Source organism: Mycolicibacterium stellerae (genome assembly GCF_003719305.1).
Taxonomy (GTDB): Bacteria; Actinomycetota; Actinomycetes; order Mycobacteriales; family Mycobacteriaceae; genus Mycobacterium; species Mycobacterium stellerae.
The window spans coordinates 1-55,691 of record NZ_RARC01000037.1 but is presented as its reverse complement, the minus strand read 5'-3'; the positions used below and the strand labels follow the sequence as shown (position 1 = coordinate 55,691).

The 55,691-nt window shown below is 66.1% G+C and carries 62 protein-coding genes and 2 riboswitches (1 of these 64 running past the window's edge); of the genes, 17 read left to right on the top strand and 45 right to left on the bottom strand.

From position 1 onward, the window contains the following. The 5 genes in view from hemB to D6M19_RS29855 are tightly spaced (at most 57 nt apart) and all read right to left on the bottom strand, a layout consistent with a single transcriptional unit that may run on beyond the window. On the bottom strand, nucleotides 1-761 hold the 5' portion of the coding sequence (gene hemB / locus D6M19_RS29875) for a porphobilinogen synthase (protein WP_123028905.1). Its footprint begins 220 nt before the window's first position; 761 of the gene's 981 nt are visible here — the first part of the coding sequence; its start codon is at nucleotides 759-761; the stop codon falls past the left edge of the window. 33 nt (nucleotides 762-794) lie between these two features. Further along, complete coding sequence (locus D6M19_RS29870) at nucleotides 795-2,438, bottom strand: bifunctional uroporphyrinogen-III C-methyltransferase/uroporphyrinogen-III synthase (RefSeq protein ID WP_123028904.1); 1,644 nt, start codon at nucleotides 2,436-2,438, stop codon at nucleotides 795-797. After that, nucleotides 2,419-3,384, bottom strand: a complete 966-nt coding sequence (hemC, locus tag D6M19_RS29865; protein WP_123028903.1) for a hydroxymethylbilane synthase — start codon at nucleotides 3,382-3,384, stop codon at nucleotides 2,419-2,421. The genes D6M19_RS29870 and hemC overlap by 20 nt, the downstream gene beginning before the upstream one ends. A 3-nt stretch (nucleotides 3,385-3,387) precedes the next feature. Continuing rightward, nucleotides 3,388-4,731 (bottom strand): glutamyl-tRNA reductase, encoded by a 1,344-nt coding sequence (locus D6M19_RS29860; protein WP_123028902.1) that lies wholly within the window; start codon nucleotides 4,729-4,731, stop codon nucleotides 3,388-3,390. Nucleotides 4,732-4,788: 57 nt separating this feature from the next. After that, nucleotides 4,789-5,049, bottom strand: a complete 261-nt coding sequence (locus D6M19_RS29855; protein ID WP_407665420.1) for a glutaredoxin family protein — start codon at nucleotides 5,047-5,049, stop codon at nucleotides 4,789-4,791. A 42-nt stretch (nucleotides 5,050-5,091) separates the two neighbouring features. On the opposite strand from D6M19_RS29855, the gene D6M19_RS29850 reads away from it, so the two are divergent. Continuing rightward, nucleotides 5,092-5,979, top strand: a complete 888-nt coding sequence (locus tag D6M19_RS29850) for an HAD family hydrolase (protein ID WP_123028901.1) — start codon at nucleotides 5,092-5,094, stop codon at nucleotides 5,977-5,979. A gap of 33 nt (nucleotides 5,980-6,012) precedes the next feature. Then, nucleotides 6,013-6,549 (top strand): FAS1-like dehydratase domain-containing protein, encoded by a 537-nt coding sequence (locus D6M19_RS29845; protein WP_123028900.1) that lies wholly within the window; start codon nucleotides 6,013-6,015, stop codon nucleotides 6,547-6,549. Between the two features lie 31 nt (nucleotides 6,550-6,580). Here the strand turns inward: D6M19_RS29845 and D6M19_RS29840 are convergent, their stop codons facing one another. The 12 genes from D6M19_RS29840 to D6M19_RS29785 form a co-directional block, all read right to left on the bottom strand. Further along, nucleotides 6,581-7,648: a lysophospholipid acyltransferase family protein gene (locus tag D6M19_RS29840; RefSeq protein WP_123028899.1), complete on the bottom strand. Its 1,068-nt coding sequence runs from the start codon at nucleotides 7,646-7,648 to the stop codon at nucleotides 6,581-6,583. A 37-nt stretch (nucleotides 7,649-7,685) separates the two neighbouring features. Further along, nucleotides 7,686-8,783 carry an SDR family oxidoreductase gene (locus tag D6M19_RS29835; RefSeq protein ID WP_123028898.1) on the bottom strand — a complete coding sequence of 366 codons (1,098 nt, stop codon included), beginning with the start codon at nucleotides 8,781-8,783 and terminating at the stop codon, nucleotides 7,686-7,688. A gap of 30 nt (nucleotides 8,784-8,813) precedes the next feature. Next, nucleotides 8,814-8,915: a 30S ribosomal protein bS22 gene (locus tag D6M19_RS29830; RefSeq protein ID WP_003402602.1), complete on the bottom strand. Its 102-nt coding sequence runs from the start codon at nucleotides 8,913-8,915 to the stop codon at nucleotides 8,814-8,816. A gap of 203 nt (nucleotides 8,916-9,118) precedes the next feature. Next, nucleotides 9,119-9,379, bottom strand: a complete 261-nt coding sequence (locus D6M19_RS29825; protein WP_123028897.1) for a helix-turn-helix domain-containing protein — start codon at nucleotides 9,377-9,379, stop codon at nucleotides 9,119-9,121. 139 nt (nucleotides 9,380-9,518) lie between these two features. Continuing rightward, on the bottom strand, nucleotides 9,519-10,391 hold the full coding sequence (gene proC / locus D6M19_RS29820; RefSeq protein WP_123028896.1) for a pyrroline-5-carboxylate reductase: 873 nt from the start codon (nucleotides 10,389-10,391) through the stop codon (nucleotides 9,519-9,521). 29 nt (nucleotides 10,392-10,420) lie between these two features. Further along, the gene (locus D6M19_RS29815) at nucleotides 10,421-11,284 is read right to left on the bottom strand and encodes a thioesterase family protein (protein ID WP_123028895.1); all 864 of its coding nucleotides are present in this window, start codon (nucleotides 11,282-11,284) and stop codon (nucleotides 10,421-10,423) included. Between the two features lie 46 nt (nucleotides 11,285-11,330). After that, nucleotides 11,331-12,188: a sugar phosphate isomerase/epimerase family protein gene (locus D6M19_RS29810; RefSeq protein WP_123028894.1), complete on the bottom strand. Its 858-nt coding sequence runs from the start codon at nucleotides 12,186-12,188 to the stop codon at nucleotides 11,331-11,333. Nucleotides 12,189-12,204: 16 nt separating this feature from the next. Continuing rightward, nucleotides 12,205-13,266, bottom strand: a complete 1,062-nt coding sequence (locus tag D6M19_RS29805; RefSeq protein ID WP_123028893.1) for an Rv0497 family membrane protein — start codon at nucleotides 13,264-13,266, stop codon at nucleotides 12,205-12,207. Next, entirely contained in the window at nucleotides 13,263-14,264 is a 1,002-nt protein-coding gene (locus tag D6M19_RS29800) for a Ppx/GppA family phosphatase (protein WP_164478762.1), read from the bottom strand. Before D6M19_RS29800 ends, D6M19_RS29805 begins: the two co-directional genes overlap by 4 nt. A 67-nt stretch (nucleotides 14,265-14,331) precedes the next feature. Next, nucleotides 14,332-15,231, bottom strand: a complete 900-nt coding sequence (gene prpB / locus D6M19_RS29795) for a methylisocitrate lyase (protein ID WP_123028892.1) — start codon at nucleotides 15,229-15,231, stop codon at nucleotides 14,332-14,334. Between the two features lie 11 nt (nucleotides 15,232-15,242). Beyond that, on the bottom strand, nucleotides 15,243-16,760 hold the full coding sequence (locus D6M19_RS29790; protein WP_123028891.1) for an MmgE/PrpD family protein: 1,518 nt from the start codon (nucleotides 16,758-16,760) through the stop codon (nucleotides 15,243-15,245). An 18-nt stretch (nucleotides 16,761-16,778) separates the two neighbouring features. Then, the gene (locus D6M19_RS29785) at nucleotides 16,779-17,453 is read right to left on the bottom strand and encodes a GntR family transcriptional regulator (RefSeq protein ID WP_206428674.1); all 675 of its coding nucleotides are present in this window, start codon (nucleotides 17,451-17,453) and stop codon (nucleotides 16,779-16,781) included. Nucleotides 17,454-17,585: 132 nt separating this feature from the next. On the opposite strand from D6M19_RS29785, the gene D6M19_RS29780 reads away from it, so the two are divergent. The 4 genes from D6M19_RS29780 to D6M19_RS29765 are packed head-to-tail and all read left to right on the top strand — an operon-like array spanning nucleotide 17,586 to nucleotide 21,478. After that, nucleotides 17,586-18,605, top strand: coding sequence for a Bug family tripartite tricarboxylate transporter substrate binding protein (locus D6M19_RS29780; RefSeq protein WP_123028889.1), 1,020 nt, complete (start codon nucleotides 17,586-17,588; stop codon nucleotides 18,603-18,605). Beyond that, nucleotides 18,605-19,117, top strand: a complete 513-nt coding sequence (locus tag D6M19_RS29775) for a tripartite tricarboxylate transporter TctB family protein (RefSeq protein WP_123028888.1) — start codon at nucleotides 18,605-18,607, stop codon at nucleotides 19,115-19,117. Before D6M19_RS29780 ends, D6M19_RS29775 begins: the two co-directional genes overlap by 1 nt. Continuing rightward, nucleotides 19,117-20,664 carry a tripartite tricarboxylate transporter permease gene (locus D6M19_RS29770; protein WP_123028887.1) on the top strand — a complete coding sequence of 516 codons (1,548 nt, stop codon included), beginning with the start codon at nucleotides 19,117-19,119 and terminating at the stop codon, nucleotides 20,662-20,664. Before D6M19_RS29775 ends, D6M19_RS29770 begins: the two co-directional genes overlap by 1 nt. 37 nt (nucleotides 20,665-20,701) lie before the next feature. Next, a complete protein-coding gene (locus D6M19_RS29765; protein ID WP_123028886.1) occupies nucleotides 20,702-21,478 on the top strand; it encodes a DUF3109 family protein in 777 nt (258 codons plus the stop codon). Between the two features lie 17 nt (nucleotides 21,479-21,495). Here D6M19_RS29765 and regX read toward each other — a convergent pair whose 3' ends face one another. From regX to D6M19_RS29730, 7 genes are all read right to left on the bottom strand, one after another. Beyond that, a complete protein-coding gene (gene regX, locus D6M19_RS29760) occupies nucleotides 21,496-22,182 on the bottom strand; it encodes a two-component sensory transduction protein RegX (protein WP_123028885.1) in 687 nt (228 codons plus the stop codon). Nucleotides 22,183-22,199: 17 nt separating this feature from the next. After that, on the bottom strand, nucleotides 22,200-23,381 hold the full coding sequence (locus tag D6M19_RS29755; protein WP_123028884.1) for a sensor histidine kinase: 1,182 nt from the start codon (nucleotides 23,379-23,381) through the stop codon (nucleotides 22,200-22,202). 130 nt (nucleotides 23,382-23,511) lie between these two features. Further along, nucleotides 23,512-24,261 (bottom strand): phosphoglyceromutase, encoded by a 750-nt coding sequence (locus D6M19_RS29750; protein ID WP_123028883.1) that lies wholly within the window; start codon nucleotides 24,259-24,261, stop codon nucleotides 23,512-23,514. Between the two features lie 25 nt (nucleotides 24,262-24,286). Further along, the gene (locus D6M19_RS29745; RefSeq protein ID WP_123028882.1) at nucleotides 24,287-24,793 is read right to left on the bottom strand and encodes a type III secretion system chaperone family protein; all 507 of its coding nucleotides are present in this window, start codon (nucleotides 24,791-24,793) and stop codon (nucleotides 24,287-24,289) included. Continuing rightward, a complete protein-coding gene (gene mshA, locus D6M19_RS29740) occupies nucleotides 24,790-26,136 on the bottom strand; it encodes a D-inositol-3-phosphate glycosyltransferase (protein ID WP_123028881.1) in 1,347 nt (448 codons plus the stop codon). Before mshA ends, D6M19_RS29745 begins: the two co-directional genes overlap by 4 nt. Before the next feature lie 10 nt (nucleotides 26,137-26,146). Further along, nucleotides 26,147-26,521, bottom strand: a complete 375-nt coding sequence (locus tag D6M19_RS29735) for a hypothetical protein (RefSeq protein ID WP_123028880.1) — start codon at nucleotides 26,519-26,521, stop codon at nucleotides 26,147-26,149. Between the two features lie 245 nt (nucleotides 26,522-26,766). Further along, nucleotides 26,767-28,053 carry an ROK family protein gene (locus D6M19_RS29730; RefSeq protein ID WP_123028879.1) on the bottom strand — a complete coding sequence of 429 codons (1,287 nt, stop codon included), beginning with the start codon at nucleotides 28,051-28,053 and terminating at the stop codon, nucleotides 26,767-26,769. A gap of 280 nt (nucleotides 28,054-28,333) precedes the next feature. Here D6M19_RS29730 and D6M19_RS29725 point away from each other — a divergent pair, with 280 nt between their 5' ends. Then, the gene (locus tag D6M19_RS29725; RefSeq protein ID WP_123028878.1) at nucleotides 28,334-29,080 is read left to right on the top strand and encodes an SDR family oxidoreductase; all 747 of its coding nucleotides are present in this window, start codon (nucleotides 28,334-28,336) and stop codon (nucleotides 29,078-29,080) included. Nucleotides 29,081-29,143: 63 nt separating this feature from the next. Further along, the gene (locus tag D6M19_RS29720) at nucleotides 29,144-30,265 is read left to right on the top strand and encodes a PE-PPE domain-containing protein (RefSeq protein WP_123028877.1); all 1,122 of its coding nucleotides are present in this window, start codon (nucleotides 29,144-29,146) and stop codon (nucleotides 30,263-30,265) included. A 4-nt stretch (nucleotides 30,266-30,269) separates the two neighbouring features. Here the strand turns inward: D6M19_RS29720 and D6M19_RS29715 are convergent, their stop codons facing one another. Both D6M19_RS29715 and D6M19_RS29710 read right to left on the bottom strand, forming a co-directional pair. Next, on the bottom strand, nucleotides 30,270-31,559 hold the full coding sequence (locus D6M19_RS29715) for a L,D-transpeptidase (RefSeq protein ID WP_123028876.1): 1,290 nt from the start codon (nucleotides 31,557-31,559) through the stop codon (nucleotides 30,270-30,272). A 15-nt stretch (nucleotides 31,560-31,574) separates the two neighbouring features. Further along, nucleotides 31,575-32,636 carry a UDP-N-acetylmuramate dehydrogenase gene (locus tag D6M19_RS29710; protein ID WP_123028875.1) on the bottom strand — a complete coding sequence of 354 codons (1,062 nt, stop codon included), beginning with the start codon at nucleotides 32,634-32,636 and terminating at the stop codon, nucleotides 31,575-31,577. A 26-nt stretch (nucleotides 32,637-32,662) separates the two neighbouring features. On the opposite strand from D6M19_RS29710, the gene D6M19_RS29705 reads away from it, so the two are divergent. The 3 genes from D6M19_RS29705 to D6M19_RS29695 all read left to right on the top strand — a co-directional run bounded on the left by D6M19_RS29705 (nucleotide 32,663) and on the right by D6M19_RS29695 (nucleotide 34,602). Continuing rightward, nucleotides 32,663-33,172 carry a DUF2505 domain-containing protein gene (locus D6M19_RS29705; RefSeq protein ID WP_123028874.1) on the top strand — a complete coding sequence of 170 codons (510 nt, stop codon included), beginning with the start codon at nucleotides 32,663-32,665 and terminating at the stop codon, nucleotides 33,170-33,172. Nucleotides 33,173-33,192: 20 nt separating this feature from the next. Beyond that, a complete protein-coding gene (locus tag D6M19_RS29700) occupies nucleotides 33,193-33,708 on the top strand; it encodes a DUF2505 domain-containing protein (protein ID WP_164478761.1) in 516 nt (171 codons plus the stop codon). A 102-nt stretch (nucleotides 33,709-33,810) separates the two neighbouring features. Then, nucleotides 33,811-34,602 carry a class I SAM-dependent methyltransferase gene (locus D6M19_RS29695; RefSeq protein WP_123028873.1) on the top strand — a complete coding sequence of 264 codons (792 nt, stop codon included), beginning with the start codon at nucleotides 33,811-33,813 and terminating at the stop codon, nucleotides 34,600-34,602. Here D6M19_RS29695 and D6M19_RS29690 read toward each other — a convergent pair. Beyond that, on the bottom strand, nucleotides 34,577-36,112 hold the full coding sequence (locus D6M19_RS29690) for a high affinity choline transporter 1 (RefSeq protein WP_123028934.1): 1,536 nt from the start codon (nucleotides 36,110-36,112) through the stop codon (nucleotides 34,577-34,579). The two genes, D6M19_RS29695 and D6M19_RS29690, sit on opposite strands and share 26 nt — an antisense overlap. A gap of 25 nt (nucleotides 36,113-36,137) precedes the next feature. Continuing rightward, nucleotides 36,138-36,246: riboswitch (guanidine-I (ykkC/yxkD leader) on the bottom strand. A gap of 118 nt (nucleotides 36,247-36,364) precedes the next feature. Then, nucleotides 36,365-36,431, top strand: a riboswitch (guanidine-III (ykkC-III) riboswitch). A 9-nt stretch (nucleotides 36,432-36,440) separates the two neighbouring features. On the opposite strand from D6M19_RS29690, the gene D6M19_RS29685 reads away from it, so the two are divergent. Next, the gene (locus tag D6M19_RS29685; protein ID WP_123028872.1) at nucleotides 36,441-37,583 is read left to right on the top strand and encodes an agmatinase family protein; all 1,143 of its coding nucleotides are present in this window, start codon (nucleotides 36,441-36,443) and stop codon (nucleotides 37,581-37,583) included. Between the two features lie 15 nt (nucleotides 37,584-37,598). Here the strand turns inward: D6M19_RS29685 and D6M19_RS34435 are convergent, their stop codons facing one another. Further along, on the bottom strand, nucleotides 37,599-37,736 hold the full coding sequence (locus D6M19_RS34435; RefSeq protein WP_164478760.1) for a hypothetical protein: 138 nt from the start codon (nucleotides 37,734-37,736) through the stop codon (nucleotides 37,599-37,601). A 99-nt stretch (nucleotides 37,737-37,835) separates the two neighbouring features. On the opposite strand from D6M19_RS34435, the gene D6M19_RS29675 reads away from it, so the two are divergent. Then, the gene (locus D6M19_RS29675) at nucleotides 37,836-38,738 is read left to right on the top strand and encodes an LmeA family phospholipid-binding protein (RefSeq protein ID WP_123028870.1); all 903 of its coding nucleotides are present in this window, start codon (nucleotides 37,836-37,838) and stop codon (nucleotides 38,736-38,738) included. A gap of 6 nt (nucleotides 38,739-38,744) precedes the next feature. Here the strand turns inward: D6M19_RS29675 and deoC are convergent, their stop codons facing one another. The 6 genes from deoC to D6M19_RS29645 form a co-directional block, all read right to left on the bottom strand. Continuing rightward, the gene (gene deoC, locus D6M19_RS29670) at nucleotides 38,745-39,455 is read right to left on the bottom strand and encodes a deoxyribose-phosphate aldolase (protein WP_123028869.1); all 711 of its coding nucleotides are present in this window, start codon (nucleotides 39,453-39,455) and stop codon (nucleotides 38,745-38,747) included. Further along, a complete protein-coding gene (locus tag D6M19_RS29665; protein ID WP_123028933.1) occupies nucleotides 39,455-39,829 on the bottom strand; it encodes a DUF2599 domain-containing protein in 375 nt (124 codons plus the stop codon). The genes deoC and D6M19_RS29665 overlap by 1 nt, the downstream gene beginning before the upstream one ends. 38 nt (nucleotides 39,830-39,867) lie before the next feature. Further along, on the bottom strand, nucleotides 39,868-40,152 hold the full coding sequence (locus tag D6M19_RS29660) for a DUF2516 family protein (protein WP_123028868.1): 285 nt from the start codon (nucleotides 40,150-40,152) through the stop codon (nucleotides 39,868-39,870). Nucleotides 40,153-40,190: 38 nt separating this feature from the next. After that, entirely contained in the window at nucleotides 40,191-40,799 is a 609-nt protein-coding gene (locus D6M19_RS29655) for a heparin-binding hemagglutinin (protein WP_123028867.1), read from the bottom strand. Nucleotides 40,800-40,858: 59 nt separating this feature from the next. Next, complete coding sequence (locus D6M19_RS29650; protein ID WP_123028866.1) at nucleotides 40,859-41,275, bottom strand: helix-turn-helix domain-containing protein; 417 nt, start codon at nucleotides 41,273-41,275, stop codon at nucleotides 40,859-40,861. A gap of 89 nt (nucleotides 41,276-41,364) precedes the next feature. Beyond that, a complete protein-coding gene (locus D6M19_RS29645) occupies nucleotides 41,365-42,699 on the bottom strand; it encodes a DUF445 domain-containing protein (protein ID WP_206428673.1) in 1,335 nt (444 codons plus the stop codon). Between the two features lie 106 nt (nucleotides 42,700-42,805). Between D6M19_RS29645 and D6M19_RS29640 the strand changes: the two genes are divergently transcribed. Together D6M19_RS29640 and D6M19_RS29635 are read left to right on the top strand one after the other, a co-directional pair. After that, entirely contained in the window at nucleotides 42,806-43,513 is a 708-nt protein-coding gene (locus tag D6M19_RS29640) for a TetR/AcrR family transcriptional regulator (RefSeq protein WP_123028865.1), read from the top strand. Continuing rightward, nucleotides 43,510-44,376, top strand: a complete 867-nt coding sequence (locus tag D6M19_RS29635) for a polyphosphate kinase 2 family protein (protein ID WP_123028864.1) — start codon at nucleotides 43,510-43,512, stop codon at nucleotides 44,374-44,376. The genes D6M19_RS29640 and D6M19_RS29635 overlap by 4 nt, the downstream gene beginning before the upstream one ends. A 565-nt stretch (nucleotides 44,377-44,941) precedes the next feature. Here the strand turns inward: D6M19_RS29635 and D6M19_RS29630 are convergent. From D6M19_RS29630 to D6M19_RS29615, 4 genes are all read right to left on the bottom strand, one after another. Next, nucleotides 44,942-45,814 carry a cyclopropane mycolic acid synthase family methyltransferase gene (locus tag D6M19_RS29630; protein ID WP_123028863.1) on the bottom strand — a complete coding sequence of 291 codons (873 nt, stop codon included), beginning with the start codon at nucleotides 45,812-45,814 and terminating at the stop codon, nucleotides 44,942-44,944. A 152-nt stretch (nucleotides 45,815-45,966) separates the two neighbouring features. Further along, the gene (locus tag D6M19_RS29625; RefSeq protein WP_123028862.1) at nucleotides 45,967-46,821 is read right to left on the bottom strand and encodes a 3-hydroxybutyryl-CoA dehydrogenase; all 855 of its coding nucleotides are present in this window, start codon (nucleotides 46,819-46,821) and stop codon (nucleotides 45,967-45,969) included. A 99-nt stretch (nucleotides 46,822-46,920) separates the two neighbouring features. After that, nucleotides 46,921-48,207 carry an isocitrate lyase gene (aceA, locus tag D6M19_RS29620; RefSeq protein WP_123028861.1) on the bottom strand — a complete coding sequence of 429 codons (1,287 nt, stop codon included), beginning with the start codon at nucleotides 48,205-48,207 and terminating at the stop codon, nucleotides 46,921-46,923. Between the two features lie 272 nt (nucleotides 48,208-48,479). Further along, nucleotides 48,480-49,298, bottom strand: a complete 819-nt coding sequence (locus D6M19_RS29615) for an acyl-[acyl-carrier-protein] thioesterase (protein ID WP_123028860.1) — start codon at nucleotides 49,296-49,298, stop codon at nucleotides 48,480-48,482. Nucleotides 49,299-49,376: 78 nt separating this feature from the next. On the opposite strand from D6M19_RS29615, the gene ramB reads away from it, so the two are divergent. Both ramB and D6M19_RS29605 read left to right on the top strand, forming a co-directional pair. Beyond that, entirely contained in the window at nucleotides 49,377-50,792 is a 1,416-nt protein-coding gene (gene ramB / locus D6M19_RS29610) for an acetate metabolism transcriptional regulator RamB (protein ID WP_123028931.1), read from the top strand. After that, on the top strand, nucleotides 50,789-51,334 hold the full coding sequence (locus tag D6M19_RS29605; RefSeq protein ID WP_123028859.1) for a carboxymuconolactone decarboxylase family protein: 546 nt from the start codon (nucleotides 50,789-50,791) through the stop codon (nucleotides 51,332-51,334). Before ramB ends, D6M19_RS29605 begins: the two co-directional genes overlap by 4 nt. Before the next feature lie 352 nt (nucleotides 51,335-51,686). Here D6M19_RS29605 and D6M19_RS29600 read toward each other — a convergent pair whose 3' ends face one another. From D6M19_RS29600 to D6M19_RS29565, 7 genes are all read right to left on the bottom strand, one after another. Continuing rightward, nucleotides 51,687-52,010: a hypothetical protein gene (locus tag D6M19_RS29600; RefSeq protein ID WP_123028858.1), complete on the bottom strand. Its 324-nt coding sequence runs from the start codon at nucleotides 52,008-52,010 to the stop codon at nucleotides 51,687-51,689. 411 nt (nucleotides 52,011-52,421) lie between these two features. Beyond that, nucleotides 52,422-52,691, bottom strand: coding sequence for a hypothetical protein (locus D6M19_RS29590; protein ID WP_123028857.1), 270 nt, complete (start codon nucleotides 52,689-52,691; stop codon nucleotides 52,422-52,424). After that, entirely contained in the window at nucleotides 52,688-54,082 is a 1,395-nt protein-coding gene (lpdA, locus tag D6M19_RS29585; protein ID WP_123028856.1) for a dihydrolipoyl dehydrogenase, read from the bottom strand. The genes D6M19_RS29590 and lpdA overlap by 4 nt, the downstream gene beginning before the upstream one ends. A 10-nt stretch (nucleotides 54,083-54,092) precedes the next feature. Continuing rightward, nucleotides 54,093-54,644: a hypothetical protein gene (locus D6M19_RS29580; RefSeq protein ID WP_234835113.1), complete on the bottom strand. Its 552-nt coding sequence runs from the start codon at nucleotides 54,642-54,644 to the stop codon at nucleotides 54,093-54,095. Further along, a complete protein-coding gene (locus D6M19_RS29575) occupies nucleotides 54,637-54,915 on the bottom strand; it encodes a putative holin (RefSeq protein ID WP_123028855.1) in 279 nt (92 codons plus the stop codon). The genes D6M19_RS29580 and D6M19_RS29575 overlap by 8 nt, the downstream gene beginning before the upstream one ends. Nucleotides 54,916-54,952: 37 nt before the next feature. Beyond that, complete coding sequence (locus D6M19_RS29570; protein ID WP_206428672.1) at nucleotides 54,953-55,438, bottom strand: DUF779 domain-containing protein; 486 nt, start codon at nucleotides 55,436-55,438, stop codon at nucleotides 54,953-54,955. Further along, nucleotides 55,438-55,691 (bottom strand): aldehyde dehydrogenase family protein (locus D6M19_RS29565; protein ID WP_123028404.1); only part of this gene is annotated, 254 nt, incomplete at its 5' end. The genes D6M19_RS29565 and D6M19_RS29570, both read right to left, overlap by 1 nt.

Here is a 55,691-nt window from a genome sequence, read left to right as displayed (position 1 = left end):
ATCGCGGGCTTGACCATCACGATGTCGGCGCCCTCCGCGATGTCCAGTTCGATCTCGTGCACGGCCTCGCGGGCGTTGGCCGGATCCTGTTGATACGTGCGGCGGTCCCCGCTCAGGCTGGAGGACACCGCCTCACGGAACGGCCCGTAGAACGCCGACGCGAATTTGGCGGCGTACGCCAGGATCACCACATCGGTGTGCCCCGCCGCATCAAGTCCTTCGCGAATCGCGGCGACCTGCCCGTCCATCATTCCGCTGGGGCCGACGACGTGTGCGCCAGAATCCGCCTGCGCCACAGCCAGTTCCACGTAACGGGCATTCGTCGCGTCGTTGTCTACACGACCCGACGCGTCAAGCACCCCGCAGTGGCCGTGGTCGGTGAACTCGTCGAGGCAGGTGTCGGCCATCAGCACCGTCTCATCGCCGAGATCCTTGGCGAGGTCGCGCAGCGCGACGTTGAGGATGCCGTCCTCGGCCACTCCGGCAGACCCGCTGGCGTCCTTGTCCTCGGCACGGGGCACTCCGAACAGCATCAGCCCGCCGACGCCCGCATTGACCGCGGCTGCCGCCGCCTTGCGCAGCGAGTCCCTGCTGTGCTGCACCACGCCCGGCATGGACTCGATCGGCTTCGGCTCGTCGATGCCGTCGGCGACGAACATCGGCAGCACCAAATGCCTTGGCTCCAAAGAGGTCTGCGCAACCAACCGACGAAGCGCCGGTGTCGACCGGAGTCGACGCGGACGGTGACTCGGATAGGGCATGTAAAGCCGTCCCTCCGTGACTGGCGCGCAGCTTTAGCGGCGGCGACTCTTCTTGCGCGGCGGCGGTAGCGCACCCTCGGCCCGCAGCCGGGCGGCGTGCTCGGCCAGCGCCTCCACCAACGGACCAACCGCCGCGACCTCCGGCTGCACATCGACGCGAAGACCGAATTCCGCTGCCGTTTCGGCAGTCTTGGGACCGATGCACGCGACGATCGTGCGCGCGTGCGGCTTGCCCGCGATGCCGACGAGATTGCGCACCGTCGAACTCGACGTGAAGCACACGGCGTCGAAGCCGCCCGTCTTGATCATCTCGCGGGTGTGCGCAGGCGGCGGTGCGGCACGCACCGTGCGGTAGGCCGTGACGTCCTCGATCTCCCAGCCGCGGTCGCGCAGACCCTCGGCCAGCGTCTCGGTGGCGATGTCGGCACGCGGCAGCAGCACGCGGTTCACCGGGTCGAAAATCTCGTCGTAGGGCGGGAATTCGTCGAGCAGCCCGAGCGAGGACTGCTCACCCGATGGCACCAGCTCCGGCTCGATACCGAATGCCCGCACCCGGTCGGCGGTGGACTGGCCAACGCAGGCGATCTTCACACCGGAGAACGCGCGGGCGTCGAGGCCGAACTCGTTGAACTTCTCCCACACCGCCCGCACCGCGTTGGTCGAGGTGAACACGACCCACTGGTAGCGGCCGTCGACCAAACCCTTGACGGCGCGCTCCATCTGCGCCGGGCTGCGCGGCGGCTCGACGGCGATGGTCGGCACCTCGATCGGCGATGCGCCGTGCGAAACCAGCTTTTCGCTCATCTCGCCTGCCTGGTCCTTGGTCCGCGGCACCAGCACGGTCCAGCCGTAAAGTGCGCGGCTCTCCCACCAGTTCAGCTTCGCGCGGTTGGCCACCGTCTTGCCGATCGTCACGATCAGCGGGCCGGTCAGCGGACCCCCGGGCTCGTTGGCGCCGATCGCCGCCTTGTCGTTGAGACCGCCGAGCGTGCTCTCCACCGAGCGCTGCTGGCACGTGGTGCCCTGCGCGGTGACTACACACGGCGTGGTGTCGGCCAATCCGTACTCGATCAGGGTGCTCGCCGCGTCGGCCAGATGCGACGCGGTGGCCTGCAGGATCAGCGGTCCCGGCGCCGCGGCCAACGCCGCCCAGTCCACGTCGCCGCGGACGTCAGCCTCGGTGTGCGACGACCCAAGCGGAAGACCCGCATAGGTCGGCACGGCCGTCGTGGCGGGCAGCCCCGGCACGATCTCGAACTGCAGGTGCGAGCGCGTCAGCGTGTTCACCTCGGTGATCACCGAGTCCACCGAAAGGGGGTCGCCCGCAACGAGCCGAACCACGTCGACTCCGGTGCGTGACTCCGCGGCAAGGGTCTTGGCCACCTCATCCGGGTCGCCGAGCGCGGGCCGGATATCGGGGCCCCCGGGGATCGACGTGGTGGTCGTGGTCTCGCCGTCGCCGTCGGTGTCGGCCGCGACCGGCTCTGGCCCCGACGGCGGCGGCAGCTCGGACCCACACAGGGCCAGCACCGCTTCGGGCACGTCGGGGTCGGTGAAGATCAGCGCAGCGTTGGCGAGCACCGTGCGCGCCCGCATGGTCAGCAGGCCCGGATCGCCGGGCCCGGAGCCGACGAACGTGATGCGGCCGGGCCTCTGCTTACGCCCTCGGGTCGTCATCTGTCTCTCTCCCAGCGTCTGCCAACAGATCGCGTGCTCCCAGTTCGAACAACTCCGCGGCCACCGAGAGGCCAAGCTCTCGTGCCCGCTCGGGAGTCCCGATGCCGGACGCACGGATCACATCGGATCCGTCCAGCGCCGCCACGCAGCCGCGCAGCGACACCTCTTCGAAGACGCGACCGTCCTCATCGATGGACTCGACCACTTCCGCGATCGCACCCACCGGTGCGGAGCAACCCGCCTCCAGTTCGGCGAGCAGGACCCGTTCAGCGGTGACTGCGACACGCGTGTCGGCGTCATCCAACTCCGCCAGCAGCGCGACGAGCCCGGTGTCACCTGCGCGGCACTCGACCGCAAGCGCACCTTGAGCCGGCGCTGGCAACATCTGCACCGGCTCGAGAGTCTCGGTGACATCGTCCAAACGCCCGATGCGGGCCAGTCCCGCTCGGGCGACGACGACGCCGTCGAGATCACCGTTGCTTACCCTGTTCAACCTGGTGTCAAGGTTGCCTCGTAGGGGGCGGATTTCCAAACCGAGACCCAATGCTCTAAGCTGCGCGGTCCGTCGCGGGCTCGAGGTGCCGATCACCGAACCCGACGGCAATTCCCCGAGAACGAGTCCGTCGCGGGCCACGAGCGCGTCCCTGGCGTCCTCGCGCGGCGGTATCGCGGCGATCGTGAACCGGGCATCCTCGGCGGTCGGCAAATCCTTGTAGGAGTGCACGGCGACATCGACCCGGCCGTCGTGGATGGCCTCCCGCAGCGCTGCGGTGAAGACGCCGACGCCGATCGAGGCGATCGGATCGTCTGCTCGGTCGTCACCTTCTGTGGCGATGATGACCAGTTCGGCGTTGTGTCCCTTGGCCAGCAGGGCGTCTTTGATCAGACTCGCTTGGGTCTTCGCCAACAGGCTGCCCCGGGTGCCTATCCGGATGAGATCTGCCAAGTGTTACTCAGGCTGTTCGAGATCGGTTGTCACGAAGGGCATTTCGGGACCGGCGACGGCTTCGACGGCCTGCGGGTCCAACTCGAACAGCTCGCGAAGGGCCTCGGCATAGCTGTCGCCGCCAGGCGAGCTGGCCAGCTGCTTGACCCGCACCGTCGGCGCGTGCAGCAGCTTGTCGACAACGCGGCGCACGGTGCGTGCGACCTCGTCGCGATGCGCCGCATCGAGGCTGGGCAACCGGTTGTCCAGCCGCAGCAGCTCCGCTTCGACCACGTCGGCGGCGCGCTGACGCAGCGCGGTAACCGTCGGAGTGACCTCGGCCATCCGTTGTCCGGCCAGGTAATTGGCCACTTCTGCGGCGACGATCGTGCGGGCCGCTTCGGTGTCCGCTGAGGCGGCGCGGGCCGACGGCTCGCGCTGAATCCGGTCCATATCCACGACGTAGACACCGGGAAGGCCCGAGACCGCGGGGTCGACGTTGCGCGGCATCCCGAGGTCGCAGATCACCAATTGCTTGGGCTCCAGCCCGTGCGCGAGACCGCGGTGCACGTCGGCGAGCGAGACGACGGGCCGCACGGCGCCGGTGCAGCTCACCACGACTTCGGCGTCGGTCAGCACCGGCGTCAGATGGTCGAACGGGAACGCGTCGGCGGACACGCCCATCTCGCGAACCTTCTCGGCGAGCTTCTTGGCGCGGGGCAGCGACCTGTTCACGATGTGGACCCGCTCGACACCGGCCCGCACAAGATGCTTGGCCGAAAGGGCGCCCATCGCGCCTGCACCGATGACGACCGCGCTGCGTCCGGCCAGCCCGTTCAGCTTGCTGTCGGCCATGCCGAGCGCGACGGACACCACCGATGCGCCCGCAGCGTCGATGCCGGTCTCGTTGTGCACCCGCTTGCCCACCGACAGCGCCCGCTGGGCCAGCTCGTGCAGGGTGCGGCCGACGGTGTGGTTGGCTTCGGCGGCGGCATAGGCGCGGCGCACCTGCCCAAGCACCTGCTGTTCGCCGATCACCGCCGAATCCAGGCCGCTGGCAACGGCGAACAGATGCTCGACGGCCGCCTCTGCGTAGCGGACGTAGGCGTACTTGGTGAGATCCCCAAGGCCCATGCCGGAATGTTCGGCCAGCACCTGGCCGATTACCGAGAGGCCTCCGTGGAACGCGTCGACCACGGCATAGACCTCGACGCGGTTGCAGGTGGACAGCACCATGGCCTCGGTGACGAGTGAGGACTGCAGCACCTGGTCGACGATCTTGGCCTGATCGGACTCGTCGGTGCTCAACTGCTCAAGCACGGACACCGGCGCGCTGCGGTGCGAAACGCCGAAAAGCAATACGCTCATGGCCTCATCACCACGTTGACCAGGTTAGTCGTACATCAGCTGGGCTACCAAATTTGCTCACGCCGTCGCGAGATCGGCCCGCAACCTGGGCTCGTCGAGCTCCCAGTAGCTGTGCTCGCGGCCGTCGAGCAGCACCACAGGCAGCCGGTCGCCGTACTCGACACGCATCCCGGAGTCGCCCGCAGCGGCGGCTGCATCGACGTCTGTGCTGGTGAAATCGAACTCCAGCTCGGCCGCCAGCTCGACGAGCCGTGCCGCGGTCCGCTCGCACAGCGAGCACCCCTGCCTGGTCAGCAACACCACCTGCGCACGGCTCACGTCCACCAGTATCTGCACCGCGGGGTGACCTAGGGTTGATGGGTGCCGATTTTCGATGGTGACGAAGCCGCCGTGCAGGCGTTGGCAGGTGATGCCAGCGCGGAGACCGCCGTCGCACACCTCGCAGAAGACGAGGAGGAAGGCCTGGCGGCGCCGCCACCGGATCTGACCGCGGCCGCCTTCTTCGACGTCGACAACACCCTCGTGCAGGGGTCGTCGCTGGTGCATTTCGCCCGCGGCCTGGCCGCGCGCAAGTACTTCACCTACGGCGATCTGCTGCGATTCGGCTATGCGCAGGCCAAGTTTCAGCTCACCGGCCGGGAGAACAGCGACGACGTGGCGGAGGGCAGGCGCAAGGCGCTGGCGTTCATCGAGGGAAGGTCCACCGCGGAGCTGGGTGCCGTCGGCGAAGAGATCTTCGACGAGATCATCGCGGACAAGATCTGGCCAGGCACCCGTGCGCTGGCGCAGATGCATCTGGATGCCGGCCAGCAAGTGTGGCTGGTCACCGCGACGCCGTACGAACTGGCGGCAACAATCGCCAACCGGCTCGGGCTGACCGGCGCGCTCGGCACCGTCGCCGAGTCGATCGACGGGGTATTCACCGGCCGCCTGGTCGGCGACATCCTGCACGGCAGCGGCAAGGCCCATGCGGTGCGGTCGCTGGCCATCCGCGAGGGACTGAACCTGCGCCGATGCACGGCGTATTCCGACAGCTTCAACGACGTTCCGATGCTCTCGCTGGTCGGGACGGCGGTGGCCATCAACCCGGACGCCGACCTGCGTGACCTTGCCCGCGAGCGCGGCTGGGAGATCCGCGACTTCCGGACCGCGCGCAAGGCCGCCAGGATCGGGGTGCCCTCGGCGCTGGCGCTCGGAGCGGCGGGCGGCGCGCTGGCCGCCATCGCGTCGCGACGCGGCGACAAATAATTTCGGCTGCGCGCTGATAGGCTCGCGCCCGCCATGGCCATCGCTGAAGACATCATCGGAACCCACTACCGCTATCCCGACTACTTCCAGGTCGACCGGGAGAAAATCCGCGAGTTCGCGGCCGCGGTCAAGGACGACCATCCCGCGCACTACAGCGAGGAGGCCGCCAAGGAAGTCGGCTACGACAGCGTGGTGGCGTCACTGACCTTCCTGGCCGTGGCCGGCCGCAAGGTGCAGCTGGAGATCTTCGACAAGTTCGCCATCCCGATCAATATGGAGCGGGTTTTGCACCGCGACCAGAAGATCACCTTCCACCGGCCGATCGTCGCAGGCGACAAGCTGTTCTTCGATTCCTATCTCGACAACGTCATCGAGGCGCACGGCACGGTGGTCACCGAGATCCGCGGCGAGGCCAGCGACGCCAACGGCGAGCCGGTGATCACAAGCATCGTCACCGTCATCGGAGAGGCCGCCCATGACGACGAGGCCGACGAGGTGAGCGCGGCGATCAAGGAGCGGCGGGACGCCGCGATCGCGAAAATGATTGCCGGGCAAAGCTCGAAGAGCTGACCGCGGGCCTTGCCCGTAAGCTCTCTTATCGCTAGCCGAGGAACATATTCCTACGGTTGGCCAGCAATTGATAAAGCGTCTGCTGGATGGTTTCGCGGACCTGGTCGGTCAATTCGAAGGTGACCATCGGATCGTCGGCTGCCGAGTCGTCGTAGTCAGACGTGTCGATCGCGTCGCCGAACTGGATATGCCACTTCGACGGCAATGGCATCAGCCCCGCGGGTCCGGCGAGCGGGAACAGCGGCGTGATCGGGAAGTAGGGCAGCCCGAACAGCCGGGCCAGCAGCTTCACGTCGGCGATCATCGGGTAGATCTCCTCGGACCCGACGATCGAGCAGGGCACGATCGGCGCCTTGGCGCGCAGCGCCGCCGACACGAAGCCGCCGCGACCGAATCGCTGCAGCTTGTACCGGTCCTTAAAGTGCTTGCCCAGACCCTTGTAGCCCTCCGGGAACACCGCGGTCAGCTCGCCTGCGGCGAGCAACCGGTGCGCATCGGAGGTGCAGGCCATGGTGTGGCCCGCCTTGCGCGCCGCCTGCCCCATCACCGGCATGTTGAACACCATGTCGGCGGCGAGCAGGCGCAGGTCCCGGTGTGCGGGGTGCTTGTCGTGTACGGCGACCGACGCCATCAGCCCGTCGAACGGCAATACGCCCGCGTGGTTGGCGACGATCAACGCGGCGCCCGTCTGCGGCAGGTTCTCGATACCGCTGACTTCAACGCGGAACCACGAGTTGAAAAAGACTCGCAGCAAAGGCAAGAACACCGAATCATTGAGGTGCTGATCGAACCCGAATTCGTCGACGACGTAATCGCCCATCATTCGTTTGCGAACGAATTCAGCAACCCCGGCGATCCGCCTTGCAAGTTCGTTTGGCGACTCGTCGGCCTGCGGTACCCCCGCCGCAGCCGAACGGCGGTCGTCGATCTCGCGAACGACGGCGGCAATCTGTTCGGCCGACGCGCGGCCGACCGGATCGCTCAACAGGGAGGGATGTCGGCGCGCCGCTTCGCCACGAGCGGCGGCCCGCCGCTGCGCGGCCTGCCTACCCGTATTCGAATGCAGCGGAATCACTTTCGCTTTTGATTCGCCCGCCACGTCGTTACCTTCTCCCCACCCGATTTCGAGCCTGTGTTCAACGTCCCCAACGTTGCGCCGCCGATACGGCGCGACTCTCCATTGAGCGTACCCATCGCGGATCAATGATCGGAGTCATTCCACGACCACGTACGTAATCGTCAAAAGCTTCCGCCGTGGACCACCTCGGGCTATAGCCTAATTCATTGCGCATGCGCGTGGTGTCCATGACTCGGCCGTAGCTCATGTAGTCCAACTGCTCGCGATCCAACTCAGTGTAGCGAGTTGCGCGCACCAGCGAATCCACCGCGGCCAGCGCAAACCGCGGCAGCGGCATGGGGACGCGGCCCGCGCGCCGAATCGCCTGAGACATCATGATGATTCCCGAGGCACCCACGTTGAACGTGCCCGCTTTGCCTGCCATGGTCGCGCGCTCCAACGCGCCGAGTGCGTCCTGCTCGTGCAGCAGCTGCAGCCGGGCGTCGCGGCCGGCGATGGTCGGCACCACAGGACCCGCCAGATACCGCGACAGCGCCGTGTCCATCGCAGGGCCGATCATGTTGGCCAGCCGCAGTATCGTCAGCGTGATGTCGGGTCTGCGTCGCGCAAGGCCGCGGGCATAGCCCTCGATGTCGCTGCTGTCGCGGGCGAAGCCCTCGCCGGGGGGTCGCCTGCTGCTGGAGTCCTCGGTGAAGAGCACGGGATCGTGTGCGCTCGACCCGTACACCTCGGACGTCGACTTGAGGACGACCCTGCGCACCGACGGCGCCTTCTGGCATGCCGCGAAGAGCTGGATGGCGCCCATCACGTTGAGTTCCTTCAACGCCGCCTTGCCGCCGGAGCGTGGCGCGTAGGACGCCGCCGCGGCGTGCACCACGGTATCGACGTCGCCGTTGCGGATGACCTTCGCGATGAACGGGTTGCGGATGTCGGCGCGGACGAACTCCGCGCGGCCCATCCGGCGCAGCAGATCCTTGCTCGGCGCGATCGCGTCGACGGCGATGACGTGGTCGATCGACTGGTTCTGCGCGAGCCGAGCCGTCAGGTATCCACCCAGAAAACGACAGGCACCAGTGACCAGCACGACCTTGGGGTGGTGCGGGGTCTCATCGTTCTGCCCCGGGTTACGGCCCCCGGAGCGGTCTTGAGGATCCATCCAGGTCAGCCTATCGACGCAGCGCCGAAACTACTTGCCGAGTTTTCTGCGCTGCACCCGGGTGCGACGAAGCAGCTTGCGATGCTTCTTCTTCGACATGCGCTTACGCCGCTTCTTGATGACTGAACCCATGAACTCCGCTACCTAGATGTTTTAGACGTGCTTACGCGCCACTTGGCTCGACCCGCACACTTTACCGGGCAGGTGTTGCGGAGCGAAAACCGCAGACGGCTGGCGGGCGCCGAGCGCTCATCCTCGTACGGTTTTGCGGTCCGAGACCGTACAACGGTGAGCGCTCGCGGTGAAGCGCGGATGCGGCTCGCCCCGCTTGATCGTCACCCGGCGTCGAAATACGACGTCTCCAGCAGGTCGTGGACCGCCTTGGCGTGCACACGAAACGAGCGGCCGACCCGCACCGCGGGCAGCTCACCGTTGTGCACCAGGCGGTAGACGGTCATCTTGCTGACCCGCATGAGGCTCGCCACTTCCGCCACCGTGAGAAATTGAGCACGCGGCGGCTGGTCGGGAACCGCGTCATTTCGTGCATGCTTCCCGCTCGCCGAATCCCGCCCCGATGGCCCGTTCATAGACGTCATCGCAACCCAATCCTTCAGGCACGGGCTGTTCCAGCGGCTTCCCCACCGCTGGGTACGACCCCGCGCTTACACGAGGAGAATAGCGGGGTTATTGGGGTTATTGCGACGGGTGTGGGCTAATCGATTGAAATTCGTTGAATTACCTGGATGTGATTCCGAGCTGGGAAGATCGGGCTTTTGCGGCCTCAACGGCGTCGGCCATGGCCGCCCGGACGCCGCCCCTTTCGAGTTCTCGCAGACCAGCGGCGGTTGTGCCGCCCGGAGACGTGACCGTGGCGCGCAGCGCAGCCGCCGTGGTATCCATTCCGGTGCCCGTCGCCGAGTCACTGGCCGATTGTGCGGTATCGAGACGTTCGAGCAACATCGCGGCCGATCCCGCCATGGTTTGGGCGACCAGATCGGTGGCCACCGGCCGCGTCAGGCCCGCCGCGACGCCCGCGTCCACCAACGCCTCGACGACGAGGAAGAAGTACGCCGGGCCCGATCCCGACAGCGCCGTCACGGCGTCCATCTGTGATTCGGCTACGGTCAGCACGCCGCCGACCGCGTCGAAAATCCCCGACGCCTCCTTGAGTTGTTCGGCAGTCGCGAACCGGCCCGGGGCCAGGGCGCTCACACCGCCGCCAACGACGACCGGCGCGTTGGGCATCACCCTGATCACGGGCGCCCCGGCAGGCAGCTTCGACTCGTAGAACTCGGTGGTGACACCGGCCGCCACCGTGACGAAAACCTGCTCGGCGCTGTCGCTCTCGGCGTGCGCGGCGGCGTCGGCGATCTCGTCGATGACCAACGTCACATCGCTGGGCTTGACGGCGACGATGACGAACGAGGCGTTCTCCGCCGCATCGGCCACCGAGGTGACCAACACCGAGTACGTCTCCGATAAGTACTTCGCGCGCTCTGCGCTCTTCTCGGCGACCACCAGGTCCTTACGCTGCCTGCCCGCCCGGATGAGCCCGGCCAGCAGCGCTTCGCCGATACTTCCGCCGCCGATAATCGCGATTCTTGCCACGGTCAAAGCATTGCAGACGCCGCCAGCGATTACTGCGGGGGCGGCACCATGGCGAGCTGTCGGCTCTGTACGACGATGTGGCCCTCGCAGTCGACGACGATGTGATCCTCGTCGAACCAATCCTGGCCGATCTGCACCGTCGTGCACATGATGCGCAGCCAGCCGTCGGCGGGCAGCGTGCGCAGATAGGCCGTCAGCTGCACTGTGGGCGCCCAGCCGAATCGGTTGACGCCGAACGTGACCGGAGCCGACACGTCGCCGCACAGCAGCGCGAACAGGGGGTCGGGCGCCACGCCCTTCGGCCGAACCCAGTACTCGATCACGGGCGGCCCGCCGTCGGTTCGGGGCTCCAACGTGGTGAGCGATGGCCGGATGTCGCAGCCGTGGGCCAGGTTCACGACAGCGGCCATCGGGTGCCCCGGGCCGATCGACTCCAGTCCGGGCGGCGGCTCCGGCGGCATCAGCGGCACCACCGGGTTAACCGAAAGCAGCGGCGGGACATGATGTTCCGGCTCGCCCATCGTCACCGAGGCGCGTACCGCCACCCTCTGTTCTTCGCGCGAGCGCCCGTCGGTGGTCTGGACTGCTTGACTCAGCTCGACATCGATCAGGCTGACCCGCCTGCCGCGTTTGCGCACGGTCGTCGAGACCCGCATCGGGCCGGGATCCGGCGCCCACAGATAGTTCCCGGCGATCGCAACGGGCCACACGCTCTCGTCGCCATGTTCGAGCCGCGCCGCGTGCGCACACAGCGCCAGCATCGCGCCGCCGTGCACCTTCGGGCCCGAACCCCTCGGGCCGATCGTCCAGTGCTCGTTCAGCTCACCGTCGTAAACGCCGTCGCCCGCAGGCGTGAGCGCCATCGCGTCGGTGAACAAAGTGGATCCAGACACGGGTGTCCTTTCACAGATTCAGGTGCCCCGCACGTCGGCCGCGTGGTCAACGCAGCAGATGCTTGCGGGCAAACTGCAGCGATTCGTTGAGAAGGGCTTCGCGCTCGGCGGCCGTCCTGGCACCGGATGTGGTGACTTCCAGGATTACGTGGCCCGCGAAGTCGCTGCCCGCCAGCATTTCGCAGACCTCGACGGTCGGCTGGGTGCCCTGGCCCGGCACCAGGTGCTCATCGGTCGAGGCTCCGCTGCCGTCGCACAAATGCAGATGCACAAGCCCATCCGGACCGCCGATGCCCATCCGCTGCGCCATGTCGACCGCATCGGTGCCTGCCGTCGCGGTATGCGACAGATCGAGCGTGTAGTGCGCGTGGCCGCCGTCGAGCGGATCGTAGGACGGTGCGAAGGCCGAGATGCCGGGGCCCGGCCTGCCGCCCCGCTTGCGCATCCGGTCGATCGACGTCTGCCCCGCGCCGAAGAATCGGTCGGCGCGGAACGGGAACATGTTCTCCACCGCGACCATCACGTCGCTGCCCGCCTCGAGCTCGGCGACCTGGTCGGAGAAGCCCTCGGCGTAGCGGCGCTGCCAACGAAACGGCGGATGCACCACAACCGTTTGGGCGCCCAGCTCTTCGGCGGCCCGCACACTGCGTTCCAGCTTCGGAATCGGGTTGGCGCCCCACACCCGCTGCGAGATCAGCAGGCACGGCGCGTGCACCGACAGCACCGGCATCGAGTAGCGCTTCGAGAGTTGCTCGACGGCTTCGATGTCCTGGCTGACCGTTTCGGCCCAGACCATCAGCTCCACACCGTCGTAGCCCAGCTTGGCCGCATACTCGAACGCTGCCTCGGTCCTCAACGGATAGACCGAGGCCGTCGAAAGACCGACCTTGATGGCGGGGCGCACGGTGCTGCTTAGGCGGCTATCCCGATTGCAGGAGCGCCAGCGGCCCCAGCGTGACCAACGCCCCGACCGCAACCGCGATCAGTGTGCTGCCGATGTCCTCGGTCTTGCGAACCACCCGAACGCCGACCACCAGACCGAGAATGACCAGCACGGACAGCACCAGCGCGACGATGTTGTTCCACTTCCACAGCTGGTCGAACGCGATGAACAGGCCCGCGCCGAACAGCACCGCCAGGATGCACTGGCCGACGACCAGCGCGCCGCGCGCGAACGACGACGTCGTCGTCTCGTCGTCGAACTCGAGATCCTCTTCGTCCTCGTCGTGGTCGACTTCGACGTCGCCGAACTCGAAGTCACCGAGCCGGCCGCCTCCTCCGCGACGAGCGATATCGTCAGCGACCGTGTCGCCGCCGAACAGCGGCCCCGCCGACGAGCGCAGATACGACGGCAGCGCATCGGCGTCGTCCTCGGTGTCGGGCGCGGTCGCGGCGGCCATCGCGGGCCTGGTCAGATCGGAGGCGACGGCATCGACCGCGTCGGCGTCGTCGATATCGACCGGATCGGGGCTCATCTCCTCTGCGCCGACGCCGGATCCGCCGGGATACCGCCGCGCCGTCTGGCCCCACAGCGGCCGACGTGGCGGCGGCTCGAAGTACATCGGCTCGGCTTCGCGTTCCTCGATGTGCGCTTCGTAGTCGGCTTCCTCGTGGGTCAGAGGAGCCTCTTCGTGGGTCAGAGGAGACTCGTCGAAGACTTCGGGGACCTCGGAGGCCTCTTGGCTGTCCTCGACGTGCTCGGCGACGCCATTGCTCGGCAGCGGCCCGGTGAAGTCGTCACGGACCTCTTCGAGCTCGTCGGTGGCCGGATCGGCGGAGGTGTGCCGGATTTCTGTGTGCGTGTCCCCGGCGATGATCGGGATCTCGCCGGTCAGCTCGGCCACCGAGACGGAGTCCGAGTTGCCGCGCCGACGGCGGCGCCGACCGCCGACCGGCGGTGCTCCGATCGTTCCGTTCTTTGCCAGCAACTCCGCGACCGATATCGGCCTTGTGCTGCTGTGGCTGTCTTCTGGTCCTGTCATCGTGTGTTGCCTTTGGGCTTGGCGGCGGCTCGGTCCGCGTCGCGCACGGATGTCTCGACCAGTGCGGTTCCGTCGGCTTCGCTGTCGAGTTTCCGCAGAATAAGGCCTTCTCGCAACGCCCACGGGCAGATGTCCACGGTATCGATCGCCAACGCTTGCATGCTCGCCTCCGCAACCAACGCGCCGGCCACGATCTGTGGCGCCCGTTCGGCACTCACCCCTTCCAACTCTGCTCGGTCAGCAGCGGTCATCCTAGAGATGAAAGCTATGAGCTGCCTAAGGCCGGTAGCTGTCAGTGTCCTCTTGACGCGCGGTCCCTCCCCGGAAGGCGCCGCCCCGGTGAGTCGCGCAAGCGATCGGAAGGTCTTCGAAGTGGCGACCGCAAGGTCGGGGGCGCCCGCCTTGAGCATCTCGGCTCCCGCGTCGGCCAGCTCGGTGGCCAGCCAGTCGCGCAGCATCCCCACCCGCCTGCGGCCCGGCGGATCGTCGGGCAGCCACTCCCTGGTCAGCCGGCCCGCCCCGAAGGGCAGCGACAACGCCACCTCCGGCTCCTCGTCGACCCCGTTGGACAGCTCGAGCGAGCCGCCGCCGATGTCGATGTTGATGATGCGGCCCGCGCTCCAGCCATACCAACGGCGCACCGCGAGGAAGGTGAGACGCGATTCGTCGACCCCGCTGAGCACCTGCAACACAACGCCGGTCTCGGCAAGCACGCGGGCCAACACGTCCTCTGAGTTCTTGGCGTCGCGCACGGCCGAGGTGGCGAACGCCATCAACTCCACACAGCCCGAACTCGCGGCGATCTTGGCGAACTCGTCGATGGTGTCGATCAGCTTGTCGGCGCCCTTGCGGGTCAACTTGCCCGACGAATCGATGGCCTCGGCCAGCCGCAGCGACGCCTTGGTGGAGCTCATCGGTGTCGGATGGCCGCCGCGGCGAGCGTCCACCACCAACAGATGGACGGTGTTGCTGCCCACGTCAAGCACACCCAGTCGCACGCACTCAACCTAACGGGTCTGACAGCGATCTTCGCGACCGCACCGCGGTGTGGCGTAGCACACCGTTTCAATCGGCAACCCGGAAGTTGAACACGGACTCGTCGAATCTGTTGTAGCTCTCGTATTCGACGAGCTCATACAGGTCACGCCGATGCTGCATCTGATCCAGCTGGGAGATCAACGACCCCTCCTTCGCCAGTGTGTCGAGAGCTCGTTGAGCGGCACCCATCGCCATCCGCAGCAACGAGACCGGCCAGATCACCACGTTCACGCCCACGTCGCCCAGCTGGGCCGCGGTGAACAGCTCACCCTTGCCGAACTCGGTCATGTTGGCCATCAGCGGGACGCTGACTGCCGATCGGACCGCCGCGAACTCCGACAATGACTCGAGCGCCTCGGGGAAGATGGCGTCCGCACCGGCGTCGACGAGGCACTTGGCGCGCTCGATCGTCGCGCCCAGCCCGTCGACGGCCCGGATGTCGGTGCGCGCGATGATCACCATGTTCGGGTCGCGCCTGGCGTCGACCGCCGCACGGATGCGTTGTGCGGCAGTGGCTTCGTCGACGACCTGCTTCCCGTCGAGGTGGCCGCAGCGTTTGGGGTTGACCTGGTCCTCGATGTGCAGTGCCGCCAACCCGGAGTCCTCGAGATCCTGCACGGTACGCGCGACGTTCATCGGCTCACCGAAACCGGTGTCCGCATCGGCAAGCACCGGTAGTTCTGTCACCCGCGCGATCTGGCGGTTGCGGGTGGCGACCTCGGTCAGGGTGGTCAGCCCGATGTCCGGCAATCCCAGATCGGCGCTCAGCACGGCGCCAGAGACGTAGACACCGTCGAAACCGCTTCGCGCAATCAATTTGGCGGACAACGGATTGAACGCCCCGGGAAATTGCAGCAGGCCACCCGCGGCGAGACGTTCACGGAGCGCAACCCGCTTCGCCGCAGGTGTTTTCGTCGCGTAGAGCATCTCGGCCTCCGTCAGAAGATCCCGTGTGGTCCAGTCGGCGGCAGGACACCTGGCAGTACATTGAACGTCAACTCCTGCACCTCTTTTGGCTTGAGTTCCGGCAGCCGCATCGCGAGCGCCAGAAAGCGGTCGGATTCTTCTTCGCCAAGCACGGGCACTGCAAGGCTGAGGAACTTCTCCACATACGCGTCCCTGGCAAACGGTCGGGCACCGCCGGGATGTGCGTCGGCGACACCGATCTCGTCGACGATCTCACTGCCGTCCTCCATGGTGATCACCACGCGGCCGCCATATGACTGATCGGCCCCGGCCGCGTGGTAGCGCTGCGTCCATCCGTCGTCTTCGACGGTGGACACCTTGCGCCAGAGCGCGACGGTGTCCCCGCGTGTTGCGCGCTCGCGCGTATACGACGCTTCGTGGTGCCAGGCTCCGTCCTGCAAGGCCACCGCGAAGATGTACGGGAGCGAATGGTCGAGGGTCTCCCTGGACGCCGCTGGATCGTACTTCTGCGGATCAGCCGCACCCGACCCGATCACATTGTGGGTGTGGTGTGACGTATGGATGACGACGCTACGCACCTGCTCTGGATCGGCGACCGCCGGATGTTCGCGAAACAGCTTGCTGGCCAGGTCAATCCACGCCTGTGCCTGGTACTCTGCCGAGTGTTGCTTCGTATAGCTGCTCAGTATCGCCGTCTTCTGCTCGCCGGGCTCGGGCAGCGGTACGTCGTAATGGGCCCCAGGCCCGTCGAGTAGCCAGGCGATCACGCCGTCTTCGCCTTCGTAGATCGGCGACGGGCTGGTCTGCCCCCGCATCGCCCTGTCGACCGCCTCGACGGCGACCTTGCCCGCGAATGCGGGTGCATAGGCCTTCCACGACGAGATCTCGCCCTTGCGTGACTGTCGGGTGGACGTGGTGGTGTGAAGCGCCTGACCGATCGCCTGGAAGATGACCTCCGGCGGCAGACCCAGCAGCGTTCCGATGCCTGCCACCGCCGACGGGCCGAGGTGCGCGACGTGGTCGATCTTGTGCTTGTGCAGGCTGATCGATCGAACCAGATCGATCTGTATCTCATAGCCCGTTGCGATACCGCGCACCAGCGAGTGCCCGTCGGCGCCCACATGTTGGGCGACAGCCGCGATCGGCGGGATGTTGTCGCCCGGGTGTGAATAGTCGGCCGCCAGGAAAGTGTCGTGAAAGTCTAACTCGCGCACGGCAACTCCGTTTGCGAATGCCGCCCACTCGGGACTCGTCCTGCGGTCGGCGTCGAGACCGAAGACGGTGGCGCCGACGCCCCCCGAGCTTGGTGGGTGCGCGAGGGCCTGTTCCCTGGCCGCGGATGGCGCGCTGCGCCCCACCGCGGCGGCCGCGACGCCCGCATTGTCGATCATCCGGTTGACGATCATGTCCGCGACCTCGTCGCTCACGTCCACGGGATCGGTCGCCACCTGCGCTATCGCCCAGGCGAGCTGCCCTTCCCTCGGGAGGCCCTCCTCGCTGCGGTGGACCCGGACACGATGGTTCTGCATGACGGCGATGCCTTTCTGTCAGGTGGAGCCGAGTCCGGTGTAGTCGTGGCGGAAGTGCTCGAGGCTGTTGTGTAGATGGACGTGGGTTGCGTGCACGGCCAGCGCGGCATCTTGGTCGGCGATCGCCGACGCGATGAGCGCGTGCTCGAGGGCCGACGCAGCCAGCCTCACCGGTGACGCCCCCGCCTTGCGCCGGACTCGGGCGATGTGTGCGCGCAACGTCTCGAGTGCATCGAGGAGATACGGATTGCCCGCGGCGGCATCGACCGCCTGATCGAAGCGGCGGATCAGCGCGTAGTACTCGCCGACCTGTTCATCGGATACGTCGGGGTCGAGCAACGTGGCATTCCATGCGCGGAAGTCGCTCGCGTAGCGGGCAAAGACGTCGCCGTCGGCGGCCCGGGCGGCCAGTCGGGCCGCTTGCGCCTCCAAGCAGGTTCGCATCTCGTACAGCGCGTCGACGTCGTCGTCGGAGACGTCGGTGACGACCAGGCCGCGGCCGCGCCTGTCGTCGAGCAGACCTTCGGCGACGAGTCGCCCGAACGCCTCGCGAACTGGAGTGCGCGACACCCCGAGACGCTCAGACTGTTCGACCTCGAACAGCGTGCTCCCCGGACCGAGTACGCCGTCGAGGATCTCCGACCGCAGTTGTTCATAGGCACGGGCCGCCGCGCTCAAAGGCTTCGATGGCACCGAGCCAGTGTATACATACGCCGATAGCAAACTTCAGTGACTGCGGTGTTTGTCGAAGCCATTGCGTCGAAGTGTCCATTGTGTATACGTTCGATCTATTCGACACCGTCGTCAGCCCCCGGGAGGCCCCCGATGCGAACCCCACGTCTTGTTGCGGCCATCGTCGCCGCCGGACTCGCTCTGGCCGCGTGCAGCGGCAACAGTGGCACCAGTGGCGGCGGTTCCGGAGGTGATGGCGGAGGTGACTTCAAGCCGCTGTCGCGCGTCGAGATCATCGCGCCCGCCGCCCCAGGCAGTGGATGGGACCAAACGGCACGCGCCGTGCAGGAAGCCCTGACGTCGGACAACCTGGCCCGCAGCGCGGACGTCAAGAACGTGCCGGGCGCCTCGGGGACGGTCGCGCTGGCACAGGTCGCACCGCAGACGGGCAAGGCCGACCTGCTGATCGCCTCTGGGCTGGCGATGATGAGTGGAATCATCACCAACGGCACCGACGTGACGCTCGACGACCTAACCCCGATCGCTCGTGTCGTCGGCGAATACGAGGTGATCGTCGTCCCGAAGGATGTGCCGTTCAACAACGCCGACGAACTTTTCGCCGCCATCAAGGCCGACCCCAAATCCGTTCCGATTGCCGGCGGTTCGGCAGGCAGCGCCGACCAGATCTTCATCGGCTTGCTGGCTCAGCACTACGGGGTCAAGCCGGCTGATGTGAACTACGTCCCCTACAGCGGCGGCGGCGAGGCGACGACGGCGCTGCTCGGCGGCAAGGTGAAAGCGGGCGTGGCCGGGCTCAACGAATTCGCCGAGCAGATCAAGAACGGCAACCTCAAGGGTCTGTTGATCTCGTCGGCGCAACAGGTCGAAGGGACGAGCTTCGCGCAGACGGCGACCCAGATCGATCCGACGCTCGAGTTCCAGAACTGGCGGTCGATCATGGCGCCGACCGGTATCAGCGATGACCTGACCACGCAGTACGTCGAGGCGATGAAGCGCATGCACGATTCGTCGGCGTGGACGGATGCGGTCAAGAAGAACGGCTGGAACGACAACTTCCTCGCCGGTGACGAGTTCGGCACTTGGTTGAAAGAGGAAAACACGCGCGTACAAACGGTTCTCGACGAACTCGGACTGGCCAAGAAGGCGGGTTAATGACCGCAGAGTCGGCCGACGTCGCGTCGACGCACAGGCCGATTCCGTGGGGCGACTGGGTGGTGTCGCTGGCGCTGCTCGGAATCGGCGTCGTGGTCCTGCTCGACGGACTCAACCAGGCGGCGTCGACGTCGGCTTCCGGGGTTGGCGCGGGATTCATGCCGAAGGTGGTCGGCGTCCTGCTCATCGCCCTTTCGCTCGCACTCGTTGTGCAAGTGGCGCGCGGCAGGCTCGGCGAGCCCGACGAGTCCGAAGGCGATGTCGATGTGCGCAACACGCGATGGGTGCCGCTTGCCATTTGCGTGGCCGCGGTAGGAGTCTTCATCGCAGCCGTTGAGCCACTCGGCTACCTCATCGTCAGCTCGATCGTCTTCTGGCTCACCGCATGGGCCGTCGGCGCCAGACACATCATCCGCACCGCCATCATCGCCGTCGCGCTCTCGCTCGTCGTCTACCTGTCCTTCACACGACTGCTCGACATCCCGCTGCCTGCGGGAATTTTAGGATTCTGATGTCGGGTATCGAGGGGCTGCTGCACGGGCTTTCCGTTGCGATCACACCGCAGGCGCTGTTGTTCGCGCTCATTGGCACAGTGGTCGGCACCCTCATCGGCGTGCTGCCCGGCATCGGGCCCGCATTGACCATCGCGCTGCTGTTGCCGATGACGTACGGCATGGAGCCGGAGTTGGCCTTCATCATGTTCGCGGGCATCTACTACGGCGCCATGTACGGCGGTTCCACGACGTCGATCCTGCTGAAGACCCCCGGCGAATCCGGGTCGGTGATCACCGCGATCGACGGCAACAAGATGGCCAGGAAGGGGCGCGGCGCGGCCGCGCTGGCGACGGCCGCCATCGGATCGTTCGTCGCGGGAACCATTGCGACCGTATTGCTGGCGTTCTTCGCCCCCTGGATGGTCAGCGTGGCCGTAAAGCTCGGGGCACCTGACTATTTCGCACTGATGGTGGTCGCTTTTCTGTCGGTGAGCGCACTCGTGGGATCTTCGCCGTTGCGCGGCATGATCTCGATGGGCCTCGGTCTGGCCATCGGCCTCGTCGGCATCGACTTCCAGAGCGGGCAGCAGCGGCTGGCCTTCGGACAGGTCGCGCTGCTCGACGGCATCGACACCGTCGTGCTCATCGTTGCGCTGTTCGCGATGGGCGAAGTGCTCTACGTTGCCGCGCATCAGGTCTCCAGCCATTTCGACCTCCTTGCGTTGGGAAAGGGGGCCAAGTGGATGTCCCGACAGGACTGGTCCCGGTCGTGGCGCCCCTGGCTGCGCGGTACCGCGGTGGGCTTCCCACTCGGCGTCATCCCCGCGGGTGGGTCGGAGATTCCGACGTTCCTCTCGTATGCCATGGAACGACGCCTGTCGGCGCACAAGGAGGAGTTCGGCGAAGGGGCCATCGAAGGCGTGGCCGGACCCGAGGCCGCCAACAACGCCAATGCCGCGGGCACCCTGGTGCCGCTGCTGGCGCTTGGCATACCGACGTCGGCCACCGCGGCCGTCATCCTGGTCGCGTTCCAGCAGTACGGGATTCAACCGGGCCCGCAACTGTTGGAGAGCCAAGCGGCCCTTGTCTGGGGGCTAATCGCAAGCCTGATCATCGCCAACGTCATCCTGCTGCTTCTGAATCTGCCACTCGTCGGTATCTGGGTGAAGATTCTCGAGATTCCGAAGCCGTATCTGTTCGCAGGGATCATGACCTTCGCCCTGCTGGGCACATACGCGGTCAACGGGTCCACGTTCGACGTCGTCGTGCTGCTCGTGCTCGGCATGGTCGGTTATCTGATGCGCCGGTTCGGCTTCCCGATCACGCCGATGATCGTCGGCGCCATTCTCGGTCCACTCGCCGAAGTCCAGCTGCGGCGCGCCCTGGACATCGCAGGCGGAGACGTGTCAACACTCGTCAGCACACCGTTCACCATCGTCGTCTATTTGACGTTGGTTGCGGCACTGGTCGGCGGGTACCTGCTACGTCGTCGCGCCGACAGCGAGGTGCATGCGACCGTGCCCGAGGAGGACCTGGTCGACGAGGCGGGCACGCGCCGGCCTTGACGGCGATCACCGGCGGTTCGGGGTAGCGTTGTTCCTTGTGACGTCAGAACATCCCGGCGAGGTCGAGCTGGATTTCGCGCGCGAATGGGTGGAGTTCTATGACCCGGACAATCCCGAACATCTGATCGCCGCCGATATGACTTGGCTGCTGTCGCGGTGGACATGTGTGTTCGGCACGCCGGCGTGTAAGGGCACAGTGGAAGGTCGTCCCGATGACGGCTGCTGCTCGCACGGCGCCTTCCTGTCCGACAAGGACGACCGCAAGCGCCTCGACGCCGCGGTGAAGACCCTGACCGACGACGATTGGCAGTTTCGGGAAAAAGGCTTGGGCCGCAAGGGTTATCTCGAGATGGACTCCTACGACGACAAGCCCAACCTGCGCACCCGCAAGTACAAGGGTGCCTGCATCTTCCTCAACCGGCCCGGCTTCGGTGGCGGCATCGGATGCGCGCTGCACAGCAAGGCGTTGAAGCTGGGTGTCGAGCCGCTGACGATGAAGCCCGACGTGTGCTGGCAGCTGCCGATCCGGCGTACCCAGGAGTGGGTGAAGCTGCCCGACGATACAGAGATCCTCAAGACGTGGATCACCGAGTACGACCGGCGCGGCTGGGGCGAGGGTGGTGCCGATTTGCACTGGTACTGCACCGGCGACCCGAACGCACATGTCGGCGCCAAGCAGGTTTGGCAGACCTATGCCCCCGAGCTGACCGAACTTCTCGGCGAGAAGGCGTACGCCGAGCTGGCGGCAATGTGCAAGCGGCGCAGCAGCTTAGGGCTGATCGCCGTGCATCCCGCCACCCGGGCCGCCGACTAGCGGCCTGCGCCTCCCGACTAGCCCTCCAGTTTGTAGCCGAGACCGCGCACCGTCACCAGGTGCACCGGGTTGGCCGGGTCGGCCTCGATCTTGCTGCGCAGCCGCTTGACGTGGACATCGAGCGTCTTGGTGTCGCCGACGTAGTCGGCGCCCCACACCCGGTCGATGAGCTGACCACGGGTGAGCACACGTCCGCTGTTGCGCATCAGATACTCGAGCAAGTCGAATTCCTTGAGCGGCAGGGTAATCGACTCTCCGTTGACCGAAACGACATGTCGTTCGACGTCCATCCGCACCGGTCCCGCCTCCAGCACGCCGTCGCCGATGGCGGGGTCGTCGGCGTCGGCGCCGCGGCGCAGCACCGCCCTGATCCGCGCGATCAGCTCACGCGCCGAGTAGGGCTTGGTGACGTAGTCGTCGGCGCCGAGTTCCAGTCCGACCACCTTGTCGATCTCGCTGTCGCGCGCAGTCACCATGATGACCGGCACGCTGGAACGCGACCGCAGTTGTTTGCATACGTCGGTCCCGCTCATCCCGGGCAGCATCAGGTCGAGCAGCACGATGTCTGCGCCTGCTCGCTCGAATTCGGCGAGGGCCGAAGGCCCATCGGTCACCACGGTGGCCTCGAAACCCTCCTTGCGCAGTAGGAACGCCAGGGGATCGGCCAGGGACTCCTCGTCCTCGACGATCAGCACGTTGGTCATGGACGTTGCAGTTCCTCTCATTGGTCAGATCGTTCGTCCGACTCGCCCGCGCGATCCGGATAGGCCGGAATCGACAGAGTGAATGTCGATCCGGTGCCCGGCTGACTCCACAGCCGGATGGTTCCGTTGTGATTGGCCGCAACATGTTTGACGATCGCCAGACCGAGGCCGGTACCTCCGGTTGCCCGTGATCTGGCCTTGTCGACGCGGAAGAACCGCTCGAAAACCCGCTCCTGATCGGCGGCAGCGATGCCGATTCCCCGATCGGTGACGGCGATCTCGATGTTGTCGCCCCTGCGCCTGCGGCTGATCGACACCGGGGATCCATTGGATGAGTAGGCGATCGCGTTGGACACCAGGTTGGCTATCGCGGTCACCAGAAGGGGTTGGTCGCCGAGCACTTTGTAACCCGTCGGCGCATCGGTGGTGATGGCGATGTCGGCGTTGTCGGCGACCACCTTGTACCTCGAAAGCGCTTCTGCGACAACAGTATCGACGTCTACGGCCTCGAGGTCGGGCAGCGGCTCGGCCCCTTGCAGCCTTGACAGTTCGATGAGCTCACCGACCATGTTGGCCAGCCGCTGCGATTCCATGACCATCTTCTCGGCGAATCTGCGCACGTTCTGCGGGTCGTCGGCGGAGGCCAGCAGCGCCTCCGCGAGCACGCCCATCGCCCCGACCGGCGTCTTGAGTTCGTGGCTGACGTTGGCGACGAAGTCGCGTCTGGTGGCCTCCATCCGCGCATGCTCGGACTGGTCGTCGACGTACATGACGGCGAACCGGCGGTCGTCCTCGGTCAGCAGCCGGACGTGGCCCCGCACGGAAAGCCCCGACCTGCCGGGCTGGGCCCGCCTGCGCGGGGAGAGATCGACCTCGACGTCGTCGCCGGTGGTCAGGGTCCGCTGCGCCGCCAGCCAGGCGCGGTCGTCGAGCAGACGGTCGCGCACCAGGCCCAGTTCCCTGGCCCGGTCGTTGGTGTAGACGACGTCACGGTAGGTGTCGACCACGACGATGCCCACCGGTGACAGCGACACGATGTGGGCAAGCATCTCCGAGACGGTGATTCCCGACTCCTCGGTCGCCCGCCGCTGCCTGCGCTCGACGATCCTGGGGGCCATGCCCGCTCCGACCGCCACCCCGATCACCAGAGCGAGCAGGGCCACGACTGCCGCCAGCAGCAGTGCGGATACCACACTCACGAGCAAATGGTACGTAACTGGTGAACGTCATCCCAGCAGCGTGCGGCTAAAACGGGACATGTCACATCACCAAGCGCATGTGTTCGGTTGGCGTTCATCCAGTGTTTGCCCAAAGCAGCCGCCCGGTGGGCTACTTCGCTCCCTGGCTCGCCACTGCGGCCGCTCCCGCGGCGGCGGCCTCGGGGTCCAGGTAGGTGCCACCGGCGACCTTCGGGCGCAGATCGCCGTCGAGGTCGTAGCGCAGCGGGATGCCGGTCGGGATGTTCAGCCCGACCACGTCATCGTCGGACATCTTGTCGAGGTACTTGACCAGCGCACGGAGCGAATTTCCGTGCGCGGCGATCAGCACGGTCTTGCCCGCCTGCAGGTCGGGCACGATCGTTTCGGTGAAATACGGCACGAACCGCGTGACGACGTCCTTGAGGCACTCGGTCTTCGGCGGGCCGCCCGCGATGTCGGCGTAGCGCGGATCGTCGTCCTGGCTGAATTCGCTGCCCGACTCGATCGGCGGCGGCGGGGTGTCATAGCTGCGCCGCCAGGCCATGAACTGCTCTTCGCCGTAGCGCTCCTTGGTCTCGGCCTTGTTCAGGCCCTGCAGTGCCCCGTAGTGACGTTCGTTGAGCCGCCAGTCGCGGTGCACGGGTATCCAATGCCTGTCCGCCTTGTCCAGCGCCAGATTCGCGGTGGTGATCGCCCGCCGCAGCAGGGACGTGTACAGAACGTCGGGCTGGGTTTCCAGCTCCTTGATCAGTTCGCCTGCACGGACGGCTTCTCCTCTGCCCTTTTCGGTGAGGTCGACGTCCACCCAACCGGTGAACAGGTTCAGCGCGTTCCATTCACTTTCGCCGTGGCGCAGAAGGATCAGCGTGGAATCTCCCATGATGGGCAGCCTATCCCGGCGCGCGTCAGCCGTCGCCGTCGTCGATCAGATGCTGGAACGCCTGCAGATTCTGCAGGGATTCACCACGCGAAACCCGCCACTCCCACTCTTTCTGGATCGAGGTGCGAAAGCCCAACTCCAGCAACGTGTTGAAGTCACTGTCGACGGCCTCGAGCACCTGACCCAGCACGCGGTCGATCTCGTCGGGCGTCACCGAGTGCAACGCCATCCGACCGACCAGATAGATGTCGCCGACGTTGTCGAGGGTGTAGGCGACCCCGTAGAGCCTGCGGTTGCGCTTGAGCAGGAAGCGGTACACGCCCTCGTGGTTCTCGTCGGGTTTTCTGCAGACGAACGCCTCGACGCGCACCGAATGCTCGCCGATGGACAGGATCGTGTTGGTCTTCAGCCGCCGCTCACCGGGCAGTTCGACGATGATGCCCGGCAGCCCGCCGTGCGCGCCTTCGTGGCGGGTGAAGACCAGGCCGTTCTCCTTGCAGGCGTCCTCGATGACCTGCTGGGCCGGTGTCACGCCCGCACACCTCGTCGCATCGAGAACCGGCGTCCCACCCGGCGCGTGCTCAACTCTCGGGGTTGATGGCGTGCGCGGTAGTCGCTGATCGCCCGCCCGTAGCTGGCCAGCAGCCCGTCGACGGTGTGCGCCCAGGAGAACGTCGCGGCGTGCTCGACGGCGGCGGTGCGCATCGTGTCGGGTCCGCGCTGCACCAGATCGGCGATCGCGTGCACCCAGTCGTCGACCTCGTGGCTTGCGACCAGTGTGCCGGTGACTCCGTCGCGCACCGCGACCGGCAGGCCGCCTACGGCCGCGGCCACCACCGGCGTGCCACACGCCTGCGCTTCGACGGCGACGAGGCCGAACGATTCGGAGTAGCTCGGCACCGCGACCAGGTCGGCGGCGCGGTACACGTTGACGAGTTGTTCTCGCGACTGCGGAGGCAGGAACGTCACCCGGTCGGCGATACCCAGTTCCCCGGCCAGCCGAACCAGTGTGTCGGGCGCCGCCAGGCCCGTTCCGGACGGTCCGCCTGCCACCAGCACCCGCAGCTGGGGAAACTTTTCGGTGAGCCGGGCGGCCGCGCGCAGCAGCACGTCGGGCGCCTTGAGCGGCTGGATGCGTCCGACAAAGGCCAGGATGAGCTCGTCGCGCGCCAGCCCGAGAACCTCCCGCGCCGCGTGCTTGTCGCCAGGCGTGAAGGTGTCCAGATCCACCCCTGGATGGACGACGTCGATGCGGTCCGGGTCAGCATGGTGAAGCGAAACCAGTTGCTGCGCTTCGTGTTCGGTGTTGACGATCAGCCGGTCCGCTTCGTCGACGACCTGCTGTTCACCGATCGCGCGCAGCGGCGGTTCCGGCGCGTCGCCGTTGGCCAGCGATGCGTTCTTGACCGCGGCGAGGGTGTGCGCGGTGTGCACCAGCGGCACCGCCCACCGATCGCGCGCCAGCCAGCCGACCTGTCCCGACAGCCAGTAGTGCGAGTGCACGACGTCGTAGTAGCCCGGCTCGTGGGTGGCTTCGGCTCGAAGCACACCCGCGGTGAACGCGCACAGCTGTGTCGGCAGATCGTATTTGTCCAAGCCCTCGAACGGACCGGCGACGACGTTGCGCACCAGCACCCCGGGCGCCACCCGCACCGTCGGCTGATCGGCCGACGAGGTGGCCCTGGTGAATATCTCCACCTCGACGCCCCGGCGGGCCATCTGCAGCGCGCTCTGCAGGACGTAGACGTTCATGCCGCCGGCATCGCCGGTGCCGGGCTGCGCAAGCGGGGAGGTGTGCACCGAAAGGACGGCGACTCGCCTCGGAGCCGCGATGGCGGCGACATTCGACCGGGGCTGATCCGTCGCTAGACGCACACACACATGTCTACACCGTGCTCAGAGACGGGTCGTCGCCGAGATCGAGTCCGAACAGCGCATCCCAGAACGCTTCGTCGGACTGAGCATGCAGCGCGGCCGCCTCCTCCCGCAGGGCCAGTGCCCGCTGATGAATCCGATATTCAGTCGCCCGCGGCATCGACGCGGGCCCATACCGGCCGCGTCTCAACCGCCGGACTCTGCCGTGGGCGATCTCGCATCGCAGCGCGTCGGACACCGCCTTCGACGCTCGCCCGGCGACTTCGAACCTGTGGTGGTCGAGCATGTCGACCAGGTCAGCGACAGTGGCTTTGCCGTGTTGAAACAGGTGCAGGGTGAGCACGCAACGCAGTTCGTAGCCGCGCAGCCGCCGTCTCGTGGACATGATCGGACCGTGTCAGCTCACACCGACAACAAATGTCGGTTCAGCCCACATCAAACGGCTGGCTGTGGATGGTCTCGAGCTGCCCACCTTTGGGCGACAGTGTCGCCAGCGGTTAGCAGGTCTTAGTTCGAACGACATTGTCGCCCAGACGCGGGCACCGCGGCGTGTGTCCCGGCCGTCCGGCGATCGGAGACCGGCCGTTAGGCGATCGGAGACCGGGCGTCACGCGGTCCGGAGACGCGGCGTCAGGCGGTCGCTTCCGGCCTGCGGGCCAGCGCGCGCCGCATCGCGCCGATCGGATCGGCGTAGATGCCGCCAAGCGACACCACTCCCGCACCCGCCTCCTGCACCCGGTTGCCGAACGAGGTCACCCGAATATCGCGCGCGGGCAGCACAGAGCGCTGCCGATACGCATCCTCGACCACGCTCATGCCCTCCGGATACTCGGTGAACGCCTGACCGCCGACGACCAGGTCGTCCGGGTTGAGCATGTCGCGCAACAGCGCAACGGCCTCCCCCAGCACCCGCGCCCGCTCGGTCAGCAGTGCACGCGCCTGCTCGTTGCCCTGCCTGGCCGCCCGCAGCACGGCCGTCATCGTCGACGACGGACCCTCTGCAGGGATCACCCGCTGCTTGCGCGCGGCGATGAGCACCGCCTCGTCGCTGACCGTCGACTCCAGCTGGCCGGTCCCGCCGAGCAGATCCGATTGGGCGGGTAGGCCCGCGATGGTTCCTGGGCCGCTGGCAGGCGAATGGACCTTGCCGCCGATCGACAGCGCAAAGCCGACGGTTTCGCGGGCATACACGTACAGGCTCGTGGCGGGATGCGACACCCGGCGCGTACCCAGCAGCAGCTCGGCACCCGCCATGGCGTCGACGTGCGACGCGACCGACACCGGCAGGCCGATGGTTTCGGCGACGACAGGCCCGACGGGCGCGTCGACCCAGCCAAGCCGTGGGTGGTCGAGATAGCCGGTCGAGCTGTCGATGACGCCACCGGAGGTGACGCCGACCCACAGCGCGCGGCGCCGGTGCCAGCGACTCAGGTAGCGACGCGCGCTACCCGCCAGCGAGGTGAGAGCGGCGGCCTGCGCGCCGCGCGGCGTCGGCGTCTCAACGACGTCGAGCGTGCGGCCGAACAGGTCGGTGGCCACGATGATCGTGGTCCGCGCGCCAATGTGGATGCCCAGCGTCAGGAACGGTTCGTGGTTGACCTCGACCGGTACCCGAGGCCTGCCGATCGCGCCGGAAACCGCGAGGTCGGCGCGTTCCCTCAGCACACCCGCATCGAGCAGCGCGGTGACCTGACGGTTCACCGTGGCGATCGACAGCTGGGTGACCTTTGCGATGACGTCACGGGCAATTGGGCCACGCGACCTGGCGGCGTTGAACACCGAGGCGGCCGCGGCGTCGGCCAGCTTCAGTGAGGGTGCAATCACTCGCCGCGACTGCGGGTACCTCCCGCTTGCGGTGGAGAGGGCGCGCTTGGTGTGGGCGGTGGGAGCTTGGCGAAGAACGGTGGTGGTGCGCACGGGATGTCCTCGGAAGTAGTCGGCTGGTGGGGCTGTGCCACACCTGGCGACTCAAAAGGACAAGCGAGATGTCCGGACTCGGGTCAGGCGCGGCGGTTTGCGCGGCGACAACAACAACGCGCGCGGCGTGCGCCGATTGCCTGACTACTGCGGGTCACGCCGTGAACTTAGCACAGCCAACTAGCCGTCCGCCCAGTGACGTCGGCCACTATCCAGGGAGGTGCCGTCGGGTGCGACCGCACACGAGAAGGCGACGACCCGATTTCGTAGAGTTGGTCGCATGACAACACCCGATTCCGACCGCCGGGTCGCGGTGGTCACCGGCGCCAGCGCGGGCATTGGTGAAGCGACCGCCAGAACGCTTGCCGCCCAGGGCTTCCACGTCGTGTGCGTGGCGCGCCGCAAGGAGCCCATCGAGAAGCTGGCCGCGGAGATCGGTGGCACCGCCGTCGTCGCGGACGTCACCGACGGGGATGCCGTCGAGGCGCTGACCGACAGCCTGGACAGGGTCGACGTGCTGGTCAACAACGCGGGCGGCGCCCGCGGTCTCGAGCCCGTGCTCGAGGCCGACATCGACCACTGGCGGTGGATGTGGGAAGCCAACGTGCTCGGCACGCTGCGAATGACCCGCGCGCTGCTGCCCAAGCTCATCGACTCCGGTGACGGCCTGATCGTCACCGTGACGTCGATCGCGGCGATCGAGACCTACGACAACGGCTCCGGCTACACGTCTGCCAAACATGCCCAGGGCGCGCTTCATCGCACATTGCGCGGCGAGCTATTGGGAAAACCTGTGCGGCTCACCGAGATTGCGCCGGGCATGGTCCAGACAGACTTCTCGCTGCGCCGTTTCGAAGGCGACGAGGAACGGGCCGACGCCGTCTACAGGGGGGTGACGCCGCTGGTGGCCGAGGATGTCGCCGAGGTGATCGGCTTCGTCGCGTCGCGGCCGTCGCACGTCAATCTCGACACCATCGTGATCCGGCCGCGCGACCAGGCAAGCGCATCCCGGTTCAACCGCCGGTAGCAAATTTGGGTGGAGTAGCTCGTTACGCGCGCACCGCGGCGACGTTCGAGCCAGAATCATCGTGTGAAACGAACTCTTGCCACCGCGATAGCCGCGACCGCAACCACGGCTGTGGCGTTCGCGATCCCGGCTGACGCGGCAGACCGCTACTACTACGCCGCAGGAACTCGGGCGTCCGGGCAGCCGTCGCACACCTCCGAAACCGAGTGGGAGGACTTTCTGGGCCAGGGCCACCTCCCCCCTGCGTTCACGATTCAGTACCCTCGCGACCTCGCGCCCATGATCGGCGAGAAGCCCCTCGACGACTCGGTGGCCGAAGGGGTGCAGTCAGCCGTCGAGCGGATCCAGAGCGACTACCAGGACGGCGATCGCGTCTACCTCGTCGGCGTCAGCCAGGGTGCGGTGGTGATGGCCGAGACCAAGCAGGCGCTTATCGACGGCGGCCTCGACCCCACGAAGATCACCGTTCTCACCTTCGGCGACCCCACCAACCCCGACGGCGGCTTCCTGTCCAAGCTGGATCGGTGGAACATCAACATCCCGGGATACACGCCGGTGACACACACTCCCGGCCAGGGCGGATATGTGACGGTCGTCATCGAGTACGACCTGATCGCCGATTCGCCCGACAACCTGAACCCGGTGTCGTGGGCCAACGCGGCGATGGGCGCGATCTACGACCATCCCAGCTATCGCAAGGATCTCCTTGACGATGCCTACGCGGAGGGCCGCGTCGTGAGCAACACCGACGAGTGGTACCAAGTCTCCGATGACGGACAGGTAGCCGACCAGGCGGAGGCCTATTACCAGCACAACTTGATCAAGCAGACGAACCTGCCGATCACCCGCCCGATTCGAGACTTCGGCACATCGCTCGCCGACGATCAGGGCGACGTGGCCGTCAACAAGCTCGTCGATCAACTCGACAACGCGTTGCGACCGATCGTGGACGCCGGCTACGACGGCGGTGAGCCCGGCGGTACCCGCCACGTGGGCACGACGACCATCCACTACCAGGACGACGAAGGCAACCCGGTCGCCGACCCCAGCCCAACCGGGTCGGTGGCCGAGAAACCGAACAGGCCGGTGCGCGATGCTGTCAAGAAGGTCAGTGCCACGATCAAGAAGATCACCGACAAGTTGAGGCCAAAGGCCACCCAGGCCAACCGGGCCGACCAGCAGTAGCGATCTAGCCGCCGGGGCGACCGTTGACCGGCTGCGGCGCATCCGTCGGGGTGGCGGGTGCGGTGCTCGGAATGCCGGTCGGCGGAGCCTGCGACGACAACGCCGACATCGTCACCCACTCGTCCCACGGCACCGCCCAGTCCCAGATGTCGCCGTCGGCGTAGGACAGCTCGATCGAGGTTCCCGTCACCTCGACCGGGTCGCCGTAGATGGCACTGTTGAAGTACTGCTGGGCGTTCTCCAGGTTGAGGTTGATGCAGCCGTTTGTGACGTTGGTATTGCCTTGGGCCCCAATGCTATTGGGATTGCAGTGGATGAACTCGCCGTTGTTGGAGATGCGCACGGCGAAGCGCTCGTGCACGTTGCTGTAGCCGGCCGCCGGGTTGGTCATGTAGAAGTCTTCGTACTTCTCGCTCACCACGTGCACCCCGCTGCGAGTGATGTTGCGAGGCAGGTCACCTTCGCCGTAGCTGCACGGGAAGTCCATGATGACGCCCTCGTCGGTGATCACCTGGATGCGGTGCGAGCTGGCTTCGGCCTTGACGACCTGGCGGCGTCCGATCGCGAAGTTCAGCGAGATGTCCTGGCCGCCGAACGCGTCGTCACCGAACTTCACGCCGTAGAGCTTGGCCTCGACGTTCACCGTGGCGCCCGCCGGGTAGTAGTCCTTGGTCCGGTAGTGCACCCGCGATCCGCCGACCTCGTCGGGCAGCCACGCCCAGCTGCCCTCCACCGGCGGCTCGGTGGTCACCTTGAGCGCCTTCTCGACGGTGACCTTGTCCTCGTCGGCGATCGAGGCGTCGAACTGCAGGATCACCGGCACCGCGACGCCGACGACCTGGCCGTCGGCGAGCTGGAACTGGCCGTTGACCTTCGTCGTCGGGTTGACGGTGGTGAAGCTGCCCTCCACCGGGACAGCTTTCCCGTCGCGGCCCACCACCGAGCCCGCCCACGTGTAGTCGACGCCGTAGCCGAGCGGTTCGGTGACGGTGAAGGCGGTGCGCTCGCGATTGATCGCGCCCGCAACGGCCTTGCCTTCGGCATTGGTCAGCGCGATCCGCTGGAACCAGCCGTCGCGAACATCGACGCGCACCGACGACGTCGGCACCACGTCGGAGGCGGCGTTCGCCGGACTGTAGGTCAGCGACGGCGCGGACGGAGCCTCGGCGGCCTCGGACGGCGCTTTCGACTTCCCCGCGCACGCGGCGAGCACGCCCGGAGCAACCACCCCGACCGCAAGTGCGGTCAAGGCCCTGCGCCGAGAAATCGGCGGCAACGGATTGGCTGGGGTCACGTGTTCCAAAGATACCTAGAGAGCGGCTCCAACCAGAATCGGCTCGGGTGTGAGTTCGATCCCGAATTCGGCCTCGACACCGTCGCGGACCAGTCTGGCCAGGGCAATCACGTCTGCCGCGGTCGCTTTTCCGCGGTTTGTGATGGCCAGCGCGTGCTTGGTGGACAGCCGGGCCGGCGCGTCTTTGGCCGGATAACCCTTGTGGAAGCCGGCCTGCTCGACCAGCCAGCCCGCAGCCAGCTTGATCCCGTTCGGGGCCGGGTAGTTCGGCACGGGCGCCTCCGAGCGGCCCTGGATCCGGTCGAAGACCGCGGGCGTGACGACCGGGTTGGTGAAGAACGAGCCGACGCTCCAGGTGTCATGGTCGGCCTCGTCGAGCACCATGCCCTTGCGTTTGCGCAAGGCCAGCACGGCGTCGCGCACCGCGGCCGGATCGGTGCGGGCGCCGGGCGCGGCGCCGAGAGCCGTCGTCAGCTCGCCGTAGCGCAGCGGCGCACTGCGGCCGTCGGAGTGCAGGGCGAACTCGACCTCAAGGGCGATCGCGGCATCGGAGTGTTTGAGAATGCTTGTCCGATAACCGAATCCGAGCTCTTCGCCGCCGACCCAGCGGTCCTCTCCGGTGGCCCGGTCCAGCAGCCGGACCCGTCGGATCGTTTCGGAGACCTCCGCCCCGTATGCACCGACGTTCTGCACGGGGGTCGCGCCAGCCGAGCCGGGAATGCCAGAAAGGCACTCGAGACCGCCGAGGCCGTGTTCGAGTGCGGTGACGACGACGTCGTCCCACACCGCACCGGCCTCCGCCCGCAGGATGTCGCCTTCGACGTGGATGCCGGCATTGGCCAGCCGCACGACGGTCAGGTCGGGCATCTCGTCGGGCAGCACCACATTGGAGCCGCCAGCCAGCACCAGCGCCCGTTCGTCGCAGTCCGCGTCAAGGGCGCGAATGACGGCGATGACCGCCTCGGTGGTCTCGCAGGTGATCAGGCGGCGCGCTATCGGGCCGATGCGCAGGGTGGTCAGCGGGGCGAGCGGCACCTGCTCGACGACAGGTACACCACGTAGGCGCGATGTGACCACGGGCCGTAACGGTAGCCTGGCCAGCTATGCCGCGTTCATTCGACATGGCCGCCGAGTACGAGGGCAGCGTCGAACAGGTCCACCGGGCATTGCGTGATCAATCCTATTGGCTGGCGCGGCTGGCCGATTCCGGCGCCGACACGGTGACGCTGGAATCGATGGAGGTCGACGGCAGGGGCGGCATCGACGTCGTCACCACACAGGTGCTTCGTCGCGACCGGCTGCCCGGCGTGGCGACGCAGTTCCATTCCGGTGATCTGGCCATCGTGCGCAAAGAGGCGTGGAGCCCGATCAGAGACGGCAGCGCGACGGCAGCGGTGACCGGCACCATCCCGGGCGCACCCGTGTCGCTGACGGGCACGGCCGTGCTGGGGCCCACCGACAATGGGGGTTCACGGATGCAGTTCACCGCCTCCGTCGAGGTACGGATCCCGCTCGTCGGCGGCAAGATGGAGAACTTCATCGGCAGCCAACTCGTCGGCTTGTTCATTGCGGAGCAGCGATTCACCACGGCGTGGATCAAAGACAACCCTTAACCCGCCGGTAACGTGGGGTGATGGCGCGCCGGATGGATTACACGATCGACTTCGGCGCGCCTGCCGAGAAGATCTACTCCGACTTCACCAGCCGCGCCTACTGGGAAACCCTGATGGACGCATACCGGTTTTTGACCCCGCAGTCCGAGATCACGACGTTCACGTCGGACGGGTCGGGCACCGATGTCGTCTTCAAGCAGAATCTGCCGCGCACGTACCTGCCGCCGATCGCGCGCAGCGTGGTGCCCGTCGACATGATCATCACCCGCGAGCAGCATTTCGACCCGTACGACCACGCCTCCAAACAGGGCAACGGCACATACCGCGCGAGCATCCCGCACGGGCCGGGACACTTCGACGGCAAATACCTGCTCACCGAGACCGAATCGGGCTGCGAGCTGCGGCTCGTCAGCGTCTGCAAGGTGTATATCCCACTCATCGGCGGGGCCCTCGAGGATCTGATCCTTCACCACATCAAGGCGCTCTTCGATGCCGAAGAGGCGTTCACCGCCGACTGGATCGCCAAGCACCACTGAACGTTGCAGGGGCCGAGCGGCGCCGTCTCGGGTACGGGAAGGAATGGCCCGCCGCGCCGCGCGGATCAGGGTAAACGGCACTCGACGCCCTAAAATCGGGGCATGGTCGCCCCGGTCGGACAGCTGACGCGGGGCACGACGGGCCACAACCGGCTGCGCCGCTGCGACCGCTGGCTCGTGCACTCGCCGCGGGTCCGCACCGCACTGCAGTCGGCGGCCGACCCGCTGGTCGTCGACCTCGGCTACGGCGCGCTGCCGGTGACCACCCTGGAACTCGCGAGCCGGATACGGACAGTGCGCACCGATGTCAGGGTGATCGGGCTGGAGATCGATCCCCAGCGGGTCAGTGCGGCGCGGGCCGCCGCCCAAAACGACTCCGTCGACTTCGGTCTCGGCGGCTTCGAGTTGGCCGGCCACCACCCGGTACTGGTGCGGGCGTTCAACGTGCTGAGGCAGTACCCGGAGGACGCGGTGGCCGCGGCCTGGTCGACGATGACGGCGCGGCTGGCGCCCGGCGGCCTGATCGTCGACGGCACCTGCGACGAGATCGGCAGGCGGTGCGGCTGGGTGCTGCTCGACGGCAACGGACCGGTCAGCCTGACACTGGCCTGCGACCCGTTCGCCATCGAACGCCCGTCAGACCTCGCCGAGCGGCTACCGAAAATCCTTATCCACCACAACGTCTCGGGTCAGCCGATCAACGCGCTGCTGGCCGCCGCCGATCATGCGTGGGCCAGCGTCGTCGGCCACGGCGTCTTCGGACCGCGCGAACGATGGCGCGCCATGCTGAACATGTTGCGCGACAACGGCTGGCCGCTCGAACCGCCCCGCCGCCGCATGCGCGACGGTGTGCTCACGGTGCCCTGGGCTACTGTTGCCCCGCCTCGGCCTTGACCAGTTCGGACTCCAGCTCGGACTCATCGACCCCGTCGAGTGCGTCGTCGACATCCTGGGCGACCTGGATGTCGAGTCCACGGATCGGCGCCTGCGGCGTGACGAGAGCTATTGCCACGTAAGTGATCAACGAAGCGGCGAAGGCGATGAACGTCGGCCAGCCGTCGAACGATGCGTCGATGACCCCGTTGGGGATGTAGAGGATCGTGTTGTCGAGGCCGTACATCGTCGGCGTCATCGCGAACAGCACGAGGCGCACGGTCAGGCCGACGGCGATCGACACGAGTGCCGCCACCGCGGTACCCCTGCGCCACACCAGCCCGAGGATGAACGGCACCACAAGGCACGCCAGCAGGAGATCGAAGGCCAGCGTGAGCAGGATCCCCGTCTGCTTCACATAGATCGCGATGAGGATCGCCAGCACGGTCACCGGGACCATGGCGATGCGCGTCGACCACAGCAGCGGATCGCGCTGTCCGGGCACGTGCACACGCCGAACGCCGCCGAGGTTGCGCACCGACACGTTGGAGATGGCGAGGATCGCACCGTTTGCGGTGCTCATCGACGCGCCGACCAGGCCGCACAACACGATGACCGTCAGGAACACCGGGGCGTAGTTGTCCAGCAGCACGAACAGGATCGGCCCGTCGAGCTCCTCGGGCAGGAACGCCTTCGCCGAGAGCACGACCAACCCGAACGGGACACAGATCGCGACGACGCCTGTCGCAGCACCAAAGCACGCCCGTCGGGCCGTCTCGGGGGATTTCGCGGCGAACACCCGTTGCATGAAGTCGATCGCGACGATGTCACCGATGCCGAGCGCGATCAGCGTCGCCCAGTTGATGGTCGCGCCCTGGGCGGGATCGGTCATCTGGCCGAGGTCGAGCGGACCCATGCCGTCGGCGATCGCGATACCGTGCGTGGCGGCCATCCAGATCAGCAGGCCGACGGCGCCGACCAGCACCAGGGTCATCTGGATGATTGCGGTGTAGGCATCGGCGATCAGACCGCCCGTTCCCGTGTAGGCCACGGCGAGGATCGCGATGATGACGGCGCCGAGCCAATACGGAATACCGACGAAGTAGTTGAACAGGAAGCCGCCCGCCACCAGGTTGCCCGCCACCAGAAGGCAGAAGCCGATGATGAGCAACAGGGATGCCACGGCCTCGACGGCGCGGCCGAACCGAAGCCGGTAGTAGTCCGGGAACGACGTCAGCCCCATCCGGTTCATCGGCTTGGCGAAGAACAGGCCCGTCAGGACCAGGCACAGCGCAAGTCCGAGCGGCAGGCACGCGCCCGCCCAGAAGCCGAACTCGGCCGCCAGGTCGGTATTGCCGAGCGTGGCGTTGGTGTCGACGGCAGAGCCCATCAGGGCGCCGCCGACCAGTATCAGGGGTAGCGAGCGGCCGCCGACAAGGAAATTGGCGCTGTCGCCCGCTATTCGTTTCGAAACCAGGAAGCCGACGAGAACGACGACGGCGATGCTGATCCCTACGCCGAGAAGAATGATGGGGAGCCTCCTTGCGAGCTGCGGAGTCTCCCGGGTTTTTGTCCCGCCGTGGGGCGGCAGGCCTCGTCGCCTGACCGCCTGCATCTCTCGGACCAGACCCGGCCGAAACCGGCGGAACCCTAGACGCGCCCCACAGGTGAATGCGGGTCGCCCGCCAGCAAAACCCCGAACCGTTACGGCCGGTTGCGGGCCGTGTTAACGACTCGTTGCATTTCAAGTGGCGGGTTCACCGATCGCTGCCAAGATATGGAAGCAGGAGCCGCGCATCGGCTCCCCGGACGAGGTGCGTCGTACCCGGCAAGCGACAAGACGGCGCTAAGGAGTCCCCGTGTCCGACGACGACCAACCCCTCAACGCCGAAGGTGCCTGGGCTCAACAGGCCGAGGCGCGCCTTCCGGATCGCCGCGAGCGTGAGGAGATCGAACGAGGCCTCAGCTACGGGCTCGAGGCCGCACCGACGATCAACGACCGCCGGATCTCCACATTCGTCCGCGGCGAGCTGCCGCACTTCGCGGGCGAGCGAGGCACGTTCCTCAAATGCCCGTTCGTCGAGGACGTCAACAAGGTCGACGACGCCGAGGTGGCGATCTTTGGTGTGCCGCTGGACGCAGGCGCCACCTACCGGCCCGGCACTCGGTTCGGTCCACAGGGAATTCGGCGGTCCACCAACCTGTTTGGCACTTACAACTACGAGTCGGGCGTCGATCTGCGCGAGCAGCTCAACATGGTCGACATCGGCGACGTGTTCACCATCCCGGGCAATCTGGAGAAATCCTTCGACCAGATCAGCCAGGCCATGGCGCATGTGGTGTCCAAGGGCGTGATGCCCGTCGTGCTCGGCGGCGATCACTCGATCGGCTTCCCCACCATCCGCGGGCTGACCCCTTATCTGGACGGCAACGTGGGCATCATCCACTTCGACCGCCACGTGGACACCCAGGAATCCGACCTCGACGAGCGGATGCACACCACACCGTGGTTTCACGCCACCAACATCAAGAATGCGCCCGCCACCAACCTGGTTCAGATCGGCATCGGCGGCTGGCAGGCGCCCCGTGCGGGCGTAAAGGTCGGTCGCGAGCGCCAGTCGACGGTCATCACCGTCGGCGACGTCGAAAGGGTCGGCGTCGAAAAGATCGCCGAGATGGCACTCGAGATCGCATGGAAGGACGCCAAGGCGGTGTACCTGTCCTTCGACATCGATGTCATCGATGCCGGGTTCGTCCCCGGCACCGGATGGCCCGAGCCGGGCGGGCTGCTGCCGCGGGAGGCACTCAACCTCATCAAGATGGTGTCCGAGCCCGGCCTGGCAGGCATCGAGGTCGTCGAATGCTCGCCGCCTTACGACTGGGCCGAGCAGACCGCGCTGCTGAGCTCGCGGGTGATCCTGGACAGCCTTGCGGCGCAGGTGCGCTCCGGAAAACTGGGTAAGAAGGCCGCCGCGCAGGACCGAGTCGCCTGGGGGCCGTGACAGCGGCGTCGAGGACTACACCCGCGGGCAGCCGACGCGGGCGCGGGCCTTGTGCTGTTTCCCGAGGCGACGATGTGCCGATTCGGCGTGCCGCGTCATCGCCGCGGGTGACGAGATCGACGCGGCGGGCGCTGACCCGTCGCTGCTCGTCACCGATATCGACCCTGATGCCGTGCACTCGGTGCGGGACACGATCGCGGTGCTGCACAACCGCACAGACCCCGCCCACCTTCATAAGGCAGAATCGCGGGGGTGACTGAACCCTGGGCTCGCCCGGCCGACCAAACCCCGCCGGGTCAGGCTCCGCAGGGGCCTCCTCCGCAGTTCCCGCCGAGCGCACCGCCGGCTGGCCCGCCGAGCGCACCGCCGGCTGGCCCGCCGCCAACTCCCCCGCCACCGGGCAGGCCCGCCGGCAAGCTCGCGAAGCTCTTCCGCGACCCGCTGACCATCGTGCTGGTGGTCGTCATCGTGGTCGCGCTGATCGCCGCGGGCGTACTGGCCGCGGAACTGTACGCGCGCAGCCGGGCCGACGACGTGGTGGCCGCGGCCACCGAGTGCGTGGTGCAGGACGACGTCACCGTCTCGTTCGGGGCGTCGCCGTTTCTGATCCAGCACATGACCGGGCACTACGGCAACATCTCGATCGAGACGGCGGGTAACCAGATCCGCGACGCCAAGGGCATGAAGGCCCAGGTGAACATCGACGATGTGCGACTGCACGACTCCGGTAGTTCGAAGGGCACGATCGGCGCGCTGAACGCGACGATCACCTGGACGGCCGACGGCATCAAGCAGACGGTGCAGGATTCCATCCCGGTGGTCGGCGGATTCGTCACCGGTGTCAAGACCAACCCGTCCGACGGCACCATCGAACTCGAGGCCGCGTTGGGCAGCAGCATCACCACCAAGCCGACGGTGGCCGACGGTGGCCTGGCACTGCAGGTGGTCAACCTCAGCGGGCTCGGCTTCACGCTGCCGCGCGAGACGGTGCAGCCCGCGCTGGACGCGTTCTCCGCCCAGCTGACGAAGAACTATCCGCTCGGCATACACGCCGACGACGTCACGGTCACCGATACCGGTGTGACAGCACGCTTTTCGACCGAGAACGCGCAGATCCCTGCGGGCAACGACGATCCCTGCTTCGCGGGCCTCTAATTGCCGCTAATCCAACCCGTCGAGCACGGCGCGGGTGCCCGAAAGCCCGAGCCGGGTGGCGCCCGCGTCCAGCATCGCGACGGCGTCGTCGGCGGTGCGGATGCCGCCGCTGGCCTTGACGCCGAGGCGCGGGCCGACCGTCGCCGCCATTAACTCGACCGCGCGCAGCGATGCGCCGCCGCTGGGGTGAAACCCGGTGGAGGTCTTGACGAAATCCGCACCCGCGTCGGCGGCGGCCCGGCACGCCGACCTCAGCGCGTCCTCGCCGGCCAGCCCCAGCATCGCCGCCGACTCGACGATCACCTTGAGGACGGCGCCGGGAACAGCGCTCCGGACCGCGGCGATATCGGCTCGCACAGAATGGAATTCACCGGACACGGCGGCTCCGACGTCGATGACCATGTCGATCTCGTCGGCGCCCGCGCCGACCGCCTGCACCGCCTCGGCGGCCTTGATCGCCGAAAGGTGTTTGCCTGACGGGAATCCCACGACTGAGGCAACGTGTAGACCCTCGGGTGTCGACGACTTGGCGACCGCCACCATCGATGGTGATACGCACACCGCATACACCCCGAGCTCGACGGCCTCGGCCACCAACGCCGCCACATCGCGTTGTGTCGCTTCAGGCTTGAGCAAGGTGTGGTCGACGAGCGCGGCCACTTCGACGCGGCTGAGAACATTCCCGGGTCTCTGCGTTCCTGCCCTCCGAGCGGCCACTAGAACGGTTCTTCTGTGCCGCCGGGATTGCAGCGCGCCGCCACCATCTCGTCGCCGGAGACCTCCGGCCGCCACGGCTCGAGGTTCCAGCTTGTCTTGCTGGGATCGGCGAGTTCCGCATACTGCCAGTGGCACATGAATTGTTCACGCATCCCTGGAATGTCGGCGTCCGGGGACAGCGTCAGCACTTCGGTCCATGCCTCGTCGGCCTGCGCGGTGGTGCCGATCTGAGCCGACGCGACGCGCGCGGATTCGGTCGGGTAGACGCGCAGGCTGGACAGGTCGCCCCACTTGGCCCACACGGCAGAGACGACGTACGGCGGGCCGGGCACATCGGCCGACGCGGTACCCGCCAGAGCGAAGGCAGCAGCCATGGCCGCCGCCGTTGCGGCAAGGACGCGGCGGCGCACTGCTACCGCGACTTTCCCTGAATGTCGAGGATTTTGGGCCGGACGTCGACCAGATAGATGCCCGATGCGACGGCCGCGATGGCCGCGCCGAAGGGATCCCTGAACACCAGCAGCAGCAGGACACTACCGCCGATGATGAGCAGCCACACCGGCTTGGTGAGCTTGCCTGCGGCGGTGTACGCGTCGGGGCGTTGCATGGCGGCGTGCACGAAGGCATAGACGGCCACGCCGAATGCGAGGACGACGAGCACCAAAACAATGACGCCCGCTAGGTCGGCAAGGATCACCTCACCAGCCTAAGCGGGCGCCACCGTCGGCGTCGAATTTACTTCTGGGTGACCTTCTTGGCCGGGGCCTTCTTGGCGGGGGCCTTCTTGGCCGGGGCCTTCTTGGCGGCCTTCTTGACCGGGGCGGCAGCCTTCTGTGCCTTCTTCGGCAGCTCGACGCCAACCAGCTTGGCGGCGCGCTCGCCGACCGCGCGGGTCTGCGAAGCGACGTTGCCCAGCGCCTCCTGGGTCAGCTCGACGGCCTGGTCGGTATAGGTCTCCACCCGGCCTGCGGCCTCTTCGAGGGCAGGCTGGCTGCGAAGCTTCTCGATGGCGACCTCGCCACGCTCGACGAGCTTGTTGTAAGTGGTCTGCGCGGTCTCGGCGTAGCTCTCGGCGAACTTACGGAGCTCATCGGAGCTCAGCCGGTCGCGGAGGTCACCGAACTGCGTCGGCAGGTCCTCCTGCAGCTTGGTCAGCCGCGCGCGGCTCTCCTCGACGCGCGTCTCGGCGTCGGTGCGGGCCTCGCCTGCACGCTCACGCAGGGTGGCGACGATCTCGTTGACCCGCTCGAGGGCCAGGTCGGCGGCGCCCACCGCGGCAAGCAGCGGGGCCTTGAGGTCGTCAACGGTCGGCTGGGTGTTCGTCTTGGCGGTCTTCTTCGCCATGTCAATATTTCCTTTCTCGGGTTTCATTCGGTCGTCTCAAAACAGCGATTCGTCTGGGTTCAGTCAGTAGTCGGCTCCTCGTCCGTCTGCCTGGCTTCCAGGGCAAGGGCTGCTTCGTTCTGTTCGCAGAACGATGTGTAGATGTCGAGCAGCACCTGCTTCTGCCGCTCGGTGATCGCCGTATCGGTGATGATTACGTCACGAACCTCATTGGTCTCACTGGGTTCCAGGATTCCGGCCCTTATGTAGAGCACTTCCGCAGATACCCGCAGTGCCTTGGCGATCTGGCTCAGCACGTCGGCTGAGGGTTTCCGCAATCCCCGCTCGATCTGACTCAGGTAGGGATTACTGACGCCGGCCTTCTCGGCCAACTGCCGCACCGATACCTGAGCCGCCTCGCGCTGCGACCGGATAAAACTCCCGATGTCCTGTGCAGCGCTGGAGACCACATCGACGAGCTTGTCGTCCTGCGACATGGGTTACCCCCTCAGTGCGTCGGGTATTCGGTGTGACGACCCAACGGTACGACGGGGTGCTAACTTTTGCAAGCACTAGTTAGCGCAGGTCAGAAGAGTAGTTGGGCTATCGAATAGATGACCAGGCCGGCCAGAGCGCCCACCACAGTGCCGTTGATCCGGATGAACTGCAGGTCACGACCGACGTGAAGTTCGATGCGTCTGCTCGCCTCGTCGGCGTCCCATCGTTCGATCGTGTCGGTGATGATCGTTGTGATTTCCGCCCCATATTGGGTGACCAGGTGTTGAGCCGCCCTGATGATCCAGTTGTCCACCTTGTCGCGCAGATCGGCGTCGTCACGGAGCGACTCGCCGATGTTCACCGCGGAGTCCGCGATGCGGGTGCGCAGCGCCGACGACGGGTCGTCGACAGACTCGAAGAAGATCCGCTTGGCGGTGTTCCATGCCGTTTCCGCGGCGCGGGCGACTTCTTCGCGGGCCATGATCTGGTTCTTGACGTTCTCGGCCTTGCCGATCGTCGTCTCGTCGTGCTGCAGGTCGTCGGCGAACTCGAACAGGAACCGGGTGGCCGATCGGCGCAACTCGTGGTCGGGATTGCGCCGAACCTTGTCGGTGAAGTCCATCAACTCCCGGTGGATGCGATCGCCGACGAGATGGTCCACCCAGCGCGGCGACCAGGTCGGCGAATCGCGCTCGATGACCCGCTCGATGACCTCACCTGCGTTCAACGACCATTGGAACGCCCGGTCGGCAAGCAGTTGCAGCAGGGCCTCCTGACGGCCCTCCTGCAGAAGCGTGGCCAGCACCCGACCGATCGGCGGCCCCCACTGCGGCTCGGCGATCCTCTTGACGATCATCCGGTCCAAGACGGCCTGGACGTCCTCGTCACGCAACATCTCCACCAGCACCCGCAGCACCGTGGAGGCCTCGGCGGCCACCCGCTCGGCGTGCGCGGGCTCCGACAGCCACTTCCCGAGTCGCCCGGCGACTTCGGCGTCGCGCAGCTTGGTCTCGACCACCTCCGGCGACATGAAGTTCTCCCGGACGAACGCCCCGAGGCCCTCGCCCAACTGGTCCTTCTTGCGCTTGATGATCGCGGTGTGCGGAATGGGTATCCCCAACGGGTGCTTGAAGAGCGCGGTCACCGCGAACCAGTCGGCCAGCGCGCCGACCATGCCGGCTTCCGACGCGGCAGCAACATAACCGGCCCACACACCGGCGCCGTTGGCCTCGGCCCACCGGCAGAACAGAAACAAGACGGTGGCCCCGACCAGGAAACCCAGCGCGACGACCTTCATCCGGCGCAGGCCACGGCGCCGTTCGGCATCGGCCGCGCTGTCGGCGCCCGCCAACGACTCGGCGAAACTCACTGGCGCGGGCAGTGCCTGCAACCCGCTGTTTGCGGGGTCTGGTCTGTGTGCCACCCCTCCATCATCCGCTACGACTTCGGTTGTTCGCCCGTGCCAACCAGGCTGGTGGCAGTTGTCCGCCGTAGTATCGAGTAGATCTAGGGAACGGACTAGCGCGATAGTGGCTCAGCAGACTCCGCCGGGGGCGGTCAAGACGGACGGTCGGAAGCGCCGTTGGCACCAACACAAGGTGGAGCGGCGAAACGAGCTGGTAGACGGCACCCTGGTGGCCATCCGACAACGCGGCAGCAACGTCAGTATGGACGAGATCGCCGCCGAGATCGGGGTCTCGAAGACCGTTCTCTACCGCTACTTCGTCGACAAGAACGACCTGACGACCGCGGTGATGATGCGGTTTGCTCAGACCACCCTGATCCCCAACATGGCCGCCGCACTGTCATCGAACCTGCACGGCTATGAACTCACCCGAGAGGTCATCAAGGTCTACGTCGAGACGGTGGCCGCCGAACCCGAGCCCTACCGGTTCGTAATGGCGAACAACTCGGCGAGCAAGAACAAGGTGATCGCCAACAGCGAGGAGATCATCGCCCGCATGCTGGCGGTCATGCTGCGCAGGCAGATGGTGGATGTGGGCATGGACACCGGGGGCGTCGAGCCGTGGGCGTACCACACGGTCGGCGGGGTGCAGCTGGCTACGCACTCGTGGATGTCGCATCCGCGGATGACTAGCGACGAGCTGATCGACTACCTGACGATGCTGTCCTGGAATGCGCTGTGCGGCATCGTCGAGGTGGGCGGCTCACTGGAGAAGTTCAGGGAAATGGCCCACCCGTCGCCGATCCTGCCGCCACAATTGCTCAAACGATGAGCACCGACTCCGATCTGCCCGCGTTGTGGTCGCACGAGCCGCATATCCATCTGCGCTTCCAAACCGGCGACCAGATCGGCGACATCAAAACCAACGCCACGCCCGGTTTCACCGGCACCAAGGCCGACGCCCCAGCGCTGCATGAGGAGCGCAGCATCCGGTACTCGGAGCTGCAGGAGATGCTGTATGCCAACAGCAGGGCAGGAGATAACCGTTCAGTCCTGCTGGTGCTACAGGGGATGGATACCGCGGGCAAAGGCGGAATCGTCAAACACGTTGTCGGAAGCGCGAATCCACAGGGGATCAGCTACACGAGCTTTGGTAAGCCAACCGAGGAAGAGCTGGCCCACCACTACCTGTGGCGCATTCGCAATGCGCTGCCAAAGGCGGGCCACATCGGCGTGTTCGACCGCTCGCATTACGAGGACGTACTGATCGTTCGCGTGCACGACCTCGTGCCACCCGACGTTTGGGGTGCCCGCTATGACGAGATCAACGCGTTCGAACGCGAGCTCGTCGACGGCGGCACCGCGATCGTCAAAGTGGCCCTGTTCGTCTCGCTGAACGAACAGAAGAAGCGACTGGCCCAGCGGTTGGAGCGACCCGACAAGTACTGGAAGTACAACCCCGCCGACATCGACGAGCGCAAGCTGTGGCCCAAGTACCAGCAGGCGTACCAGGCCGTGCTCGACAAGACGTCGACGGACTACGCGCCGTGGTACGTCATCCCTTGCGACAAGAAGTGGTACAGCCGACTCGCCGTCACCGAGCTGCTCATCGACACCCTCAAGAGCCTCAACATGAACTGGCCGCCACCCGATTTCGACGTCGCGACCGAGAAGAAGCGGCTCGCCGACGCCTAGCGCGCGTCCAAACGCTATACGAGGACCGCTGGGCGGCTCGCCAAATAGCCGGGGCGCCTTGCACTTTGAGCGGACCCGGTTGCGCGTGAGACCATTGCGCACTTGCTGTTACATGGCGACCACCGGACTACGTTCATAACTACAGCCAAGGCTCTTGCTACGCCGTTCCAACACAGCACAACTAAATTCGTTGTCGCACCGTATTTATGAACCCCGGAAGGAGATTTCGAATTGTTTGATAAGACAAGTCGACAGCGCAAGCTGATTGGGACGGTGACCGTGGCCACCGGTCTAGGCCTGAGTTTGGCGGGTATCGGGGCCGGTGTGGCCAGTGCCGATCCGCCGCCGCCGCCTCCGCCGCCTCCGTGCGGTGCGCCGGCCCACCCGTGCCCACCGCCTGGATAGCGTGGATCCAGTATCTAAATCGAGGGGATTGGCGCGCGATACCGGTCGCGCGCCAATCGCCTCGACCCCGACGATCGCTTCTATAGGGGTCTTGGCTTGATCCAAGAACTCTAGGGACCGCACTACCGACCGGTGGGCGCCCTGCGCGCTCGCGCCTGCGCTACTTGACGAGTGTGAACTGACCGACGTTGGTGATACCGCGGCGGAAGAAGTCCGCACACCCGGTCAGGTATCGCATATAGCGGTCGTACACCTCTTCTGATGTCAGCGCGATCGCCTGTTCCTTGTTGGCGGTGAGGTTGGCTGCCCAGATGTCGAGCGTCTTGGCATAGTGCGGCTGCAACAGGTGCGTCCGCTCGAGGGTGAACCCTGACCCGGCGGCGAGTCCCTCGATGTCTTCGACCGCGGGCAGTTGTCCGCCGGGGAAAATCTCGGTGCCGATGAAACGCATGAACTTCAAGTCGGAAATGGTGAGCTTGATGCCGTTGTCGCGGAAGAACTTCTGCGTGTGCGCCAGGATGGTGTGCAGCAGCATCCTGCCGTCAGCGGGCAGGATGGCATACGCCCGCTCGAAGAACAGCGGGTACCGATCCGCCTTGAACGCCTCGAAGGCGCCGATCGAGACGATCCGGTCGACAGGCTCGTCGAACTCCTCCCAGCCCTGCAGCCTCACTTCGGCGGTGCGCTGCGTCGGGATCGACGCCATCAGCGCCTTGCTGTACTTGTACTGGTTGCGACTCAGCGTGATACCGATGACGTTGACGTCGTAGACCTCCACGGCGCGCCGCAGCGCGCCACCCCAGCCACAGCCGACGTCGAGCAGCGTCATCCCTGGCTTGAGATTCAGCTTGCCGAGCGCCAGGTCGAACTTCGCGAGCTGGGCCTGCTCGAGCGTCAGGTCGGCGCGCTCGAAGTACGCGCAGGTGTACCCCATCGTCGGGTCAAGGAACGTCTGGAAGAATTCATCAGACACGTCGTAAATGGACTGGGATTCCTCGTAGTAAGGGTCCAAATCGACTACAGCGTCCGACATCAACTACCCCGTCCGTTTTCCGACCGGCAAGCCGGAAAGCAGTGCGAGCAGATGTCAGGCCACATGCGCGCAGACGGCTCCCGACTGAACCGACACGTCATAACTGCGTCACAAATCTATACAACGGCGGGCACGAAACCCAACTCCGCCGCTCAGTATGCGTAGAAACCTTTTCCGGACTTCTTGCCGAGCTGCCCGGCCTCGACCATCCGCAGCAGTAACGGCGGCGGCGCGAAGTTCGGGTCCTTGTATTCGTCATACATCGAGTCCGCGATGAGTTTCATCGTGTCGAGGCCGATGAGATCCGACAGCCGCAGCGGACCCATCGGGTGCGACAGCCCGGCCACCACGGCCGTGTCGATGTCCTCGACGGTGGCGACACCCGCTTGCGCCATCCGGATGGCGGACAGCAGGTAGGGCACCAGCAGCGCGTTGACGATGAAACCGGATCGGTCACCGCAGCGCACCACCTTCTTGCCAAGCACGCCGCTCGCGAACTCCTCGGTACGCGCCAAGGCGCTGTGGGAGGTGACCAGCGTGCTGATCAGTTCGACCAGCGGCAGCACCGGCACCGGATTGAAGAAATGCAGGCCCAGCACACGGCTTGGATTCTTTGTTGCCGCAGCGATTTTCATGATGGGAATGCTGGAGGTGTTCGACGCGAGCACGGCGTCGGGATCGGTGATGAGCTCGTCGAGCCGGGCGAAGATCTTGCCTTTGACTGTCTCGTCCTCCACGACCGCCTCGATGACGAGCTGGCGGTCGGCGAGGTCGGCGAGGTCGGTGGTGAACGTCAGTCTCGCCAGTGCGGCGTCGCGGTCGCTTTCAGACAGCTTGCCCTTGCTCGTCGCGCGCTCAAGAGACTTGGTGAGGCGATCGCGGCCCGCGTCGGCCAGCTCCTGTGTCGGCTCGAAAACCGCCACGTTCGCGCCCGCCTTGGCCGACACCTCCGCGATGCCGGAGCCCATCTGCCCTGCGCCGACGACGCCTACCCGTTCAATGCTCACGTGCTCAACACTATTTCCCCACCGCGAGCAGACACAAAATCGCGTGTTTCGAACAGAATTTGTGCGACTTTGCGTCTGCTCGCGGCTATGGGCGCCTTGTCAGTGGAACTGCCCCTCTTCGGTCGAGCCCGTCAGCGCGGTCGTCGAGCTGGTCGGGTCCACCGTGGTGGCGATCCGGTCGAAGTAGCCCGCGCCGACCTCGCGCTGGTGCTTGGTCGCGGTGTAGCCCCGCTCCTCGGCGTCGAACTCGCGTTCCTGCAGCTCGACGTAGGCGGTCATCTGGTTGCGGGCGTAGCCGTAAGCCAGATCGAACATCGAGTAGTTCAGGGCGTGGAAGCCGGCCAGCGTGATGAACTGGAACTTGAAGCCCATCGCGCCGAGCTCCTTCTGGAACTTGGCGATGGTCGCGTCGTCGAGGTGCTTGCGCCAGTTGAACGACGGCGAGCAGTTGTAGGCCAGCATCTGGTCGGGGAACTCGCTCTTGACGCCCTCGGCGAACTTTGCCGCCAGCTCGAGGTCGGGAGTACCGGTCTCCATCCAGATCAGGTCGGAGTACGGCGCGTAGGCCTTGGCGCGGGCGATGCACGGCTCGAGGCCGTTACGCACCCGGTAGAAGCCTTCCTTGGTCCGCTCGCCGGTGATGAACGGCTGGTCGCGCTCGTCGACATCGGAGGTGATCAGCGTGGCGGCCTCGGCATCGGTACGTGCGATGACGACGGTCGGCACGTCGGCGACGTCGGCGGCCAGCCGGGCCGAGGTCAGCGTGCGGATGTGCTGCTGGGTCGGGATGAGCACCTTGCCACCGAGGTGGCCGCACTTCTTCTCCGACGCGAGCTGATCCTCCCAGTGCGACCCCGCGACGCCTGCGGCGATCATCGCCTTCTGCAGCTCGTAGACGTTGAGCGCGCCGCCGAAGCCTGCCTCGCCGTCGGCAACGATCGGCGCCAGCCAGTTCTCGACGGACGTGTCGCCCTCGACCTTGGCGATCTCGTCGGCGCGCAGCAGCGCGTTGTTGATGCGGCGGATCACCTGCGGCACCGAGTTGGCCGGGTACAGGCTCTGATCGGGGTAGGTGTGCCCGGACAGGTTCGCGTCGCCCGCGACCTGCCAACCGGACAGGTAGATGGCCTTGAGGCCGGCACGCACCTGCTGCACGGCCATGTTGCCGGTCAGCGCGCCGAGCGAGTTGACGAATTCCATGTCGTGCAGCTGGCTCCACAGCACCTCTGCGCCGCGGCGGGCAAGCGTGGCCTCCTCGACCACCGAGCCCTGCAGCGCGACGACGTCTGCGGGGGTGTAGGTGCGTTCGATGCCCTTCCACCGCGGGTTGGTGTCCCAGTCGTGCTGGATCTGCTCTGGCGATTTCGGCGTGCCAACGGTGGACATTGGGCGGCTCCTTTTCGTGTTATCGGCTATCGCGAGGGCGGCGGCTGGGTTTTCCCGGCTGTTAACGCCCTTACAAGTTCGCTGTTGTGCTAATCCGATAATGCACCTCGGCATATGCGCTGGTCCACCCGTTTCAGTTGCCAACTTTCGCTAACAGCCCTCGCCAAGTTGCGAAGTTTGCGAAGTGAGCAATCAGCTGAAACGGTTCAGCTTCTACTGGCCAGTAGCCAATTTTCGCTGGTCAGTACGCCCGTACTGTTAAACGACCGGAGTCAGAGCGCGAAGATGGCTGCGACGGCTTTGGTCTCGTCGCCGACGGCATATGTGAGCGTTGTAACAGTGCGATCGGCCAGCTCGGCGCCGAACCGGTCGGTCGAGCCGGCCGCGTGGACGTGCGCGATGATCTCCAGCTTGTCGCCGAGTGCCACCGGGGCATCGTGCTCGATGGTGACCCGAAGCGGTGCCTCGAACATCTCCGGCCTCGACAACAGGTAGTCCTCGACCACCGTCCAGTACACGGAGTTGTTCATGTGGTCGAAGAGGTCGATGTCGGTCACCCGCACCGGGTACTCGCGGATCTGGGTGGCGTCCTCACGGCTGCCGCCCTTCAAGTACGCCTTCCACCGCAACCGATCGACGCTGGTGGTGCGCTGCAGCCCCGCGATGAAGTCGTCGGAGATACGGGCGGGCCCCTGGGTCTCGCGGTTGATGTTGATCCAGAACGCCTCGGACTCCATCAGCCCGCCCTTGTGCCCGTCGATACGCACCCGCATCTCACACCAACGGTTCGAGGTGCCAGAACACCACCGGCGCAGCCGCAGCATCTCCCCGAACTCGACGGGCCGAATCAGGTCGATCATGGTGCGGCGCACGATCCACAGCGGATGGGTCTCCTCGTAGCCGAGCTCGCGCAGATGATCCTGACCGATGTCCTGGATGTGCCTGCAGGCCGAGTCGAATCGCAGCCGACCCAACCGGTCGATGTCGGCGACGCGCAGCGGCCACTGCCGGTCGAATACGTCCGGGTGCGGATCGGGCACCGGCATCAGCGCCTTTGCCAGGCCGGTGGCCGGGCCATCCTTGGTACTCATTGGTGCCGATACTGCCACAGGCGATCCGGCTGCCAAGTCTGCGAAGGCGCCCTTCACATTCTCGTTATGCTTTCTGACGTGGCAAAAACCTTCGTCGGCTCCCGGGTCCGGCAGCTGCGCAGCGAGCGCGGATTCAGCCAGGCCGCGCTCGCGCAGATGCTGGAGATTTCACCGAGTTATCTGAACCAGATCGAGCACGACGTCCGCCCGTTGACCGTTGCGGTGCTGTTGCGGATCACCGAGGTGTTCGGAGTCGACGCGACGTTCTTCGCGTCGCAGGACGACACCCGGTTGGTCGCCGAGCTGCGCGAGGTGACGATGGACCGCGACCTGGACATCGACGTCGACCCGGCGGAGATCGCCGACATCGTCAACGCCCATCCCACGCTGGCGCGGGCGATGGTCAACCTGCATCGGCGCTACCAGATCACCACGACGCAGCTGGCCGCCGCCACCGAGGACCGGTTCTCCGACGGCAGCGGCAGCGGTTCCATCACGATGCCGCACGAGGAAGTCCGCGACTACTTCTACCAACGGCAGAATTACCTGCACGAGCTCGACACCGCCGCCGAGGACCTCACCATCAACCTGCGCATGCACCGCGGCGACCTCGCCCGCGACCTGTCCGACCGGCTCAAGGCCGTGCACGGGGTGCACATCGTCAGCCGCACCGACCTCGGCGACACCGTGCTGCACCGCTACGACCCCGCGACGCGCAGGCTGGAGATCGGCAGCCACCTGTCGTCGGGCCAGCAGGTGTTCAAGATGGCCGCCGAGCTGGCCTACCTCGAGTTCGGCAACCTCATCGACAGGCTCGTCGAGGAGGGCAAGTTCACCAGCGAGGAGTCGACCACGCTGGCCCGGCTCGGTCTTGCCAACTATTTCGCCGCGGCGACGGTGCTGCCGTACGGGCAGTTCCACGAGGTCGCCGAGAAGTTCCGCTACGACGTCGAGCGGCTGTCGGCGTTCTACTCGGTCAGCTACGAGACGGTCGCACACCGCCTTTCGACGCTGCAGCGGCCGTCGATGCGCGGCGTGCCGTTCTCCTTCGTCCGCGTCGACAAGGCCGGCAACATGTCAAAGCGACAGTCCGCCACAGGTTTCCACTTCTCCTCAAGCGGCGGCACCTGCCCGCTGTGGAATGTCTACGAGACGTTCGCCAACCCGGGCAAGATTCTGGTCCAGATCGCCCAGATGCCGGACGGCCGCAGTTACATGTGGGTGGCGCGCACCGTCGAGCGGCGCGCATCACGCTATGGTCAGCCGGGCAAGACATTCGCAATCGGGTTGGGCTGCGAGCTGCGACACGCACACCGACTCGTGTACTCGGAGGGGTTGGACTTGTCCGGTGACATCGCCACACCCATCGGGGCGGGCTGTCGGGTGTGCGAGCGGGACAACTGCCCGCAGCGGGCCTTCCCCGCGCTTGGCCGCGCGCTCGACCTCGACGAGCACCGCAGCACGGTGTCTCCCTACCTGGTGAAGCAGTCATGAGCGCGCCTGCCCGCATAGAGCCGGGGGGCTTCCGCGAGCTCGGCCCGATCAACTGGGCGATCGCCAAGCTGGGCGCGCGAACCATCCGGGCGCCACGGTTCAGCTTGATGAACGTGCTTGGCCAGCACAAGCTGCTGTTCCTGGCCTGGCTGCCCTACAGCGGAATGCTGCTCGGCCTGCTGAGCAAGCTGCCGGTGCGCGACGCTGAGGTAGTCATCTTGCGCGTTGGCCATCTGCGCGACTGCGAGTACGAACTGCAGCAGCACCGCAGACTGGCCAGGTCGCGTGGCATCGGACCGGAAGAGCAGGCCAAGATCTTCGAGGGGCCCGACGCAGACGGGCTGACCGACCGGCAGCGGGCGTTGATCACCGCCACCGACGAGTTCGTCGTCACCCGTGGCGTTTCAGCGGAGACGTGGGCGGCGTTGGCAAGTCACCTGAACAAGGCGCAGCTGATCGAATTTTGCCTGCTGGCAGCGCAATACGACGGGCTGGCGGCCACCATCACGACGTTGAATGTGCCTCTGGACTTCCCGGACTAGACCCAACGCCGACCTCCTGACAACGTCCACGATCGGACCAGGGGGTGTATGGATGCCAAAGAAGCGCTGTCACCTTCTGCACTATGCAAACAACGAACTTGCGGAGTCAATAAATCAATTTGCGGCGGCAAGAATCATTGGTGTTCTGTTGAGACAATCGACGAATGCCAGCAATCTTCACGCCGACCGCTGGCAGACCCCCGCCGCACGTCGCCGAGGCTTTGCAGCCGGCTAGTGTTCCGTCGGGGCGATGGAGTCAGACCAGCCCCGCCTACCATGCAGCGAGGCTGGCCCCGCCGACCTGAGGGGGCGCGACCAGCGCAGTTGATTTCCTCAGGTCAGCCAAGTGTCACTATGTTGGAGCGCCACCCAGCCCGATACCGAAGTCGGCCGCGATCTTGCCGATCTCCTGCTGGGTCTTCGGCGGTAGTTTGCTGACGAACGTTAATACCTTTACAGCGGTCTTCGGGTGCTTTGCCAGATACTTGTTGACGGCCGCTCCGATCTCCTTCTCCGGAGTCTTCTTGACCGCCACCTGGTTGGTCACTGAATCAGACGGCTTTGCCATGGCCATACCGGCAGGCGCGCCGATGAGAAGAGCGCCCGACGTGATCGCGCCTGCGACCGCCGTCCGCACCTTGACCGAGTGTTCAGAGGCTGCCCGATGCTTAGCCATTTTGTTCCTTCCTTTCGACCCCGACGTGCGTCCGACGTTGCTACGCACAAGCGCAATGTAGGTCACTCGGCGCGGCCCAGGATCAGTTTCCGCAAATTAATGACGGCAAAGTTAATACCTGAGTGATTCAATTTGCTACATCGACACTGGCGTATTCCAGCTCCCGCGATCAATGGCTGTAAAGATGCTGCCTTATCGCTGTATAAATGCTGTTAATTTCCTGGGAAATATCCCAGCGGCCTGACGCCTGAGTGTTTTACCGTTCCCCCGCCTCGTTCACCGATCCCGACGGCAACGGCTGGGTGCTGCAGGACATCACCGAGCGGCTACCCGGTCGCTAGCGGCAGCGGCTGGTTTGTGGAATCTGACGACGCATTCGGTCCATTTGCGGCGTCGGATTCCCAAATGGCACTAGAGGTAGGTGACCCCGAGCACGACAAGCGACAGCAGCACCGGCGATATCGGCAGGGTGCACAGGAACGCAGCCCATACGTCGGACTTACGCCGATACGCGCGCCAGCCCAGCAGCCCGGCCACGATGCCGACGACGAACGACGCCGCGGCCACCACCAGCACCCAGTCGTTGACCGTGCGCGTCGCGATGGCCACCGAGATACCGGCCAGCCACAGCATGTGGCCGACGATCAATCCGCCGATACCGGCGACCCAGATCGCTCTCAAAAGTTGATCATGTGGCCGACGAGCCCGTGGAAGCACTCCTGCAGCGCTTCGGACATCGTCGGGTGGGTGTGGACGTTGCGGGCCAACTCGGTGGCCGTCAGATCCCACTTCTGTGCCAGCGTCAGCTCGGGCAGCAGCTCCGACACGTCATGGCCGATGAGGTGACCGCCGATCAGCTCGCCGTAGCGCCCGTCGGCGATCAACTTCACGAATCCGCTGGGGTCACCAACGCCGTGCGCCTTGGCGTTAGCGGTGAACGGGAACTTGGCGACCTTGACGTCGTAGCCCTCGTCGCGCGCCTGCTCCTCGGTGAGGCCGAAGCTCGCCACCTGGGGCTGGCAGAACGTGGCGCGAGGCAGCATCCGGTAGTCGCCGAGCGGCAATGTGTCTGCGCCGCCGATGGTTTCGGACGCGACCACTCCCATCGCCTCGGCCACGTGGGCGAGCATGAGCTTTCCGGTGACATCGCCGATCGCATAGATGTGCGGCACGTTGGTGCGCATGTAGTCGTCGATGCCGATGGCCTTGCGTTCGGTGACCGTCACGCCCGCCTTGTCCAGCCCGTAGCCCTCGATGTTGGGCGCGAAGCCGATCGCCTGCAACACCTTCTCGGTCTTGAGCTCCTCGGACTTGCCGTCCTTGCTGACGGTGACGGTGACGTCGCCACCGTTATCGGAGATCGCTTCGACCTTGGTGCCGGTCAGGATCTTCACGCCGAGCTTCTTGAACTGCTTCTCGATCTCCTTGGACACCTCGGCGTCCTCGTTGGGCAGCGCCCGCGGCAGGAACTCGACGATGGTGACGTCGACGCCGTAGTTCTTCATGACATAGCCGAACTCCATGCCGATCGCGCCCGCGCCCGCGATGACGATGGATTTCGGCAGGTCCCGCGTCATGATCAGCTTCTCGTAGGTGACGACGTTCTCCGACAGCGACGTGCCCGGCACCAGCCGGGTGCTGCTTCCGGTGGCGATGATGATGTTGTCGAACGTCACCGTCTCGGTGCCGCCCTCGTTGAGTTCGACCTCCAGCGTGTGGTCGTCTTTGAACTTGCCGTAGCCATCGATCTCGGTGATCTTGTTCTTCTTCATCAGGAAGTGCACGCCTGCGACGCGGCCCTCTGCGACCTTGCGGCTGCGGTCGAACGCAACCCCGTAGTCGAAGGTCGCCTCACCGCTGATGCCGAACTGCTTGGCTTCCTTGGTGACGATGTGGGCGAGTTCGGCGTTGCGCAGCAACGCCTTCGACGGAATACAGCCGACGTTGAGGCACACCCCGCCCCAGTATTTTGGTTCGACGACTGCGGTCTTCAGCCCCAATTGAGCGGCGCGGATCGCTGCGACGTACCCACCTGGACCTGCTCCGAGAACAACGACGTCATAGTGGCTCACCCTGCCAACCCTAATAGGGGATGACGCCCACCAGACAGCGGCTTGCTCGATCGCAGAAGTAGAGGCCGTACAGGACGGCCGCCGCGGCCGTCGACGCGAACGGCGCCGACAGAAGCGCGATGCCAAGCGCAGAGAGAGCCGGCTTGCCGCCAAACATCGCCGCGATCAGGGCCGCGACGGTGCACATCACCAGGTAGACCAGCACGATGAAAACGGCGGGGGTCTTGTTTATCGAGTGGAACCACCAGTAGAAAAGGCCAAGCCCGACGGCCGCGGCCACGACCCAGACCGCCGCGACGACGAACACGAACGTCCAGCGTTTGAGGTACGGCTCATCGCTGCGGGTGTCGGTGTGATCGGCAGAAGCGGGCAGCGCCTCGTCGCGCGCCTCGTCGGCGACCGCGGGCATCTCGCCGGTGAACGTCGGGGTGAACGGCGCCGTCGGATCGCCGACCTGCGGGCCGGAGTCTTGCCCGTTCGCATCCTGCGCAATGCGCGGGGGATGCCATCCCAGCGGTGCGCGGTGGCGGTGGGTCCCGCGATAGGTCTGCTGCTCAGGCACCGTGCACCACCTGGACGGTGGCCAGCGCCCCGAACCACGCGGGGGCGATGGCCAGGACGAATGCACCGAGCGCCGTCATCCACCGCCGGTGCGATGCCAGGATCAGCACCAGGCCGGACACACTCGGCACACCGACGACAAGTGCGATGACGAGGTCGGGCCGAACGGTCGCGTGGACCAGCTTTGTCGCCGCTATCCCGCCGAGCAGCCCAACCGCCGTTCCGACCAGCATCGCGCTGGCCAACATCCACGCCCGAGGTACCGGGATCATGCGTTCGACGATAACGCCGCGTCAGGCCGGTACGGCTTTACCCGCTCGGCGTGGCAGGTAACGGACACGCATCAACCGCCTCGGCGACGATGTGCGTCGCCGACGGCGGTGGCCGCTCCCCCCGCTCGTAGCCGGCGCCCGTCACCGGCGGGCTGTCGGCCAGCGACCGCTTCTCGTCGTCGGTGAACACCCGACCCCGCGACAGGAACCGCACCCCCTCCGGCGCCTCGAGGCTGAACCCGCCGCCGCGCCCCGGCACGACGTCGATCACCAGTTGCGTGTGTTTCCACGCCTCGAACTGCGGCCCGGATATCCACACCGGCACCCCGGCGTCCCCGACGTCGAACACGGCAAGCAGGATGTCGCGGTCACCGACGATGAAGTCCCCGTCGGGGTAGCACATCGGCGACGACCCGTCGCAGCAGCCGCCGGACTGGTGGAACATCAACGCGCCGTGCTTGTCCTGCAGGTGTTCCAGCAGATCGGCGGCCGCCCGGGTGACAAGCGCCCGAGGTGGCGTCATCAGAAGAAGCCCTGGGCCTTGTTGCTGTAGGACACCAGCAGGTTCTTGGTCTGCTGGTAGTGGTCGAGCATCATCTTGTGGTTCTCCCGGCCGATGCCCGACTGCTTGTAGCCGCCGAACGCCGCATGCGCGGGATAGGCGTGATAGCAATTCGTCCACACCCGGCCGGCCTTGATGTCACGGCCCGCCCGATAAGCGACGTTGCCGTCACGGCTCCACACACCGGCACCCAACCCGTAGAGGGTGTCGTTGG

What these genes read in the sequence shown, in the direction of transcription:
- D6M19_RS29860 (WP_123028902.1), bottom strand. Translation starts at nt 4,731, where the DNA reads ATGAGCGTATTGCTTTTCGGCGTTTCGCACCGCAGCGCGCCGGTGTCC.
- D6M19_RS29650 (WP_123028866.1), bottom strand. Translation starts at nt 41,275, where the DNA reads ATGTCGCAGGACGACAAGCTCGTCGATGTGGTCTCCAGCGCTGCACAG.
- D6M19_RS29780 (WP_123028889.1), top strand. Translation starts at nt 17,586, where the DNA reads ATGCGAACCCCACGTCTTGTTGCGGCCATCGTCGCCGCCGGACTCGCT.
- D6M19_RS29635 (WP_123028864.1), top strand. Translation starts at nt 43,510, where the DNA reads ATGAGCACCGACTCCGATCTGCCCGCGTTGTGGTCGCACGAGCCGCAT.
- D6M19_RS29835 (WP_123028898.1), bottom strand. Translation starts at nt 8,783, where the DNA reads ATGGATCCTCAAGACCGCTCCGGGGGCCGTAACCCGGGGCAGAACGAT.
- D6M19_RS29570 (WP_206428672.1), bottom strand. Translation starts at nt 55,438, where the DNA reads ATGACGCCACCTCGGGCGCTTGTCACCCGGGCGGCCGCCGATCTGCTG.
- prpB (WP_123028892.1), bottom strand. Translation starts at nt 15,231, where the DNA reads ATGCTCTACGCGACGAAAACACCTGCGGCGAAGCGGGTTGCGCTCCGT.
- D6M19_RS29805 (WP_123028893.1), bottom strand. Translation starts at nt 13,266, where the DNA reads ATGACAGGACCAGAAGACAGCCACAGCAGCACAAGGCCGATATCGGTC.
- D6M19_RS29575 (WP_123028855.1), bottom strand. Translation starts at nt 54,915, where the DNA reads ATGATCCCGGTACCTCGGGCGTGGATGTTGGCCAGCGCGATGCTGGTC.
- D6M19_RS29705 (WP_123028874.1), top strand. Translation starts at nt 32,663, where the DNA reads ATGCCGCGTTCATTCGACATGGCCGCCGAGTACGAGGGCAGCGTCGAA.
- D6M19_RS29600 (WP_123028858.1), bottom strand. Translation starts at nt 52,010, where the DNA reads ATGGCTAAGCATCGGGCAGCCTCTGAACACTCGGTCAAGGTGCGGACG.
- D6M19_RS29695 (WP_123028873.1), top strand. Translation starts at nt 33,811, where the DNA reads ATGGTCGCCCCGGTCGGACAGCTGACGCGGGGCACGACGGGCCACAAC.
- D6M19_RS29655 (WP_123028867.1), bottom strand. Translation starts at nt 40,799, where the DNA reads ATGGCGAAGAAGACCGCCAAGACGAACACCCAGCCGACCGTTGACGAC.
- D6M19_RS29700 (WP_164478761.1), top strand. Translation starts at nt 33,193, where the DNA reads ATGGCGCGCCGGATGGATTACACGATCGACTTCGGCGCGCCTGCCGAG.
- D6M19_RS29735 (WP_123028880.1), bottom strand. Translation starts at nt 26,521, where the DNA reads ATGTCCACGAGACGGCGGCTGCGCGGCTACGAACTGCGTTGCGTGCTC.
- regX (WP_123028885.1), bottom strand. Translation starts at nt 22,182, where the DNA reads ATGACCAACGTGCTGATCGTCGAGGACGAGGAGTCCCTGGCCGATCCC.
- D6M19_RS29605 (WP_123028859.1), top strand. Translation starts at nt 50,789, where the DNA reads ATGAGCGCGCCTGCCCGCATAGAGCCGGGGGGCTTCCGCGAGCTCGGC.
- D6M19_RS29870 (WP_123028904.1), bottom strand. Translation starts at nt 2,438, where the DNA reads ATGACGACCCGAGGGCGTAAGCAGAGGCCCGGCCGCATCACGTTCGTC.
- D6M19_RS29830 (WP_003402602.1), bottom strand. Translation starts at nt 8,915, where the DNA reads ATGGGTTCAGTCATCAAGAAGCGGCGTAAGCGCATGTCGAAGAAGAAG.
- D6M19_RS29630 (WP_123028863.1), bottom strand. Translation starts at nt 45,814, where the DNA reads ATGTCGGACGCTGTAGTCGATTTGGACCCTTACTACGAGGAATCCCAG.
- D6M19_RS29725 (WP_123028878.1), top strand. Translation starts at nt 28,334, where the DNA reads ATGACAACACCCGATTCCGACCGCCGGGTCGCGGTGGTCACCGGCGCC.
- D6M19_RS29750 (WP_123028883.1), bottom strand. Translation starts at nt 24,261, where the DNA reads ATGGGAGATTCCACGCTGATCCTTCTGCGCCACGGCGAAAGTGAATGG.
- aceA (WP_123028861.1), bottom strand. Translation starts at nt 48,207, where the DNA reads ATGTCCACCGTTGGCACGCCGAAATCGCCAGAGCAGATCCAGCACGAC.
- D6M19_RS29770 (WP_123028887.1), top strand. Translation starts at nt 19,117, where the DNA reads ATGTCGGGTATCGAGGGGCTGCTGCACGGGCTTTCCGTTGCGATCACA.
- D6M19_RS29825 (WP_123028897.1), bottom strand. Translation starts at nt 9,379, where the DNA reads ATGACGTCTATGAACGGGCCATCGGGGCGGGATTCGGCGAGCGGGAAG.
- D6M19_RS29845 (WP_123028900.1), top strand. Translation starts at nt 6,013, where the DNA reads ATGGCCATCGCTGAAGACATCATCGGAACCCACTACCGCTATCCCGAC.
- D6M19_RS29775 (WP_123028888.1), top strand. Translation starts at nt 18,605, where the DNA reads ATGACCGCAGAGTCGGCCGACGTCGCGTCGACGCACAGGCCGATTCCG.
- D6M19_RS29665 (WP_123028933.1), bottom strand. Translation starts at nt 39,829, where the DNA reads ATGGCTGCTGCCTTCGCTCTGGCGGGTACCGCGTCGGCCGATGTGCCC.
- D6M19_RS29790 (WP_123028891.1), bottom strand. Translation starts at nt 16,760, where the DNA reads ATGCAGAACCATCGTGTCCGGGTCCACCGCAGCGAGGAGGGCCTCCCG.
- D6M19_RS29615 (WP_123028860.1), bottom strand. Translation starts at nt 49,298, where the DNA reads ATGAGTACCAAGGATGGCCCGGCCACCGGCCTGGCAAAGGCGCTGATG.